The organism is Pseudomonas graminis, from assembly GCF_001705435.1.
In the GTDB taxonomy this organism is placed as follows: Bacteria; Pseudomonadota; Gammaproteobacteria; order Pseudomonadales; family Pseudomonadaceae; genus Aquipseudomonas; species Aquipseudomonas graminis_B.
This window is the reverse complement of the sequence record NZ_MDEN01000052.1, coordinates 1-57054: the sequence shown is the minus strand read 5'-3', so window position 1 is coordinate 57054 and position 57054 is coordinate 1. Positions and strand designations below refer to the sequence as shown.

Genomic DNA, 57054 nt, shown 5'->3' with positions numbered 1-57054 from the left:
AGCGGGCGTGTACTCGGCGAGGAATTCGGGCATGACGTCCCAGCCCTGGGTGAACGAGGCAATGAAGTCGGCATCGGTGTCGCCGTTCTTCACCAGCAAGTGCAACAGCCCATTGAGCAGCGCGAGGTCGGTGCCCGGTTTGATTTGCAGGAACAAGCCGGCCTTGTAGGCGGTGGCACTGCGCCGTGGGTCGACGACGATCAGCTTCGCCCCGGCCTTGACCCGGTCCATCATGCGCAGGAACAGGATGGGATGACAGTCGGCCATATTGGCGCCGATCACGAAAAACAGATCGGCCTTGTCGAAGTCATCGTAGGACCCCGGCGGGCCGTCCGCGCCCAACGAAAGCTTGTAGCCGCTGCCCGCGCTGGCCATGCACAGCCGCGAATTGGATTCGATATTGGCCGTGCGCACGAAGCCTTTGGCAAGCTTGTTGGCCAGGTATTGCGCCTCCAGGGACATCTGCCCCGAGACGTAAAACGCCAGTGCGCCCGGGCCGTCGCGATCCAGAATCCTACGCAAGCGCCGGGCGGTTTCGCTGATGGCGGCGTCCATTTCCGCGCGCACTGGCTCGTGGCTGCGCTGATGGCGGATGTAGGCGGACTCCATCCGCCCCGACTCGGCAATCGCCTGGCCGCAGGTGGTGCCTTTGGTACACAGTCGGCCGAAATTGCTCGGGTGCGTCTTGTCGCCGACGACCTTGATGACCCGGTTGTCCTCGACCTGCATGACGATGCCGCAACCTACGCCACAATAAGGACACACGCTCTTTACGCTGCTGCTCGCCATATTCCGTTTCCTGAAAGCAAAAAAAGACGCCCTGTTCTCATCCGTTGGAAAACGGAGAGCACACGGCGCCTTTGTCGTGAATATGGCAATCGGCGTTGATTGCCTGTGAACAGGATATTGCAAAGAGCAGGCCAGCCTGGCCGTGGAACGTGCAGCGGGCGGTTTCAGCGAAAGTTGCTCACACGATCAATGGGCGTTGAGCTTCACCGTGGGGCGCACCAGTGTAAATCGCACCCTTTTCGAGCCGGAACCGTTCGCTATGGAGGGCGACGAGATCGAATAACGATCACGCTTCTGGCCCGTCAAACCTGCGCATCTGGCCGGAAAGAAACGGGGCGGGCGCGTCGATATTCCCACTGGCACAGCCATTGCTAAGTCTCTTATCAAGTCCAGCCTGAACACGCGGTTGGCAGCCCTGGCCGGTCAACGCGGACCGCCAGCCGTTCGCGGCGTCGGGCTCACCAGGTTGGCGTCGACACTGTGGTCGCGCGGCAACCCCTAAAAGAACAGGCAAAGGCGCCTGGAACCGAGAGGTTCCGGGCGCCTTTTTTTTTGCTTTCGAAAAACCTGATTGGCCTTGGCCGGGACTCGATATGAACACCACAGTCGCCCCACTCAACGACGTCCAAACCCTCATCGTCATCGGCAACGGCATGGTGGGTCACCACTGCGTCGAGCAACTGATCGCCGCCGGCGCCCTTGAGCACTATCGCATTCATGTGTTCGGTGAGGAAGGCCAGCGCGCCTATGACCGCGTGCATCTGTCCGAATACTTTGGTGGTCGCGACGCCGAGTCACTGGCGATGAGCGCTGCTTCTTTATATGAGCAGACCGGGCTTGCGCTGCACCTGGGTGTGCCGGTGCTGGAAATCGACCGGGCGCGGCGCGAAGTGATCACCGCCAAGGGCAGCTTCGGGTACGACAAGCTGGTGCTGGCGACGGGTTCCTATCCTTTCGTGCCGCCCATCGAAGGCGCTGAAGGCCATTCTCGGCTGGTCTACCGCACCCTGGACGACCTCGACACCATCCGCGCCGCCGCCAGCCAGGCAAAACGCGGCGTGGTGGTCGGCGGCGGGCTGTTGGGACTGGAAGCGGCCAACGCGCTGAAGTCCCTGGGCCTGGAAGCCCACGTGGTGGAATTCGCGCCGCGCCTGATGCCGGTGCAGCTGGATGACCACGGCGGCGCCGCCCTGAAGGCGCGCATCGAAGCGCTGGGCGTGGGCGTGCACCTGTCTCGCGCGACGCAATCCATCAGCGCGGGTGAGGAATACCGCTACCGGATGAATTTCGCCGGCGATGAATTCCTCGAAACCGATCTGATCGTCTTCTCTGCCGGCATACGCCCCCAGGACGCCCTCGCCCGCCAGTGTGAACTGGCGCTGGGCCCGCGCGGCGGCATCGCCATCGACGAACATTGCCGCACCAGCGACGCCGACATTTTTGCCATCGGTGAGTGCGCCGCCTGGAACGGCAGCGTTTTCGGCCTCGTCGCGCCGGGTTATCAAATGGCGCGCAACGTCGCCGCGCAATTGTGCGACCTGACCGCCGAGCCATTCTTCGGCGCCGACATGTCGACCAAACTCAAACTGCTGGGCGTCGACGTTGGCTCCATCGGCGATGCCCACGGCGCGTTGACGGGCGCGCGCAGCTACCGGTTTATCGACGAGGCCACCGGCAGTTATCGCCGCCTGGTGGTGTCCGCCGATGGCAAAAAGGTGCTCGGCGCCGTGCTGGTGGGTGACAACAGCTATTACGACACCTTGCTGCAATACGTGCAGAACGGCATCAAGCTGCCGGCCAATCCGTCTAGCCTGATCCTCCCCCACAGCGACGGCGCGCCGACGCTTGGCGCCGATGCCCTGCCCGCCACGGCAACCATTTGCTCGTGCCACAACGTCAGCAAGGCCTCGATCTGCTCGGCCATCGACGGCGGCTGCACGGACCTCGCCGGGCTCAAGGCCTGCACAAAGGCCGCCACCGGTTGCGGCGGTTGTGCAGCGCTGCTGAAGAGCGTGTTCGAGCACGAGCTGATCGCCCGCGGCGTCACCGTCGATAAAAGCCTGTGCGAGCACTTCCCCTTCACGCGTCAGGAGCTGTACGCCTTCGCCCGGGTGGAAAACATCGAAAGCTTCGACGAGATGCTGGCCCGCCACGGCAAAGGCCATCTGGGTTGCGACATCTGCAAGCCCACCGTCGGCTCGATCCTCGCCTCGTGCTGGAATCGGCCGATCATGGACCCGTCGCTGGTGCCGCTGCAGGACACCAACGACACGTTCATGGCCAACATGCAGAAGAACGGCACGTACTCAGTGGTGCCGCGCATCCCGGCGGGCGAAATCACTGCCGACGGCTTGATCGCCATTGGCGCGGTCGCGAAGAAATACGACCTGTACACCAAGATCACTGGTGGCCAGCGCATCGACCTGTTCGGCGCGCAACTGCATGAGCTGCCGGACATCTGGGCCGAGCTGATCGCCGCCGGGTTCGAGACCGGCCATGCCTACGGCAAATCGACGCGGACGGTGAAGTCCTGCGTCGGCAGCACCTGGTGCCGTTACGGCATTCAGGACAGCGTGCAGATGGCGCTCAACATCGAGGACCGCTACAAGGGCCTGCGTTCACCCCACAAGCTGAAGTTCGCGGTGTCCGGTTGCACCCGTGAATGCGCCGAAGCCCAGAGCAAGGACATCGGCGTGATCGCCACGGAGAACGGCTGGAATCTCTACGTGTGCGGCAACGGCGGCATGCGCCCGCGCCACGCCGAGCTGTTCGCCACCGATCTGGACGACGAGACGCTGATTCGCTACATCGACCGCGTGCTGATGTTTTACATCCGCACCGCTGACAAGTTGCAGAGAACGTCGGTCTGGCGCGAGTCCATTGAAGGCGGGCTGGATTTTCTGAAAGCGGTGGTGATCGAGGACAGCCTGGGGCTCGCCGACGAACTGGAGGCGCAGATGCAGTTGGTGGTCGACCGTTATGAATGCGAGTGGGCGAATGCGCTGAAGAGCCCGGAGAAACTCAAGCGTTTCCGCACGTTCGTCAATGACAAGGGCGCTGACCCGGACATTCATTTCGTCAAGGAGCGCAGCCAGCGTCGTCCCGCTCGCGCTGAAGAGTTGAATCTGATTGCTGCTGTGGAGGTTTCACGATGAGCCAGGCCAATGCGGCTGTGAGGGAGATGCCAAAAGCTCAGGTGTGGCGCGCGGTGTGTGCGCGCGAGGATCTGGTGCTGAATTCCGGGGTGGTGGCGCTGGTGGGCACTGCGCAGGTGGCGCTGTTTTTTGTGGCGTCGATTGGCGGCGCGCCGCAGTTGTTTGCGGTGGACAATCGCGATCCGGTGACGGGGGTGAATGTGATGGGTCGGGGGTTGGTCGGCAGTTTGGGCGGGGACCTTGTGATCGCTTCGCCTTTGTATAAGCAGCATTACCGGCTGGAAGATGGCACGTGCCTTGAAGACGCAGCGCTGCGGCTGCGGACCTGGCCGGTTCGGCTGGTGGGGGATGCTGTGGAGGTGGGTCTAGGGGACTTGGGTCTAGGGGACTGATTTATTTACAGCGCTTCACCGTAAATTAATCTGTCCCCGAGTGCGCGGTGCGGCTGAGAGAAGGTCAAGAGCGTCTGCCTAACGGCAGACATTTCGCCTTCGGCGAGTTACTTGGAAAAGCACCCCAAGTAACCAAGGGTGCCTGCTCCTGGTTGGGCCCCTCGTGCCTCGGGGTTCCCTCACTCCGGTCTCGCTCCGTGGGCCCGCGCCGAACGGACATCCATGTCCTGACGGCGCTCTCGCGGCATCCATGCCGCTCGGCCCACTGCGCGAGACCTGCGTTCAGCCTGCACCCAAGTCGCGATTGGCGGTGTTTGGGCCTTCTGTGTACGAAGATCAAAAGCAGATCAAAAGCTTCCCGGCTGAAGCCGGTCCTACGGGACTACGCAGTGCTTTTCGTGGGACCGGCTTCAGCCGGGAAGAGGCCGGTGTGAGCATCATCAGGCTTGCGGGCTATGAATCGTTGCACTGGATGCACGCGCTGCTTTTCGTAGGACCGGCTTTAGCCGGGAAGAGGCCAGTGTGGACACTGGTCACCTCAGATCAGCCGCGCCCACCAAATCTCACGCACAAAAAAAGCGACCCTAAGGTCGCTCTCTTTGTCGTTACGAGGAGTTCAAGGGCCTCGTAACTCAATATGGCGCAGCGGACGGGACTCGAACCCGCGACCCCCGGCGTGACAGGCCGGTATTCTAACCGACTGAACTACCGCTGCGCGTAACACTTGAAACGAATGGTGGGTGATGACGGGATCGAACCGCCGACATTCTGCTTGTAAGGCAGACGCTCTCCCAGCTGAGCTAATCACCCTTCGCTTCGGTGTGGCGCGCATTCTACGGAGCGATCAAAAAGCTGGCAAGCACTTTTTGAAATAAATTTTATAATCCTTCCAAAGGCTTACATCAGGGTTGGCCGCAGGGTCGCAGCAGCGAATAATGCCCCCCTTTGTATAAAGGAGAGATGTACCCCATGTGGTTCAAAAACCTGCTTGTCTATCGCCTGACCCAGGACCTGCCATTTGACGCCGAGGCGCTGGAAACCGCGTTGGCGACCAAGCCTGCACGTGCCTGTGCCAGCCAGGAGTTGACCACTTACGGTTTCATCGCCCCGTTCGGCAAGGGCGAAGACGCGCCACTGGTGCACGTCAGCGGTGATTTCATGCTGATCTCGGCGCGCAAGGAAGAACGCATCCTGCCCGGCAGCGTGGTCAACGATGCATTGAAAGAGAAAGTCGAAGAGATCGAGACCGAGCAGATGCGCAAGGTCTACAAGAAGGAACGCGATCAGCTCAAGGATGAAATCATCCAGGCCTTTCTGCCCCGCGCCTTTATCCGTCGCTCGGCCACGTTCGCCGCCATCGCCCCCAAGCAGGGCGTGATTCTGGTCAACGCTTCCAGCCCGAAGCGCGCCGAAGACCTGCTGTCGACCCTGCGTGAAGTGGTCGGCTCGTTGCCCGTCCGCCCCGTGACCGTCAAAACAGCGCCAACCGCTGTCATGACCGAGTGGGTCAAGACTGGCGAGACCGCCGAGCACTTCTTCGTGCTGGACGAATGCGAACTGCGCGACACCCACGAAGACGGCGGCGTTGTGAAGTGCAAGCGTCAGGACCTGACCAGCGACGAAATCCAGCTGCACCTGAGCACCGGCAAGGTCGTCACTCAGCTGTCGCTGGCGTGGCAGGACAAGCTGTCGTTCGTGCTGGATGACAAGCTCGGTATCAAACGCCTGAAGTTCGAAGACCTGCTGCAGGATGAAGCCGAGCAGAACGGCGGCGACGATGCGCTGGGTCAGCAGGACGCCAGCTTCACCTTGATGATGCTGACGTTCGGTGAGTTCCTGCCGCAATTGATGGAAGCACTGGGCGGCGAAGAGATTCCCCAGGGGATCTGATTTCGCCCACTGACGCAGGGGCCGGCTTGCTGGCTCCATAGCGTCTGCATCACCTTCATACCCATAAGAAAGGAGCAGGCCATGCGCGCCCTGGCTGCGTTGAGTCGTTTTGTCGGTAATACCTTCGCGTACTGGGTGCTGCTGTTTGCTGTGCTGGCGTTCCTGTTCCCGTCCTGGTTCATTGGCCTCAAGTCGTACATCGTGCCGTTGTTGGGGCTGGTGATGTTCGGCATGGGCCTGACCCTCAAGCTTGATGATTTTTCTGAAGTCGTGCGCCACCCCTGGCGCGTGGCTCTGGGGGTGGTCGCGCATTTCGTGATCATGCCCGGCGTGGCCTGGCTGCTTTGTCAGCTGCTCCACCTGCCGCCGGAAATCGCCGTGGGCGTGATTCTGGTCGGCTGCTGCCCGAGCGGCACATCGTCCAACGTCATGACCTGGCTGGCGAAAGGTGACCTGGCGCTGTCGGTGGCCATCGCCGCCGTGACCACCCTCCTCGCCCCGCTGCTGACCCCGGCGCTGATCTGGCTGCTGGCGTCGGCGTGGCTGCCGGTGTCCTTCATGGAGATGTTCTGGTCGATCCTGCAATTGGTGATGCTGCCGATCGTGCTGGGCGTCATCGCTCAACGTCTGCTGGGCGCCAAAGTGAGCTTTGCCGTCGACGTGCTGCCGCTGGTGTCGGTGGTGAGTATCGTGATGATCGTCTGCGCGGTGGTGGCAGCGAGTCAGGCGAAGATTGCCGAATCGGGACTGCTGATCATGGCCGTGGTGATCCTGCACAACAGCTTCGGCTTTTTGCTGGGCTACTTCACCGGCAAGCTGTTCAAGCTGCCGCTGGCCCAGCGCAAATCGCTGTCTCTGGAAGTCGGCATGCAGAACTCAGGCCTCGGCGCCGCACTGGCCGCCGCGCACTTTTCGCCACTGGCGGCGGTGCCAAGCGCACTGTTCAGCGTCTGGCACAACATTTCCGGCGCGTTGCTTTCGACGTACTTCCGGAAGATGACGCCGGATGCGGTGGTTGGGGCAGAGAAGCCGATTGTAGGTTGACTGGCCGCGCAGCTGGCTTGCTCTTTGTGGTGAGATTCCCGGTCACCCACAAGTCGTCCAGCAGATGCGATCCATGTGGGAGTGAGCTTGCTCGCGAAGACGGTATTCCTACCGCTGAAGGGTTAGCGGATGTACCGACCTCTTCGTGAGCAAGCTCACTCCCACAGGATCGTGTTTGCTGCGCGAAAACGTGGCGTCTGAACGATCGGGAATCTCCGCAAGGTAATTACGGCAGTTTGAAAAATATCGGGGTTCTGACTACCGCACCGCACCCCGCAATTCCGCCACCCGCTCACGCACCAGCGCCGGCTGCGATTGCTCACCCGTCAACGCTGGCCCGGCCACCAACGTCACGCGCGACCACAGCCGGCGGAATACGCCCTTGTTCGGGTCGCGGCTGAAGAAGCTGCCCCACAACCCCTGCAAAGCCAGCGGAATCACCGGCACGTCGGTCTCCTGCAAGACCCGGGTCATGCCGCTTTTGAAGGTGTCGATCTCGCCGTCGGTGGTCAGCTTGCCTTCCGGGAAGATGCACACCAGCTCGCCTTCCTTGAGGTAATGGGCGATGCGTTCGAACGCTGTGTCGAACACCGCCTTGTCCTCCTTGATGCCGGCAATCGGGATCGCGCCCGCCGTGCGGAACACGAAATTCAGCACCGGCAGATTGAAGATCTTGTAGTACATGACGAAGCGGATCGGCCGGCGCACCGAGCCGGCGATCAACAGCGCGTCGACGAACGAGACATGGTTGCAGACCAGCAATGCCGCGCCCTCATCCGGAATCAGGTCGAGGTCGCGATGCTCCACGCGGTACATGGAGTGGCTGAGCAGCCAGATCATGAAGCGCATGGTGAACTCGGGCACGATTTTGAAGATGTAGGCGTTGACCGCGATGTTCATCAGCGACACGACGAGGAACAGCTGCGGAATCGACAGTTTCGCCACGCTCAGCAGGATGATCGAAACAATCGCCGAGACCACCATGAACAGCGCGTTGAGGATGTTGTTGGACGCAATGACCCGCGAGCGCTCTTTCTCCGGCGTGCGTGACTGGATCAGCGCGTACAGCGGCACGATGTAAAACCCGCCGAAGACGCCGATGCCGAGGATGTCCAGCAACACCCACCACGCTTGCCCGTAACCCAGAATCGCCAGCCAGTTGTTGGCCTGCACGTTCTGTGGGAAATCACCGGAATGCCACCACAACAGCAGGCCGAACACGGTGAGGCCCATGGAGCCGAACGGCACCAGACCGATCTCCACCTTGCGCCCGGACAGTCGCTCGCAGAGCATGGAACCGGCGGCGATGCCGATGGAGAATACGGTCAGAATCAGGGTGACGACGGTTTCATCGCCGTACAGAAACTCCTTGGCGTAGGCCGGGATCTGCGTCAGATAAATCGCCCCGACGAACCAGAACCACGAGTTGCCGACGATGGAACGCGACACCGCTTTGGTCTGGCCCAGGCCGAGTTTCAGGGTGGCCCAGGATTCGCTGAAGATGTTCCAGTTCAGGCGCATGTCCGGCGAAGCGGCGGCTGCCGGCGGAATGCCCCGGCTGGCGAGATAACCCAGGCAGGCCACCGAGACCATCGCTGCGGCCACGATGGGCGCGTAATGGGTCGCCGACATCATGACCCCGGCGCCGATGGTGCCGGCCAGGATCGCCAGAAACGTGCCCATTTCCACCAGGCCGTTGCCGCCCACCAGTTCGTTTTCATGCAGGTGCTGCGGCAGAATCGAGTACTTCACCGGCCCGAACAGCGCCGAGTGGGTGCCCATGGCGAACAGTGCCGCCAGCATCAGCGACAGGTGATTGAAGAGAAAACCGGTGGCCCCCACCACCATGATCACGATCTCCAGGACCTTGATCATGCGGATCAGTTTGTCCTTGGGGTATTTCTCGCCAAACTGCCCGGCCAGCGCCGAGAACAAGAAGAAAGGCAGGATGAACAGCAAGGCGCAGAGGTTGACGTAGATGGACCGGTCGCCGTCGATGCTCAGCTTGTAGAGAATGGCGAGGATCAGCGACTGCTTGAAGATATTGTCGTTGAACGCCCCGAGGGACTGGGTCACGAAAAACGGCAGAAAGCGCCGCTTACCCAACAAACTGAACTGCGACTGACTCATCTTCCCTGGTCCTGAGTGGCGCCGGTGCCGGCTTACGGATGGGAACGCCGAACGGCGGTTCCGGGCCACATTGAAGACGACACCGGCGGCAAAGTCGAGCATGCGCTCCAACGGATAGCCCGTTAGAGCGCGCGAGCGTTATTTACCGTGAGGCAGCGATGCACGGCGAAACGAACAGCTTGCCGTTATAGGCGCCGCTCAGGGTGCGCTTCATGATCATCAGCCACAGGGCTGCCAATGCAGCGACGAGCATGCTGCCGAGGGCTGAAAAGAATCCCAGATGAAGTACAGCGCCCAGTTTGAGGGTGGTCAGCGCGAACACACCCAGCGGAAAGGTAAACCCCCACCAGCCCAGGTTGAACGGGATGCCGTTGCGCAGATAACGGGCGGTGATCAGCAGCGCCATCAGGCACCACCACACGCCGACACCCCATAAAATCACGCCACCAATAAGGCCAAGGCCCGAGGCGATTTCGCCGACGCCGGGCAAGCCGTTGGCGTCGAAGATCGGCGGCGAATCGGCGCCCAGCACGATCAAACCGAATGCACCGGTGCTGATCGGCCCGAGGGCCAGCCAGCTCGACGCGGCCATGCTTTCGTGGGGCAATTTGTGCAGGGCCATGCGCAGCAACAGGATGGTCAGGATGCTGAACGCCGCCGGCACCGACATCGCCCACAGCACGTAGCTGGTGATGAGCACGCTGAATTGGCTGTGACTGTCGGCCAGATGCGGCGCCAGCAGCCCGCCGCTCACCGCCGCCACTTCGCAGGCGACAAGGGGCAGAAGCCAGACGGCGGTCATCTGATCGATGCGGTGTTCCTGGCGGGTGAACATCAGAAACGGGATGAGCACGCCGCAGGCCAGGGACATCGCCACGTCCAGCCACCACAACAGCTCGGCGAACGGCAGCACGGCATCGCCCCAATGCGGCAGGCCGAAGGTGAGCAACCCGTTAATAAGGGTCGCCAGGCCCATGGGAATCGTGCCGAAAAACATCGACACCGTGGAATGCCCGAACACCCGCCGCGCCTCGTCGAAAAACATCACCCAGCGGGCGATATAGAGCGCACTGAAGGTCAGGAACAGGACGATGTTCAGCATCCACAAGGCTTCGGCCAGCTGGAACAGACCGGGGATGGTCACCGGAAGCTGCACCAGCACCGCCGAGAGAATGCCAGTGCCCATGGTCACGGCGAACCAGTTGGGGGTGAATTGGCGGATGACTTCCCGAGGGTGACTCAGTTGGCTGAAGGGTCTTTGCGGGATGAACATGGCGTGGGTCATGGCGGGCTCCTGTCCTCGTGTGAGGTGGTACCCATAGTAGGACGGCAGCTGATATCGAATAAGCGGGTAATTTAGCTATACCTCATAGATTTCCCCGATATGGAGGCCACAACCGTTCTGCGCCCCTGCGACACCGCGCCGCTCAGACCTTGGTCGTAACAGACGAACCCCACGCGGCGTGCGAGACTGTCCGGCCGGCGAAGGATCGCCACCGAAACCGCTAGCCGCTTGCCTCCGGAGTTCCCATGTCGCTGTCCAGCGGGCTGATCGCTGCCGTCGCCCTGGCCTATATGGCCATCATGTTCGCCATCGCCTTTTACGGTGACCGTCGCAGCACCCCGCTGCCGCCGCGCCTGCGCGCCTGGGTGTACAGCCTGTCGCTGGCGGTTTACTGCACCAGCTGGACGTTTTTCGGCTCGGTCGGCCAGGCGGCCGAACAACTCTGGTCGTTTCTGCCGATCTACCTCGGGCCGATCCTGCTGTTGCTGCTGGCGCCCTGGGTGCTGCAGAAAATGGTGCTGATCAGCAAGCAGGAAAACATCACCTCCATCGCCGACTTCATCGCCGCCCGCTACGGCAAGTCGCAAACCCTCGCCGTCGTCGTCGCGCTGATCTGCCTGATCGGCGTGCTGCCCTACATCGCGCTGCAACTCAAAGGCATCGTGCTGGGGGTGAACATTCTGATCGGTGCCGGCGCCGACGCCACCGGCACTCGCGCCCAGGACACCGCACTGATCGTCTCGCTGGTGCTGGCGCTGTTCACCATCGTCTTCGGCACGCGCAACCTCGACGCCACCGAGCACCACCGCGGCATGGTCCTGGCGATCGCCTTCGAGTCGCTGGTCAAGCTGTTCGCGTTTATGGCCGTCGGCGCGTTCGTGACGTTTGGCCTGTACGACGGTGTGGATGACCTGTTCAACCAGGCCATGCTCGCGCCGCGCCTGGAGGAGTACTGGAAAGAAACGGTCAACTGGCCGTCGATGGTGGTGCAGACCGGCGTCGCCATGATGGCGATCATCTGCCTGCCCCGGCAGTTTCACGTCACCGTGGTGGAGAACATCGAGCCCGAAGATTTGCGCCTGGCCAAATGGGTGTTCCCTGCCTACCTGCTGCTCGCAGCCGTTTTCGTGGTGCCGATTGCGCTCGCCGGGCAGATGCTGCTGCCCGCCTCGGTGCTGCCGGACTCATTCGTGATCAGCGTGCCGCTGGCCCATGCACACCCGGCGCTGGCGATGCTGGCGTTCATTGGCGGCGCATCGGCCGCCACGGGGATGGTCATCGTCGCCAGCGTCGCGCTGTCGACCATGGTCTCCAACGACATGCTGCTGCCGTGGCTGCTGCGGCGCAAAACCGCCGAGCGTCCGTTCGAGGCGTTCCGCTACTGGATGCTTTCGGTGCGCCGGGTCAGCATTGTGGTCATCCTGCTGCTCGCCTACGTCAGCTATCGCCTGCTGGGATCGACTGCGAGCCTGGCGACCATCGGCCAGATCGCCTTCGCCGCCATCACGCAATTGATGCCGGCGATGATCGGCGCGCTGTACTGGAAGCCGGCCAATCGACGCGGTGTGTTCGCCGGGCTCGCTGCCGGGGTGTTCATCTGGTTTTACACGCTGGTGCTGCCGATCATCGCCCACAGCATGGGGTGGTCGCTGAGCAGTTTTCCGCTGTTGGCATGGCTGCACAGCAACCCGTTCAATCTGCCGATCAGTCCGCTGACCCAGGGCGTGGTCCTGTCGATGATCGGCAACTTCGCGTTGTTTGTGTGGGTCTCGCTGCTGTCGCGAACCCGCGTGTCGGAACACTGGCAGGCGGGCCGTTTTATCGGTCAGGAATTGCAGGCGCGGCCCAACAACCGCTCGCTGCTGGCGGTGCAGATCGAAGACTTGCTCAAGCTCTCGGCGCGTTTTGTCGGCGAAGAGCGCGCGCAGCAGAGCTTCATCCGCTTCGCCTACCGCCAGGGCAAAGGCTTCAACCCCAACCAGAACGCCAACGGCGACTGGATCGCCCACACCGAACGCTTGCTGGCGGGGGTGCTGGGCACGTCGTCGACACGGGCGGTGGTCAAGGCGGCGATTGAAGGCCGCGACATGCAACTCGAAGACGTGGTGCGCATCGCCGACGAAGCCTCCGAAGTGCTGCAGTTCAACCGCGCCCTGCTGCAAGGCGCCATCGAAAACATCACCCAGGGCATCAGCGTGGTGGATCAATCCCTGCGACTGGTGGCCTGGAACGCGCGCTATCTGGAGCTGTTCAATTACCCGGAAGGCCTGATCAGCGTGGGACGGCCCATCGCCGACATCATCCGCTACAACGCCGAGCGCGGTTTGCTCGGGCCTGGTGAAGCGGAGGTGCACGTCGCCCGGCGGCTGCACTGGATGCGCCAAGGCCGCGCACATACGTCCGAGCGGTTGTTTCCCAATGGCCAGGTGATCGAGCTGATCGGCAACCCGATGCCCGGCGGCGGCTTCGTGATGAGCTTCACTGACATCACCGCCTTCCGCGAGGCCGAGCAGGCGCTCAAGGGCGCCAACGAAAGCCTTGAGCAGCGCGTGGCCGAGCGGACGCGGGAGCTGTCGCAGTTGAACACGGCGTTGACCGAAGCCAAGGCCCATGCGGAAGCGGCCAATCAGTCGAAAACGCGCTTTCTCGCCGCCGTCAGCCATGACTTGATGCAGCCCATGAATGCCGCGCGTTTGTTCTCCGCGGCCCTGCTGCACAACGATGACAATGTGCCGGCGGAAGCGAAACAGCTGATCCATCATCTGGACAGCTCGCTGCGTTCGGCCGAAGACCTGATCAGCGACCTGCTGGATATTTCGCGTCTGGAGAACGGCAAGTTCACGCCGACCATCACGCCGTTCGCGCTGAATAATCTGTTTGAAACCCTCGGCGCCGAATTCAAGGCCCTCGCTCAGGAGCAGGGCCTGGACTTCCGCGTGCGCGGCAGCACATTGCGTGTGGCCAGCGACGCCAAACTGCTGCGGCGGGTGCTGCAGAACTTCCTGACCAATGCGTTTCGTTACGCCAAGGGGCCGATTCTGCTGGGGGTGCGGCGCCGTAACGGGCAACTGAGCCTGGAAGTGTGGGACCGGGGGCCGGGTATTCCCGAGGACAAGCGGCAGGTGATTTTCGAGGAGTTCAAGCGGCTGGACAGCCACCAGACCCGCGCCGAGAAGGGCCTGGGTTTGGGGCTGGCGATTGCCGACGGCTTGTGCCGCGTGCTCGGTCACTCGCTGGAAGTGCGTTCGTGGCCGGGTCAGGGCAGCCTGTTCAGCGTTACGGTGCCGCTGGCGCCTGCGTTGCCGACGCCGGCCGCTGCGCCGACCGAACCTGTGCGCGCCGCGCTGAACGGCACACAGATTCTGTGCGTCGACAACGAAGACAGCATCCTGATCGGCATGAACAGCCTGCTGAGCCGCTGGGGGTGTCAGGTCTGGACGGCGCGCAATCGCGAGGAATGCCAGACGCTGCTCAGCGACGGCGTTCGCCCGCACCTGGCCTTGGTGGATTACCACCTGGACCACGGCGAGATCGGCACCGAACTGATGGCGTGGCTGCGTACGCAATTGGGCGAGCCCGTCCCCGGCGTCGTCATCAGCGCCGACGGCCGCCCGGAGCTGATCGCCCAGGTACACGCCGCCGGCCTGGAATACCTCGCCAAACCGGTGAAACCCGCAGCGCTGCGGGCATTGTTGAGTCGGCACGTGCGGCTGGGTTGACCCTGACCGCAGCCTCGGGACGGTTGACGCTATTCAACCTTCCTGAACACAAACACCAACCCCACCACAATCAGCACCATCCCCAGCAAACTCACCAGCGCGAGGCGGTTGCCGTAGATCAGGTAATCCATGATCGCGGTGACGCCGGGCACCAGGTAAAACAGGCTGGTGACGTTGACCAGATTGCCCTGGGCGATCAATCGGTAGAGCAGGAACGTCGCGAGCACCGACACCACCAGCCCCATGTAGAGCACCGGCACGTAGAAGCCGATGCTGTGCTCGAAATGAAAGGGCTGAAACGGCACGAACACCGCACATACCACCGTCCCCGCGAGGTATTGCACAGGCAGCGTGCCGAGGGGGTTGTCGGTGATGCGTTTCTGCATGATCGAACCTCCGGTCATGCTCAACATGCCGAGCACGCCGAACGCCATGCCGGCGAGCGATCCGCCGTCGCCGATACCTTTCCAGACCACCAGCACCAGACCCGCCAGCCCCAGACCAAGGCCAAACATGCGGGACGTCGAACGGCTGCGCTCGACCAGCACGGCCGTGAGAATCGGTTGCACGCCCATGATCGTGGCCATGACGCCGGGCGCGACTTTCAGGTCCAGCGCCAGCAGGTAGCAGATCTGATAAGCCCCCAGCAGCACAGCGCCCGTCAGCAACGCGAAGCCCATCGAGGCTCGTGTGGCGGGAAGCTTGTAACCCAACGCGGGGATCAGAATCGCCAACGCCACAAGCGCCAGCAGGAAACGGAACAGTAGAAATGCAAACGGTGAAGCGTGGGTCAGGCCCCACTTGGAAACAATCGCGCCGCTGCTCCAGAGCAGGACGAAAAGCGTCGTCGTGGCCATCGAGGCCAGGGCTTTATGAGCAAACATGAGTCACCTGTGATTCAGACAGAATCGGACCCGGCACGTACCGGATTCACGGAAGTTTTGCGGGCGTTTGCAGGCCTGGACCGACAGCGTTTAGGCGGTCGATCAGCCGAGCACAACGACCCCTGGCGGTGCAACAGCGCACACGACAGGACTATTCACAGGTGGGGGTGGCGGGTAACGCGTGATGAAGACGAGTTGCAGGCAGTCGCGCGGTTCCGCAACAGCGCGAGCCGTGGCGGATAAAGCAAACCGGGTGCTGGATGCAGGCATCGTGCTTATCTTCTGAAAGGGAAGGACTGGATGACGCCAAGTGGGGCGGCAACGAGGCCGACTATAACCAGCGACCGGTGCCTTGTGCAATGTCATAAGTCGACGTCGTTGACAGCTCCAACGCGGAACTGCCAGGACAGCAAAAAGCGCCGCCGCGCAGGGTGCGACGGCGCTCGACAAAACCGTTTGTTCAGCCGAACAGCCAGTAGCCCAGCAGCGTCAGTACGACCACCGCCAGCACCGGACGAAGGATGCGATACGCCTTGGGGTTGGCGCGTTTGAACTGCTTGACCTTGCCGCTGAAGCTGTTGCTGAAGCGTTTGCTGAAGGCATAGGCCTGATTGATCCCGCCAACGCGTTCGTCATCGGTGTTCTGCGGCGCAGTGGCACGGCCCAGAAACGCGCTGACGCGGCGGTTGACAGCGGTCATGAAGCGATTGCTCAGCGGTCGCTCGATGTCGCAGAACAGAATCACGCGGGTGACGTCGGTTTCGTTCTTGACCCAGTGCACGTAGGTTTCGTCGAACATCACGTCATCACCGTCGCGCCAGGCATACACCTGACCGTCGACAAAGATGCGGCAATCGTCAGAGTTCGGCGTCGACAGGCCCAGGTGATAACGCAGGGAGCCGGCGAACGGGTCACGGTGCGGATTCAGATGGCTGCCGCCGGGCAATAGAGCAAACATTGCGCCTTTTACGTTGGGAATACGGCTGACCAGTTCAACCGTCTTCGGGCACAGCGCCTCGGCGGACGGCAGCGGCTTGTCGTACCACTTCAGGTAAAAACGCTTCCAGCCTTTCTTGAAAAACGAACCGAAACCCGCGTCGTTGTCCTTGGCGGCGGCACGGATATAGCCTTCGTCGAACAGGTGCATGGCTTCGTCGCGGATGGTTTCCCAGTTGTCGCGCAGCACGTCCAGCTCAGGAAACTTGCTGCGGTCCAGATACGGCTTGGACGGCACGCTGGAGAACAGGTACATCAAGGCGTTATAGGGGGCGAACAGTGCGGAGTGATTCACGAACTGGCGCAATACCGGCAAACGCGCCTTGCCGCGCAGATGCACGTACAGCGTGCTGCCGACAAACAGCAGCAGAATCGCCGCTTTGACAGCAAAAGAAAGGGTCATGAAACTCTCCTTGAAACAGGGCCGAACCGCGCGGCCCGAAGCTTACGCCGCTGAAACCGCCGCCGGATGATCTGGGACAATCTTCCGGCGGGTTTCGAATGGCGGCCATCATAAGCTTTAGTCCGCCGGGTAAAAAGCCGAAGCCGCGGCGCACACGATTATTGCGTCAGCTCGCGTTCAGTAAACAGGTCGCTGAAGAGCATGCTCGACAAGTAACGCTCACCGGAATCCGGCAGCACGACCACGATCGTCTTGCCCTGCATTTCCGGTTTCTCGGCCATTCGCACCGCTGCGTGCATGGCCGCGCCGCAGGAGATACCGCAGAGAATCCCCTCCTCCTGCATCAGCCGCAGGGCCATGGCCTTGGCCTCTTCATCACTGACCAGCTCGACGCGATCAACAATCGAAAGGTCGAGGTTTTTCGGGATAAAACCCGCGCCAATACCCTGAATCTTGTGGGGGCTGGGTTTGATCTCTTCACCGGCCATCGCCTGGGTGATGATCGGCGAGCCCATGGGTTCGACGGCCACCGAGATAATCGGCTTGCCCATGGCGTTTTTGATGTAGCGCGAGACGCCGGTGATCGTGCCGCCCGTGCCGACACCTGCGACCAGCACGTCGATGGCGCCGTCGGTGTCGTTCCAGATTTCCGGTCCGGTGGTCTTCTCGTGAATGGCCGGGTTGGCCGGGTTCTCGAACTGCGCCGGCATGAAGTACGTGGCAGGGTCACTGGCGAGCAACTCTTCGGCCTTGGCGATGGAGCCTTTCATGCCCAGCGCCGGCTCGGTCAGCACCAGTTCGGCGCCCAGGGCCTTGAGCACCTTGCGCCGCTCTATACTCATCGAGGCCGGCATGGTCAGGGTCAGCTTGTAGCCACGGGCTGCGGCGACGAACGCAAGGCCGATGCCGGTATTGCCGGAGGTGGGTTCGACGATGGTCATGCCGGGCTTGAGTTTACCGCTGCTTTCGGCGTCCCAGATCATGTTCGCGCCGATCCGGCACTTCACGGAATACCCCGGATTACGCCCCTCGATCTTGGCCAGAATGGTGACCCCGCGCGGCGCGATGCGGTTGATCTGCACCAGTGGCGTGTTGCCGATGGAATGGGCGTTATCTGCGTAAATACGGCTCATGACCGGGTCCTTGTGCAGGTTTGGAAAAGCTCAAAGCCTATGCCTTGAGCCGGTGCAACGTCCAGTCGAAGCGAACCGATCACATCGCCAGCAGTCAACAAAGCTACGTTACTGGAGGGTGGAGACATGAAACGTCGTTACAGCTGGCCGTTATGGACAATTGTTGGCTTGGTGGTGTTGCTGATCGCAGTCCACATCGCGCTGCCCTACGTGGTGCGCAATTACCTCAACGAAAAACTCGCCGACATGGGCGACTACCGCGGTCAGGTCACCGACGTGGACCTGGCCCTGTGGCGCGGGGCGTACCGCATCAACGGCCTGAAAATCGTCAAGGTCGATGGCAAGGTGCCCGTGCCTCTGCTGGATGCGCCGGTCATCGACCTCGCCGTCAGCTGGCACTCGCTCTGGTACGACCATGCGGTGGTCGCCGAGGTCGCGTTTGTCAGCCCTGAACTCAACTTCGTCGACGGTGGCCCGGACAAGCGCCAGTCCCAGACCGGTGCCGGTACTGACTGGCGTGCTCAGTTGAACAAGCTGCTGCCGATCACCCTCAACGAGCTGCGCATTCAGGACGGCAAGATCACGTTCAGCAACTTCAATTCGACGCCGAAAGTGAAAATCGATGCCGACAACATCAACGCCAGCATCTACAACCTGACCAACGTCGAAGACAAAGCCGGCAAGCGCGATGCCCGCTTCGAGGGCAAGGCCATGCTGCTGGGCCATGCGCCACTGGAAAGCACAGCGACCTTCGACCCGTTCAGCCTGGAAGATTTCGACTTCAAGCTGCGCGCGACCGGTATCCAGCTCAAGCGCCTGAACGACTTCGCGTCGGCCTACGGAAAATTCGACTTCAACGCGGGCGACGGCGATGTGGTCATCGAAGCCCAGGCCACCAACGGCCAGCTCAGTGGCTATATCAAGCCCCTGCTGCGCAACGTCGATGTATTTGACTGGCAGCAGGACGTTGAGAACCAGAACAAAGGCTTCTTTCGCTCGATCTGGGAAGCGGTGGTCGGCGGCAGCGAAACGGTGCTCAAGAACCAAGTGAAGAACCAGTTCGCCACCCGCGTCGAACTCAGCGGCAGTGTCCACAAACAAGACATCAGCGCGTTTGAAGCGTTTTTACAGATCCTGCGCAATGCCTTCGTAAAGGCGTTCAATACCCGCTACGACAGTGGCAAGAGCGAGGCGAAATAAACGCAGCGTTTTGACTGGCGCATCCCTGTAGGAGTGAGCTTGCTCGCGAAGCGTTTAGTCAGCGATGACCTTGATCGCTGACACGCCTCCCTCGCGAGTCAGCTCACTCGCCACTTTCGGCTGCCCCCTTGTCAACGCGGTTCTCTTTGGCAACTCCATAGGCCGCACGCTTCTCGGCCAGCAACACACCGTTCTCCGCCTGATTCTGCAATGCATCCCACCCCAGACACGCCAGCGCCAACGTGCGCGGTGCGGCCTCGCTGCCGTTGGTGTAGCGGGTGATGCTTCGCGTGCTGACGCCCAGTGCCTCGGCCGCCAAGGCCAGCGGCAACCCGGTGCGCGCGCGCCAGCCGATGAAGATCCGTGTGTTCTCGTCGGTGGCAGCCTGCGCCTTGGCGTCCAGGTAAAGAGTGTCGGCGCCGATCTGGATGTCGGGCCCGGCCCACTCCACGGTCCAGCCGTCGTCGCCGATCTGCGCCTGCTTGAACACGCTCGGATCCTTGAGCGGTTGCAGCCCCCGGATTGCCGCGATGTCGCCGCTCAGGTCGAGGACGTACGTCACGTCGTTGATGAATGTCAGCGCCAATTTTTGATGAGCCAGCGCCTCTGCGGTTTTGAGGCGTGGGCGTTTCATGGATGCCATCGTTTCCATTCCTCCAGCAATTCTGTTTGGTGGGCCCTTACCCATTCGAGCGCCTCCCTGAGTACGGCGGCCGGGGCGTGGCCAAGCATGGGTTCAACCAACTGCAGACAGATCAACACATCCAGCCCGCCACCGGTGAGGTGCACGTGAGGCGGCAGGTGATCCTTTTCCCGCAGTTGAATTCTGTATTTGTCCCTGAATCTGTGTTTGGTCGACATGGCCTGCAAGGTATAGCTATTTTGGCGATACCTCAATGACGGTTACAATTTTCTGCCCGGTCAGACCGTGACGCCCCATTCAGATACTGAATAAACCGTCTGCGTTCACAGTCGCGCGGGGCGCGCGGTATAGTCGCTGCATTCTTTGCGCCCTATCTTGCGCGATTCAGGCCACGGGTCTGTCCGCCTTGTTCGAGGATTTTCCCGATGAAATTCGAAGGCACCCACGCCTACGTCGCCACTGACGATCTGAAGCTTGCGGTCAATGCCGCCATTACCCTGGAGCGCCCGCTGCTGGTCAAGGGCGAGCCCGGGACCGGCAAGACCATGCTCGCCGAGCAACTGGCCGAATCCTTCGGCGCCCGGCTGATCACCTGGCACATCAAGTCGACCACCAAGGCCCATCAGGGCCTGTACGAGTACGACGCGGTCAGCCGCCTGCGCGACTCGCAGCTGGGCGTCGACAAAGTCCAGGACGTGCGCAACTACCTGAAGAAGGGCAAGCTCTGGGAAGCCTTTGAATCCGAAGAGCGGGTCATTCTGCTGATCGACGAGATTGACAAGGCGGACATCGAATTCCCCAACGACTTGCTGCAAGAACTCGACAAAATGGAGTTCTACGTTTACGAGATCGACGAGACGATCAAGGCCAAAAAGCGCCCGATCATCATCATTACGTCCAACAACGAAAAAGAACTGCCGGACGCCTTCCTGCGCCGCTGCTTCTTCCACTACATCGCGTTCCCCGACCGCAGCACGCTGCAAAAGATCGTCGACGTGCATTACCCGAACATAAAGAAGGACCTGGTCAGCGAAGCCCTGGACGTGTTTTTCGACGTGCGCAAAGTCCCGGGCCTGAAGAAAAAACCTTCGACATCCGAACTGGTGGACTGGCTCAAACTGCTGATGGCCGACAACATCGGCGAAGCCGTGCTGCGCGAGCGCGACCCCACCAAAGCCATTCCGCCGCTGGCCGGTGCCCTGGTCAAGAACGAGCAGGACGTGCATTTGCTTGAACGCCTGGCGTTCATGAGCCGTCGCGGCAATCGCTGAGCCTTTTCTGGTCAAGCTTATTTAGATCAAGGGCGGGACGCCGACTATGTTGCTCAACCTGTTCAACGAAATGCGTGCGGCCAAAGTGCCGGTTTCGTTGCGTGAACTGCTCGACCTCATCAACGCGCTGAAGCAGCGCGTGACGTTCGCTGACATGGACGAGTTCTACTACCTGTCGCGCACGATTCTGGTGAAGGACGAGCGCCATTTCGACAAGTTCGACCGGGCGTTTGGCGCGTATTTCAATGGCCTGGAAAAGCTCGACGATCACTTGCAGGCGCTGATCCCCGAGGACTGGCTGCGCAAGGAGTTCGAGCGTTCGCTGACCGCTGAAGAGCGCGCGCAGATCCAGTCGCTGGGTGGCTTGGACAAGCTGATCGAAGAATTCAAGAAGCGTCTGGAAGAGCAAAAGGAGCGCCACGCCGGCGGCAATAAATGGATCGGCACCGGCGGCACCAGCCCGTTCGGCTCAGGCGGTTACAATCCCGAGGGGATTCGGGTGGGCGACGCCGGCCAGCGTCAGGGCAAGGCCGCGAAGGTTTGGGATCAACGCGAGTACAAGAATCTCGACGACGGGGTTGAACTGGGCACGCGCAACATCAAAGTGGCGCTGCGGCGCCTGCGCAAATTCGCGCGCCAGGGTGCGGCGGACGAGCTGGACATCGACGGCACCATCGATCACACCGCCCGCGACGCCGGCCTGCTGAACATCCAGATGCGCCCGGAACGTCGCAACACCATCAAGCTGTTGCTGCTGTTCGACATCGGCGGCTCCATGGACGCCCACGTGAAGATCTGCGAGGAACTGTTCTCGGCCTGCAAGACCGAGTTCAAGCACATGGAGTATTTCTACTTCCATAACTTCGTTTACGAGTCAGTGTGGAAGAACAACCAGCGCCGCACCTCTGAGCGCACGGCCACCCAGGACCTGCTGCATAAATACGGCGCCGAATACAAAGTGATCTTCATCGGCGACGCCGCCATGGCGCCCTACGAAATCACCCAGCCGGGCGGCAGCGTCGAGCACTGGAACGAGGAAGCGGGTTACGTCTGGATGCAGCGGTTCATGGGCAAGTTCAAGAAGATCATCTGGATCAATCCGTACCCCAAAGATGCCTGGGCCTACACCACCTCCACCAACATCGTGCGGGACTTGATCGAAGACCAGATGTACCCGCTGACGTTGCGGGGGTTGGAAGAAGGGATGCGGTATCTGGCGAAGTGATGCCGAGCCCGTAGGAGCGTGGCTTGTCCCGCGATCGGCGACGCAGTCGTCGTAAAACCGGATTGTGGCGTACATCAGGCGGAACGCATCTTCCAATTGCTGCCGGTTCCCGGCAGATCGCGGGACAAGCCACGCTCCTACAGCGGACGGCGGACGAGATTCTGGAATCCCACCTGCTCCCGATGCGCCACGTCCTGCACCACTGCCCTCATCCGCACCACACTCCCCGGAAGTTTCTGCGCCAGCCGCGCCAGTGACAGCGGCGTCAATGCGCCGAGCCTCGGGTAGCCACCGATGGTCTGGCGGTCGTTGAGCAGGACGATCGGCTGACCATCCGGCGGGACCTGGATGGCGCCCAGCGGAATGCCTTCGGAGATCATCGGTTTGCCTTGGTAAACCAGCTCCGGCCCCAGCAGGCGCATGCCCATGCGGTCGGCGCGGCTGTCGAGGGTCCAGTCGCTGTTAAACGCATCGAACAGACTCAGCCCGCTGAACTGGCCGATTTGCGCGCCCAGCACCAAGTCCAACGGACGCTGATCGGAAAGGTCGGGGATGAGGTGATCAGGCAGCGCGTGAAGCTCAAATGACGCCCCCGCATAAGTCAGTTGATCGCCTTGAGCCAGCGCTTTGCCATTTCCTTCGAGCCCACCCAACCCTTCGCGCGTGACGGTAGCGCAGCTGCCGAGCACATCGACCGCCGCAAATCCGCCGGGCGCGGCGAGATACGCGCGGGCACCGGTGATGGGCCGGATAAAACGCAGTTGCTGGCCTTTGCGAATGAAGAAACTGCGCCACGGCGCAATCGGGCGATCGTTGAGCATGGCACCCAGATCTGCACCGGCCAGCGCCAGGCAGCAGTCGGACTCGGCCAGCAGCGTCAGACCGCCCAGCGTCACTTCGATAACGGCAGCATCCAGCGCGTTGTTCAGAAGTTTGTTGGCCCACGACATCGACACCCAGTCCAGCGCCCCACCCTGGGTGACGCCGAGGTGTCGCACGCCAAACCGGCCCGCGTCCTGCAACAGGCACAGCGGCGTGCTGCTTTTCACCGTCAACGCGCTCATGCCAGGCCCTCCAGCGGCGTGTCGTCGCCGCCCAGACGCATGAACTCGGCGTGATCAATGGCGGCAAAACGTACGGTGTCGCCGGGCTGCATCAGGCTGCAGCCGTCGATTTCGCGATCAAACAGTTTGGCAGGTGTGCGCCCGAGGATGTTCCAGCCGCCGGGCGACTCCAGCGGGTAGGCCGCGGTTTGCCGTTCGGCGATGCCGACACTTCCCGCGGCAACGCGCTTGCGGGGTGTCTTGATGCGCGGTGCGGCGAGGCCTTCTTCCACCAGCCCCATGAACGCAAACCCCGGAGCGAAGCCCAGGGCGAAGACCTGATACTCGCGCTGGCTGTGGCGGCGAATCACATCTTCCACCGACAGCCCGCTGCGCCTGGACAACAGGCTCAACTCGGGCCCGACGCTGAGGTCGTACCAGACCGGCAACACATGCTGTCGACCGCTTTGGGCGGCGTCGGGTGTGAGGTCTTTCAGCGCATCGGTAATGATCGCCCGAGCCTGTGTCGGACTCAACGCCAACAGATCGTAATGCACCATCAGCGTGGTGTAGGACGGCACCAGATCAATCAATTGCGCAGCGAAACCCTCGCGCAGACGCATCGTCGCGGCGAGCATCCACGGCATGTTGGCCTCGTCGATGGCGTCGAACAGGCGGACCATCAGGCAGTCGATGGCGACGACTTCGATGCGCAGGTTCACGGGGCCGACGGTCCGGCGTCAGTGCCGTTCAACGCCTGACGAATGCGCTGGACCGCGTCGATGGAACTGGCGTTGTCACCGTGCACGCACAAAGTGTGTGGTTGCAGCCGCAGCTCGCTGCCATCGCTGGCGATCAAGGCTTCGCCTCGGGACAAGGTCATGGCCTGAGCGATGATGACCTCGGCATCGTGATGCACCGCGCCGGGAAGGTTGCGCGAGACCAGACGCCCCACATTGTCGTAGGCCCTATCGGCAAAGGCCTCGAACCACAGCGTGATGCCGAATTCATCGGCGATGGCTTGCGCCGCGGAATTGTCGCGCATGGCCAGCAGCATCAGCGGCAGTTCGGCGTTGTAGCGGGCGATGGCCTCGATAACGGCGCGCAGTTGCGTCGGGTTGGCCATCATGTCGTTGTACATCGCGCCGTGGGGTTTGACGTAGCTGACGTGGCTGCCTTGAGCCCGGCAAACGCCGTCGAGCGCGCCGATCTGGTAATGCAGCAGGTCTTGAATCTCCTGCGGCGAACAGGCCATCGAGCGACGACCGAAACCCACCAGATCCTGATAAGCCGGGTGCGCGCCGATGGTGACGTTGCTGGCCAGCGCCAGCGCGACGGTCTTGCGCATGACGCTCGGGTCGCCGGCGTGGAAGCCGCAGGCGATGTTGGCGCAATCGATGTAGGGCATGACCTCGGCGTCCAGACCCATGGTCCAGGCGCCGTAGCTTTCGCCGATATCACAATTCAATAACAGGCGGCTCAAATGCGTGACTCCTGTGCGAACGAAACGGGGAGAAGCTCGAGTGTACGCGCGGGGTTGTCAGGTTGGCAGCGCGGGACACGGGGCTGTGCGTTGGGGGCATTCTTCGGCGCGGATGGCCGAAGCGTCCAACTAATTAAAGCGCGGGGGGAGGATAAGAAAAAGTGAACGGTGCGGAGGATCTTCGCTGAATGGTATGGCCCCTTCCCGGCTGAAGCCGGTCCTACGGGTGCGCGGGGTGTCTAGAAAAAATGCCTTCACAGCTGAAGCCGGTCCCAGGCGCGCCGCGGGGTGTCTGCTAAATCGCCTTCCCGGCTGAAGCCAGTCCTACGAAGTACCCACAACTGTAGGACCGGCTTCAGCCGGGAAGGCGTCAGTAGCATCACTGCCCAATCAAGCGGGTGCCGGCAATGAGCATCAACGCCAGTCGCGCCCCACCGGTCGCACGTGATGCCGACCCACAAACACCCAGTCAATGAACACCACAATGCTTTCGATGACCAGCGAAAACAGCAGCGCGCACAGCAGGCCCCAGCCGATGACTTCCGGCGACAACAGCACCTGCCAGGTATAGCCATTCCAGGTTTCGTCGCGGATGCCGGTGTCGGCGGCGGTCAGCACATGCCAGGCGCGGGAGTACCACGGGCCTTGCAGCGCCAGCCATTCACGGTCGAGGGTCTGATTGCGGGTGAGCAGGTTGCTGATGTTGTCAGCGTCGGTGCGGAACACCGGATCATCGCTGCTGCGGTAATGCTGGATCAGGGCCTGCACGTCGCCATTGAAGAACCGCTGGGCGGTTTCGGTATAACCGCGCAGGCTTTGTTGCGCTTCCAGCATGTGCGCTTCGACGCGCTTGCTGTAATCGCTGATGAAGCCTGGAATCTGCACGCCTATCAACAGGCCTGCCGTGAACAACACCAGTCGCAGGTAGCTTCGCAGCATAGATCCCTCTCTCTCAGGCCGAGCCTTCGGCAACGCATTCGCCGCGGCGCCAAAGACTCCAGTGACCCGGCTCGTAGCGGTTCCAGGTCTCGTTTTCGGTAAGCGGCTCGGTGGCAATCACCGTCACCACATCGTTGGGCGTGGTTTCCGCCTGGAAATCGACGATGACGTCGACGTCTTTCAGGCGCGCCGGGCCAAACGGGGCGCGGCGGGTGATGTGCACCAGCTTGGTCGAACAGTAGCAAAACAGCCAGTCGCCATCACTGAGCAGTGCGTTGAATACGCCTTTGCTGCGGTATTCGTTGCAGGCCTCGACCAGAGTCGGCAGCAACTGCTCGATCTCCACGGGCTCGGGAAACGCTTCACGCACCCGGTTGAGCAGGTCGCAGAACGCCGCTTCACTGTCGGTATCGCCCACTGGCCGATAAAACGTGGCACCGGGGTGAAAATCCGCGAGCTGACCGTTATGGGCGAAACACCAGTTGCGCCCCCACAGTTCGCGCACAAAAGGATGGGTGTTGGACAGACAGACCTTGCCGACGTTGGCCTGACGAATGTGGCCGATGACCACTTCGCTCTTGATGGGGTAACGCTGGACCAGTTGCGCAACTTCCGACTCGCTGCTCGCGGCAGGGTCCTGAAACAGGCGCAGGCCACGGCCTTCGTAGAAACCGATGCCCCAGCCGTCGCGGTGCGGACCGGTACGGCCGCCGCGCTGCATCAGCCCGGTGAAGCTGAACACGATGTCCGTCGGTATGTTGGCACTCATGCCCAGAAGTTCACACATGCTCGGGTCTCGGTGCGTTGAAGCACGCGTCTGGGAGGATGCCGGTGATCATCACAGTTTGGGTTCGACGCGATAGCGGCCGCTCGGCGCAGGTGCTGGCGATGCCGCCGGCGACGGGCTGGCGAAGCGTCCTGCAGGCTGGTCCGCGTAAGGCTCGTCGTGTTCCTTCTGCTCGGCGGCAGCCTGTGCAGCGGCAGCTTCGGCGTGGGCCAGACGGGCTTTTTTCTTGCGCAGGAACGGCAAGCTGATCAAGGCGTAAACCAAGTAGAGGCCCAGCGCGACGGCGCCGTAAGTGGCGAGGTCGAGCACGGCGCGCCAGACGTTGTTGCCGACTTTCAGCGCCAGATCCAGCACGCTGATCGCCAGCGCCGGGGCGTATTGATCCTTGGCCGGATCGACGATGGTCGGGCAGAACAACAGCACGGCGCCGATCACGCGCAGGGGTTCGCGCAGGTAGCGCCACATCCAGCCGGTCAGCTTGAACCACACCAACAGACAGCCCAACGCGGCGAACGCGTAAAGGCCCCAGGCAATCAGATAGTCGTTGTCGGTCATGACGTCCGTGGTAAGGCAGGTAAAGAGGCGCTTATGATAACGACTTTTCACCAGCCCGGCTTCCCCGGCTTCAGTTATCGGTCCGCCGCGTGTCCAGCACCGGGCAGCGCGACCGATCCCTTTTAAATGAGCCCACGTGAGAGAGCCCAGCATGCCTTCCGCCCCACACACCTCCACCGCCCCCGTCGCCCGCAAGGCTGACGGCGTTGACCCGTACGACTGGCTGCAAAACCGCGACACCGATGAAGTGCTCGATTACCTCAAGGCCGAGAACGCCTGGCAGGAAAAGCAGCTCGCCGAACTGCAGCCGTTGCGCGAAACCCTGTTCCAGGAGATCAAGGGCCGCATCCTCGAAACCGATCTGTCCCTGCCCTCCCCCTGGGGCCCGTATCTTTATTACACCCGGACCACCGAAGGCGACGAATACGCCCGTCACTACCGCTGCCCGCGTCCGGCCGATGACTCCCAGACCCTCGACGAAAGCGCTGAGGAGCTGCTGCTCGACCCGAACGAACTGGCGGGCGGTGGCTTCTTCTCCCTCGGCGCGTTCAGCATCAGCCCCGACCATCGGCGCCTGGCCTACAGCCTCGACACCAGCGGCGAGGAGGTTTATCAGCTGTACGTCAAAGAGCTGAGCAGCGGCGCGGTCAGCAGCCTGCCGTTCGAAGACTGCGACGGCAGCATGACCTGGGCCAACGACAGCCAGACGCTGTTCTTCGGCGAACTGGACGACACCCATCGCCCACACAAGCTGTATCGCCACAAACTGGGCGAACAATCCGCCGAGCTGGTGTTCAGCGAGCCCGACGGGCGCTTCTTCCTGCATTGCTATCGCAGCAGCTCGGAGCGGCAGTTGATCGTGGGGCTGGACAGTAAAACCACCAGCGAGGCCTGGGTGCTGGACGCGGGCACGCCCGAGCAGGCGTTCGTGTGCATGGCACCGCGCAGCGAAGGCCACGAGTATTCGGTGGACCACGGATTGATCGAGGGCGAATGGAGCTGGGTGATCCGCAGCAATCAGGACGGCATCAACTTTGCGCTGTACCACGCGACTGAAAAGACCGATGGCATCCCGCAACGGGGCGACTGGCAGAACCTGATTGCCCACAGCGAGACGGTCATGCTCGATGGCTTCAGCCTCAACGCCAAAGGCCTGACCTTGAGCCTGCGCGAAGGCGGCCTGCCGATTGTCGAAGTACATCCCCAAGGCCTGCCGGCGTATCGCGTGCAACTGCCGGATGCAGCGTACAACCTGTACGTGCAGGACACCCTTGAGTTCGACAGCGACACGATTCGCCTGCGCTATCAGTCGCTGAATCGTCCGCCGCAGGTATGGCAATTGTCGCTGGCGACCGGGGAACAGGTCGTACTCAAGGAAACGCCCGTACTGGGTGTGTTCGACGCCGATGCCTACGTCAGCCAGCGGTTGTGGGCGACGGCCGCCGACGGTACGCAAGTGCCGATCAGCCTGGTGGTCAAGCGCGAGCTGGCGGGTCAGACCGTTCCGCTGTATCTCTACGGCTATGGCGCGTACGGCGAGAGCCTGGACCCGTGGTTTTCCCATGCGCGACTGAGCCTGCTCGATCGCGGCATCGCTTTCGCCATCGCCCATGTGCGCGGCGGCGGTGAGCTGGGCGAAGCCTGGTACCGCAACGGCAAGCAGGAGCACAAGCAGAATACCTTCAGCGACTTCATCACCTGCGCCGAACACTTGATCGCGGAGAACATCACCACTGCCGAGCAACTGGTCATTAGTGGCGGCAGCGCCGGCGGCCTGTTGATTGGCGCGGTGGTCAATCAGCGTCCGGAGCTGTTCAAGGCGGCCATTGCTGAGGTGCCGTTCGTCGATGTGCTGAACACCATGCTCGATCCCGATCTGCCGCTGACCGTCACTGAATATGACGAATGGGGTAATCCGCAAGAGCCGGATGTTCACGCGCGGATCAAGGCCTATGCGCCTTATGAAAATGTCACGGCACAGGATTATCCGGCCATGCTGGTGATCGCGGGCTATAACGACAGTCGCGTGCAGTATTGGGAGGCGGCCAAGTGGGTGGCAAAACTGCGTGATCTAAAAACCGACGATAACCTGCTGTTGCTCAAGACCGAACTGGGTGCAGGCCACGGTGGCATGAGCGGGCGCTATCAGGGATTGCGTGACGTAGCACTCGAATACGGATTTATTCTGAAAGTGCTGAATATGGCCTGACGAAATCTGCGCGAGTGGTGTGTCACATGGCAAGCCCCGGACGCTGTAAAGTCCGGGGCTGCTCTCACGCCAGCCAGTGCTTCACGCAATCTCCCTGAACACTCAACAAGAACTCGCCATGTCTACATTACTCAACAAAGAAATCCGCGACATGCTGATGGACTGCGGTCTGTTCATAGCCCTGACGCCTGCAGAATTCGCCGCCGCTGCGGGGTACTTCAGCATCAGCAGCATTGAAAAAGGCGACGCGATCTTCAACGAGGGCGACGCGGGCACGTTCATGTGCATTATTCATTCGGGCACGGTGTCGGTGCAGAAGCTCAACAGCGACGGCCAACCGGTGGAGACCGCCTTACTGCGCAGCGGCAGAGCGTTTGGCGAAATGGCGGTGCTGGACGGCGAACGCCGCTCGGCCACATGCATCGCCGCATCGTCGTGCTACCTGCTGAATCTGGGCAAGGATTCGCTGGAAAAGATGCTCAACGAGGCACCGAAAGTGGCGGCGAAGATCATCCGCGCGATCGCGGTGGCCATGTCGAAGCGGCTGCGCATGATGGACGGCCAGGTGGTGACGCAGCAGGATTGAGAGCGTCGAGCGTGAGTCAGGGACTGGGCTTGGCCGACGGCTGCAAGCCGGGCAATGGCTCATCGTCCTTTGGCGGACCTGGCTGGGGAATCTTCGGCAATAACGGCGGGTTGCCTTGCCCGCCTGCATGGGGAACGCCCGGCGGTGCCACTTGCGGGTACGGCGTTGGCGTCGCGGTGCCGGGCGAACCCTCGGAAGCCGCGATGGGCTCGGGTGTATTCAGAACAGGCTGCAGGCTCTCGGCAGACGCTTGCGACGCGCCGAGCACAGTGATGACAATCGTCAGTAGAATGGAGCACTTCATCGTTGGCCTCCCCTGCCAATCTTTCGCTTACCGCTCAGGCTACTCCTGCGCAACCCATCGCGCTCTGACAAATTGCGCTGCATGCGGCCCTACCCTTTTGACGAGTTATCCATGAAACGTTTTGTTCTGCTCGACACCACTCCGATCCCTGATGACGGCGGCGCCTTGTGCCTGTTCGAGTACGGCGAAGATTTTGTCATCAAGATACAGGGCGGCGACGGCGGCCAGTTGATGAACACGCGCATGCACGGCTCCGAAGACGCCCTGGCCGAAATACCGTGCAAGAAGGTCGCTGCCCGCCTTAACCCGCGGGTGCTGATCGGCGGATTGGGCATGGGCTTCACCCTGGCGTCGGCACTCAAGCACCTGGGCAAGAACGGCGAAGTAGTAGTCGCCGAGTTGGTGCCCGGCGTGGTGGAGTGGAACCGCAGCGCGCTGGGCGAGAAATCGGGCAATCCGTTGCAGGACCCGCGCGCCAAGGTGGTGGTACAGGACGTCGCTCAAGTGCTGAAAGCCGAACCCCAGGGCTTTGACGCGATCATGCTGGACGTCGACAACGGCCCCGAAGGCCTGACGCAAAAGTCCAACAGCTGGCTGTATTCGGCCGGCGGTCTTGCGGCCTGTGCCAGCGCGCTACGCCCAAAAGGCGTGCTGGCCGTGTGGTCCGCCAGCGCCGATGCGGCCTTCAGCGACAAACTGCGCAAGGCCGGTTTCAAGGCTGAAGAGGTCAAGGTCTACGCCCACGGCAACAAGGGCACACGGCATACCATCTGGATCGCTGAAAAACTGAAGGGCTGATCGACGGGCAAAGCGCTAGACTTGCCTGCATTGCTCTCCATCGCCAACAGAACACGAAACAGGTGACGCCATGAGTTCGGCCAACACGCCAACCAATACTTCCAAACTGGACCGCATCCTCGCCGATGCCCAGCGTGATCGCGAAATGGGTTACCGCGACAAAGCCCTGCGTATGTACCCCCACGTCTGCGGCCGCTGCGCCCGGGAATTTGCCGGTAAACGCCTCAGCGAGTTGACCGTTCACCACCGCGACCACAACCATGACAACAATCCCCAGGACGGCTCCAATTGGGAGCTGCTGTGCCTGTACTGCCACGACAACGAACATTCGCGCTACACCGATCAGCAGTACTTCTCGGAAAGCTCGACCAGCAGCCCGAAAGCCGCCAAGGCCACCCACAACCCGTTCGCCGCGCTGGCCGGGTTGATGAAGAAAGACTGAGGAATGAGCTGCAAGTTTTGAGCGGCAAGCGGCAAGTAAAAGCACAGCGGCGTCTGTCGGGCCACCGTTCACCGCCTCTTGCAGCTTAAAGCTTGAAACTTGCCGCTGCTTCTTTCCCCTATAATCCTGCGCTTTCTCTGATGAGCACCCTCCCCCGTGGCCAACAAACGCTATGCCTGCATCGGCTTGTTCAATCCCAAATCCCCGGAAAACGTCGGTTCGGTGATGCGCGCAGCAGGCTGCTATGGCGTGGCGTCGGTGTTCTATACCGGCAAGCGCTATGAGCGTGCGCGTGATTTCGTCACCGACACCAAAAAGATTCATCAGGACATTCCGCTGATCGGCATCGATGACCTGAGAAAGATCATCCCGCTGGGCTGCGTGCCGGTGGCCGTGGAATTGGTCGAAGGCGCACGGGCGCTGCCCGAGTACACCCACCCGGATCGCGCGATTTACATCTTCGGCCCGGAAGACGGTTCACTGGATAAGGAAATCCGCGATTGGTGCGAAGACGTGGTGTACATCCCCACGACGGGCTGCATGAACCTCGCCGCGACGGTCAACGTCGTGCTTTACGACCGCATGGCCAAAGGCATCAACACCCGCTCCGGCCCGCAGTTCGGACGGGAAACCGATCGCACCTGACGTCCGCGCGCTGACAAAACGCATTGAACAGTTTGCGCTGCTGACAGTCAGCTTTAAGGACCCTACCTTTCACGGAGAACGCATCATGAGCGACACCCCGATCATTGAACGCATCGAACGACCTTTGCACGATTACCCGGAGCAGAACGTACAGGGCTGGGAGCGAATTGGCTCACTGGCAGGTGGTGTACTGATGATGGGCAAGGGTCTGCGCCGCGGCGGGATCTTTGGTCTGGTGCAACTGGCAATCGGCGGTGCCGTTCTGGCCCGTGGCATTACCGGCCACTGCTCGGCCAAAGCGCTGATCGACAAAAGCCGCAGCGAGATGGACGTGGCCCGTTCGCGCATCGAAGAAGCCGGCGCCGAGCTGAGCAAGCTGAAGACCAAGGCTGAAGTCGCTGTAGAAGACGCTGTCGACACCGGCGCCGACGCGTTGAAAGGTCCGAAAGGCGTCTGATCCACGCTGCATCGCACGCAAGCTCGTGACGGCTGAACCGACAGCCCCACGAGCTTTTTGCTTTAGCCCGCACGAAAAATCAGATAATCCTCCCAGTCGTCCTCCGGCACGCTGCCTTCGCTGAGCATGCGGCCGGACTGAGAAATACGCTGCTTGTGCACCTGTTCCCGGTCCCCGCACACCAGGTGGTGCCAGAGCGGCAAGTCCTTGCCCTCGCTGACCAGCCGATAGCCGCAGGTGGGCGGCAACCACTTGAATTCATCAGCCTTTCCCGGCGTCAGCTGAATGCAGTCCGGGACCTGGGCGCGACGATTCGGGTAGTCAGTGCAGGCGCAGGTCTTCAGATCCAGCAGCTTGCAGGCAATGCGCGTGTAATAAACGCTGCCGTCGTCCTCGTCCTCGAGCTTTTGCAGACAGCACAAACCGCAGCCGTCACACAGCGACTCCCACTCGACTGCATCGAGCTGTTCAAGGGTTTTGCGTATCCAGAAGGGTTCTACGATGGCGGCCATGGTTCTCGCGCAAACAGCTGTGGGGCAATGAAAGGCCGCCAGTCTAGAGGCACAAGTCATTTGGGCCAAGCATTGGCGACTGTCGGTAAACGCGTTCCTCCGGCTGGACCTGCTTTGGCGGGGTAATGCGGTCCGCGAAACGCCGAGCCCGCGTCGGCCGCTGGCTGAACGGGCGGCTGAAGGGGATTTCAGTTTGTAAGGGCTGGACGCTGGGTTTTAGTGGGATCGGCTTTAGCCGGGAGGGCGTCGGCGGCACGCCGCAAACTGGATGGCGTACACACGGGCCTCTTCCCGGCTGAAGCCGGTCCCACTCATCGCTGTGTCAGCAGGACCGGTTTCAGCCGGGAAGTGCTCAATACCCCTTGGCGAAATCCACTTCGCCGCGCAATGCCTCGCCGGCGGTATAGGCCTTGAGGTTGTCCACGAACAGCTGAGTCATCGCCGGCGGCGAGGTCGGCGCCGAGCTGTGACCGGTGAGCAACAGGCCCCATGCCGTCCAGAACGGGTGACGCTGGGGCAATGGCTCCTGCCGGCAGACGTCAATGACCGCCCCCGCCAGATGCCCTTCTTTCAGCGCTTCGACCAGATCCGCATCCACCACCGCCGTGCCCCGCCCGACGTTGATGAACAACGCCGAGGGCTTGAAGCCGGCAAACAGTTTGGCGTTGTAGAGGTCCTGGGTCTGCGGCGTGTTGGGCAGCAGGTTGATGACGAAATCGACCTCGGCCACCAGACGCGGCAGGTCCTCCAGCGCGGCCACCTCAACGAACGGCGCTTCGGTCCGCGCACTCGACGCAACGCCATACAGCTCAACGCCGAACGGCACGAGGAACTGCGCCACGCAGCGGCCAATGTCGCCCGTCCCCACGATCAACGCCTTGCGTCCGGACAGGCTGCGGCCCATGCGGTTGTCCCACTTGCGCTCGACCTGACTGACCAACCGCGCCAGCACCTCACGCTCATGCACCAGCATGTAGGTCAGCACGAATTCAGCCATCACCTGACCGAAGATGCCGACGGCGCGGGTCAGTTGATAGTCGCGGTACAGCCCGTCTGCCAGCAGCGGCGTGATGCCGGCCCAGGTCGATTGCAGCCATTTCGGTTTGTGGCCCTGGCGCAGCAGATTCGCCAGCAGGTCAGGCTGACCGAGCCAGATCGGCGCCTCGGCGGCCATTTTCGACAGTTCAGCGGAGTGACCGCTGCTCAACACTTCGATTTCGGGGGCCGCCTGGCGGAGGAGTTCGGTGTATACGGGATAATCGTGTTCGGCGATCAGAACGCGCATGGCTTCAAAACTCGAATAAACGGGGCATGCGACCGCGCAGCGTTCCGGACCGCGCTCGATTGAGCCGGTCAGGTCTGACGCATGCAACGGTCCGGTGTACCCCTGCGGTGGATTGCAGGGTCAGAAATCGATCACATCGGATCGTTGCGGCGCAGCAGCTCTTCGGGCAGGTGCTCGATGTAATCGTCTTCGGCCGGTGGCATCTGCAGGTGGTAACCCTGCTTTTCCAGGTTGGCGAGCACCGCATGAATGTCTTCACGGGCCAGAGCGCGTTCTGGCGACAGGACCAGGTTGAAAGCGTGCTGCGGCTTGCCGAACGCAGTCAGCAATTCTTCAGGCACACGCTCCAGAGCGTCGCTCTTGAGGACATACAGGTACATTTCGTTCCTGCGCGGGCTGCGGTAGATGGAGCAAATATGTTTCAAGGCTGTTCTCCGGCATTGGCCAGGCTGTCGAGCAGCATCTGGCCCATCAATTCGCGGCGCCAGCCACGCAGCGATTCGGGCAATTTATAGGGACCGTCTGGGTAACCGGTCTTGAGCAGGGCTTCGAGAGTCTTTTTGCGCAGCATCAATTCCGGGGCCATGTCGAGGCGCTCGGCTTGCTGCTGGCCAATGACGCGCAAGCTCTTCAGCACGCTTGAAGCCTCGATCGGCAACGGCTCCGGCAACGCGGGCGGCCACAGATCCGGCGACACGCTGCCGGCTTTTTTGATCAGGTCGAGCAGAAACTCGCCGTCCTGACGCACGGTCTTGGGGTGCATATCATCGATTTTCGCCAGCGCGGAGAGGTTGTCCGGCTGGGATTTTGCCAGCGGCCACAGCGAGTGCTCGCGCAACACGCGGTTGCGTGGCTGATTGCGCAGGCGCGCCTGCTGCTCGCGCCAGGCACAGAGCTCACGCAGCACGGCGAGTTGCGCCCGGGACAGCTTCCACGCCAGCTTGGCGTCGCGGTAAGCGTCATACGGATCGGTTTCGCGGCGCAGATTGGCGACCAGCTCGGCACCGTCCTCCAGCACCCAGGCGTACTTTTCATCGGACAGACGCGGACGCAGCAGGTTGTACACCTCCGCCAGGTGCACGGCGTCTTCGGCGGCGTAGCTGATCTGGGTTTCCGAAAGTGGGCGCTGCAGCCAGTCAGAACGGGTCTCGCCTTTCGGCAGGTCGATGTTCAGCACGTCCTGGACCAGACGCGAATAACCCATCGAGAACCCGAGGTTCAGGTAGGCCGCAGCCAGTTGCGTGTCGAACAGCGGCGCCGGCAGACTGCCGGTCAGGCGCAACAGCACCTCGAGGTCCTCGCTGCAGGCGTGAACGACTTTGATGACGTCAGGGTTTTCCAGCAGCGCGGCCAGAGGTTTCCAGTCGCTTATCAGCAACGGGTCGATCAGGTAAGCGCGTGAACCGTCGCCGATCTGCAACAGCGCGGCGATGGGATAAAAGGTGTCGACCCGCATGAATTCGGTGTCGAGCGCGACGTAGGACAGTGTCTGCCACTGTGCGCAATGTTCGGCGAGGCTATGGTCGTCGCGAATCCAGTGAATATCGATGGCCACACGGCTCTCCCTCGAAGAATGGCGCGCAGTATATATCGCTACAAGCGGTTACCGGGCATCCGTCCTGCAAGTCTCGAACAACTTCATCTTTGAAGCGCGCAAATAGCCGCCGCGGCAACGACCGTCCATCCGATCACTGATCACTGGCCCGCCTTGCGCAGCACGTACACACGCCACATGGCGTAGCCGGGCAGAAAGTCGTGGTGATCGACGATTCTGAAACCCGCCCGCGCGAACTCGGATTCAATGTCGCTGCGGCACACCACGAATCGATTGCGGGGCGCAGACATGCCGGCGTCCAGTCGACCCTGCTGCCGTTTGCGACGCCAGGCTTTGACGTTACCGTCCACCCACAGCCCGACGATGGCCGTGTCGCGGGTTACCCGATGGAACTCGTCGAGAATCGCGCCGCGTTTTTCGCTGTCGGCCAGGTGATGGAACAATCGCATGCAGAAAATGCAGTCCACCGCGTTGCCGGACAGGCCGATGGAAAACGCCGAGCTCTGGAATGTGCGGATGCGCTTGCGCACTTCGTTGGATGACTGCGCCTCGGCGAGCGCCAGCCTGTCGGTAGACGGATCGGCCGCGAGGATCACCCGATTGGCATGTTCGGCCAGCACCGGCCAGAAACGCCCCGAACCCGACGGCACGTCCAGCACCAGTCCAGGCTCGCCCGCATCACGCAACGCCCTCCGTGCCAACTGCGCATCGCGCCACAGACTCAGACGTCGACTGAGGGTGTGTTCGTGCCCGCCCACGTACGCGTCGACGTGTATTTTTTTGCCGAGGGGCTCACTCATTGGCCAGTACCCCGTCCGTATAAATCCCCCGACAACCCGCGAACATGTCCAGCGCCGGGTTATAGACCTTTGTCTGCACTTGCAGCAGACCCAGCATCGAATGGAACAGGTTGTCCTGACTGAGAGGGGCATTGCGCTCTTTTTGCAGGCAATGGGTATCCACTGCGAATGACTGCTGATAGTTCTCGGAGAACCAGGCAATCATCGGGACATGTTTCTGTTGATCGGGCGCCAGCACATAAGGCGTGCCATGCAGGAACAGGTTGTATTCACCCAGTGACTCACCGTGGTCGGACAAATACACCATGGCCGTGTCCACTTTGCCCTGATTGCTGCGAAGAATATCAATCAGCGACGCCAGTACATGGTCGGTGTAGAGCAATGTATTGTCATAACCGTTGACGATACTTTCCCGGGAACAGTTATTCAGCGCATTGCTTTCGCACACCGGGGTGAACTTCTCGAATTCTTTTGGATAACGCTTGAAGTACTCAGGGCCATGACTGCCCATCTGATGCAGTACCAGCACGGTGTCCTTGTCCAGTGTGTCGATGAACTTCTGCAGGCCCTGCAACAGGATCTCATCGCGACACTCGTTGTTGGCGCACAGCACCGGGTCCTTGAGATTGCTGACATCCTGCAACGTCACCCGGTCGCAGGTGCCCTTGCAGCCCGACTGGTTGTCCCGCCAGATCACATCCAGCCCGGCGCGTTTCAGCACATCGAGCATGCCTTCTTCATTGCGCGCGGTGGTTGCGTTGTAATCCTTGCGGCCCATGTTGGAAAACATGCACGGCACCGACACCGCCGTCTCCGTGCCGCAGGAATGCACATCCGTAAAGGTGAGCAGGCCGCGCTCCTTGCTCAGCTGGGGCGTGGTATCGCGGTTGTAACCCAGGATGCCGAAGTTCTCCGCCCGCGCGCTTTCACCCACCACCAGCACGGTCAGCGACTTGCGCTTGTGCTGCTGCCAGTCGCTGGCAAGTTTGGCGTCCTGACCGATGCTCACGAACGGCCGCTGCGCCGACTTGACCTGCTCGCTCAAGTAACCCACGGACGCTGCCAGGTAGTTGCTTGGCACCACCATCAGGCGCAACTCGTGGTGATTGCGAAACAGCGATGACAGCCCCTGGTAATTCATCAACGCAACACCGCCAATGGCGACCGCGCACACCACGGACACCAGCGCCTTGCTGAGCAACTCACGGGGCCAGCGGCGATAGGCAATCGGTGTTTTGAAAAGAATGAACGACGGCACCACACCCAGAAAAAACAAATAAGCGAGCAACTTCAACGAGAGCAAATCGCGTACTTCCGTGACATTGGTTTCAGCGAAGTTTCTAAACATCCCCGAATCAATCATCACGCCGTATTGGCTCATGAAGTAAGCCACGCCGGCGCTGACGAAAAAGATAACGATCAACACCGGTTTTAATACGCGCTTGAACGCTAACAGCGTGAAGAAAATATTAAACGCACAAAACACCATCAGCGCAAAAGCACAACGCAACAACAGGCCCTTACCATCAGAGTCAGTAATTGCAAATAAATGCTGCCAGAGGGTCAGGTTAAACCCGATCAATAAAAAGGCACTGGCAAGCACTGTCACAAACTCGGGACGAACTGCTTTGACGTTCAGCATAAAAGTCTGCTTGGGTGGAAATGAGAATATAAACGCGGAGGAAACCCCGCCGATGCCGCGAACTCTAGGCATCTGGCCATCAATTTTTTGTGAAAAGGATGAGAACGAATGGTGGGGTGGGTTTGTTGCTTATTCGATAGGATCCTGCGGTGCAAGCCGCAGGAAATCAGCCAAGTATTCAGTAGCCGATCAAGCTTTATGCCGAACAGGTCTGCGCCGCTGCATCCTCAACCATCATCTGCGCCGCCTTCTCGGCGATCATCACGGTCGGCGAGCAGGTGTTGCCGGAGGTGATGTTAGGCATGATCGACGCGTCCACCACGCGCAAGCCAGTGATGCCGTGCACGCGCAGGCGTTCGTCGACCACAGCGTCGCGGCCCTGCCCCATCTTGCAGGTGCCGACCGGGTGAAAGATCGTCGTGCCGATGACGCTGGCGGCCTCACGCAGTTCTTCCTCGGTTTGCAGGCCCGCGCCGGGCAGGTACTCCACCGGCTCGAAGCGAGCAAGCGCAGGCGCGGCGGCGATGCGACGGGTCAGGCGAATGGCGTCGGCCGCCACTTTGAGGTCGGTCTCGTGACTCAAATAATTCGGCCGAATGACCGGCGCGGCATCGGCCAGCGCCGAACGGACCTCCACCGTCCCACGGCTCTGCGGGCGCAAGTCGCACACTGACGCCGTGAATGCAGGGAAGCCGTGAAGCGGTTCGCCGAAGCGCTCAAGGGACAAGGGCTGCACGTGGTATTCGAGATTGGCGCTCGCTTGCTCCGGCCCCGAGCGCGCAAAAGCACCCAACTGACTCGGCGCCATTGCCAACGGCCCACTGCGATTGAAGGCGTAGCGCAGGCCCATGTTCATCTTGCCCCACAGACTGCCGGCCATCTGGTTCAACGTCTGGCCATTGGTGACCTTGTAGATCAGGCGTAACTGCAGGTGATCCTGCAGATTCGCGCCAACCCCGGGGAGCTCATGCCGAACGCCAATGCCGAGCTTTTCCAGCAATGGCCGCGGCCCGATGCCGGAGCGTTGCAGGACCATGGGCGATCCAATGGCGCCGCAGCAAAGGATGATTTCCCGTCGCGCGCGAAGCGTCTGTTCCTGCCCGGTGACGCGAGCAATCACCCCGCTGGCTCGACTGTTTTCGAACACCAGCCGCGACACTTCTGCACCTGTGATCACCGTCAGATTTGGCCGCTTCAATGCCGGCCGGAGAAATGCCTTGGACGCGTTCCAGCGCACACCGCGCCGCTGATTCACCTGAAAATAGCTGCACCCCTCATTGTCGCCGCCATTGAAATCGGGGATCGACGGGATGCCGGTTTGCGCCGCCGCTTCACGGAACGCATCCAGCAACGTCCATGAAAGACGCTGCTGCTCGACACGCCACTCACCTTTCGCGCTGTGAAGGTCCGAGTCGCCGGCGTAATGGTTTTCCGAGCGTTTGAAGATTGGCAGGACGTCACTCCAGCCCCAGCCCGTGTTGCCCTGCTCCGCCCACCCGTCGTAGTCCCGGGCCTGCCCGCGCATGTAGATCATGCCGTTGATGGACGAGCAGCCGCCCAGTACTTTGCCGCGTGGATAGTTGAGCGCGCGTCCGCCGAGGCCGGGCTCCGCTTCGGTTTTGAAACACCAGTCGGTGCGCGGATTGCCGATGCAGTAGAGGTAACCCACCGGCACATGAATCCAGGCGTAATTGTCCTGGCCGCCGGCTTCAAGCAGCAGGACCCGATGAGCAGGATTCTGCGACAGCCGATTGGCCAGCAGGCAGCCCGCCGGGCCTGCGCCGACGATGATGTAGTCATGAAGACCGACGTCCGTTTGCATGCGTCCCTCGCTGATATTTTTTGTTTTTATGCAGGCCCCATCCTGAAGTTTTTCGCCACGAAACAAAAGACCGCCGCATGTTTCCATGGGGCGGTCCGGGGTGAAGCGTTTGCCGTCAGTGGCTGTGCGATTACACCGCGCTGCGACGGTAGCTGCGGTAGTTCGGCATCCAGAAGTGACGCTCGATGGCTTCGACGAGCATTTCTTCGGTGGTCTCCAGCGCCATGCCTTCAGCTTGAGCCTGCTTGGCCACGGCCAAGGCAATCTTCTTGCTCACCTGTTGAATCTCCTTCAGCGGCGGCAGGACAGCATCACCTTTGCCCGTCACCATCGGCGAGCATTCCGCCAGCGCATTGGAAGCGGCCATCAGCATTTTGTCGGTGATGCGCGTGGCTTTCGACGCCACAACACCCAGGCCGATGCCCGGGAAGATGTAGGAGTTGTTGCACTGCGCGATGTGGAACGTGCGATCACCTACGGTGACCGGGGCAAACGGACTGCCGGTCGCGACCAGCGCATCGCCGTTGGTCCAGGTCAGCACTTCCTGCGGGGTGACTTCGACCTTCGAGGTGGGGTTGGACAGCGGCATCACCAGCGGCTTGGCACAGTGCTTGTGCATCTCGCGGATGACTTGCTCGGTGAACAGGCCGCGTTGGCCGGACACGCCGATCAACACAGTCGGCTTGCCATTGGCGACCACGTCCAGCAACTCGGGCGAACCCTCACCGCTCGACCAGCCCGCTACGTCGGCAGACTTCTGCGCGAGGTTCTTCTGGAAGTCCAGCAAGTTGTCCATGCCGTCGGTCAGCAACCCGAAGCGGTCGACCATCATCACGCGCTTGCGCGCTTCGGCTTCGCTCAGACCTTCGATCACCATGGCCGCAATGATGTGCTCGGCAATCCCGCAACCCGCCGAACCCGCGCCCAGGAACACCACCCGCTGCTGGCCCAGTGTTTCGTGCTTGGCCTTGCACGCCGCCAGCAACGTACCCACGGCAACCGACGCGGTGCCCTGAATGTCGTCGTTGAAGCAGCACAACTCATCGCGGTACTTCTCCAGCAACGGCATGGCGTTGGTCTGGGCGAAGTCTTCGAACTGCAGCAGCACGTCCGGCCAGCGGCGCTGAACGGCCTCGATGAACAGGGCGATGAAGTCGTCGTATTCCTTGCCAGTCACGCGCTCGTGGCGCCAGCCCATGTACATCGGGTCGTCCAGCAGCTCTTTGTTGTTGGTGCCCACGTCGAGCACGATCGGCAAGGTGTAGGCCGGGCTGATGCCGCCGCACGCGGTGTACAGCGAAAGCTTGCCGATTGGGATGCCCATGCCGCCAATGCCCTGATCGCCCAAGCCGAGGATGCGCTCGCTGTCCGTCACCACGATGATTTTGATGCGATCTTTCGTTGCGCTGCGCAGGATGTCGTCGATGCGGTCGCGCTCGGGGTAGGAAATGAACAGCCCGCGGTGGGTGCGGTAGATCTTCGAGAATTCCTGACACGCCTGACCCACGGTCGGGGTGTAGATGATCGGCAGCATCTCGTCGAGGTGCGAATCCAGCAGGCGGAAGAACAGGGTTTCGTTGTTGTCCTGAATCGAGCGCAAGTAAATGTGTTTATCCAGGTCGCTCGCGCATTGCTGGTACTGGTTGTAAACGCGGGTGACCTGCTCTTCGATGGTTTCGACGTTCTGGGGCAGCAGGCCGACCAGGTTGAAATCGATGCGCTCTTGGGGTGTGAACGCACTGCCCTTGTTGAGCAGCGGCATTTCCAGCAACGAAGGGCCGGCATAGGAAATATATAAAGGTCGCGAGGTCTTGGTCATTTGCAGTGATCGCCTTTTCTCTGTTTGCTCTATCAATACGTCGTCGAAACGATGCCCCGGAGGTCGATGTATACGACGCTCAACGCAGGATCCGTCCGAAGAAATAGGGGGGTAAAAACAGGGTGCCTATCTTACTCGCCTGAAAACGATTGCGACATTTTGTCGCCCTACGATTGCGAAATGATGGAGCCAAGTCGTCCAAACGGTCAGAAACTGGCCGTGCATCGGGAACCAGCAGGCCGTGGCGGGTCACAGTAAAAACGACGTTATGGCAAATCGACCGTTTCGAGCAAAGCTCTTTCGACCACGGTCACCCTCGACCGAGACACGAAATGCCTTACACATTGAACTGGCGATGAGCCATTGCAGTCACATTGATATCAAAACGGAGATATTAATGTCAGGCCAGCGCATCTTTCGCATCCACTACCGCTTTCTGGGCGAGCACCGAGTATTTCTCCAACCCGACTCAGTGCTGGACGAATCAGACGCCTGGTATTACGCCTGTCTGCACGCAGGCATAGGCGTGCTGCACAACCTGTCCAAGACCCGGGAGGAGCTGACAGCGTTGATGGCCCATGGTCGCCGCTACGGTTTGACGGACGTGCGCTGGGGGGAGTGGGTGTGATTGATTGCCATCCAAGCCGATCTACCCACTTGTTTGATGCCGTGGTCAGGCCTGTCCAACGCGCTGAATCACATAACTCGCCTCAAAGCCATGCACACACCCAATCACGTTGAATCCCTTGAAATAGCCCGTCGCGCGAAGCAGGTCCACAGCCGGGCCGACTTCAGGTGAATGCTGGAAGTCGCCGTAGTCGTCGAACACAATAAAGCCACCCGGTACGACGCTGGGCGAATACAGCAGGAAATCCAACAGGACATTGCGCCCGGCATGGCCGCCATCGATGTGTAACAGCGCCACCTTCGGCGACAGGTTGTAGAAGCGCTCGGCACATAACTCTGAATAGCCCCTCAGCACCAGAGCGTTCGAGAACAGCTTCTCCTGGTAGTAACTGAACTCTTCAAACTGATTGGGCAGCTCAAAGGGGTCAATCCCGATGATGCGGCGCTCGCGGTTGCAGACCTCATTCATCAGCACCAGCGACTTGCCCTTCCAGACGCCTATCTCCACCACATCACCGGGGATGCCTTCGACCAGAAGCGCCAGATACCCCAGCAGCCGCACATGATCATGAAACGACAACTCCTTGCGCGGCATCGCCCGCTCCGCCGGCAACGTGCTCTGCGCCTGCTCGAAATGCTCGCCGATGAATGTCCAGATCTGCGCGATCGAATCGTTGAGTTCCGGGTTGCTGATGAAGTCGTTGAGCTGTTGGATGGTAGTCATGGCTTCTCTGACTGGCTGGAAGGGCTGAGGGATTGGGGATTGGGGATGGAGCGATCTCGTACCGTGAAGGGGCGTGAGATCGAGAGTAGGCGGGGGTTGGGAAAAGTAAAGTGCGCAGGGTACAGCTCGGATTTTGGAGGGAGTTTTTTAAATCGCGGAAACGAAAAAGCCCCAGAAGCATAACTTCTGGGGCTTTTCAAATAATGGCGGAGAGATAGGGATTTGAACCCTAGGTACTGTCGCCAGTACAACGGATTTCGAATCCGTCCCGTTCGGCCACTCCGGCATCTCTCCAACGGCGCGCATCATAACAGTTCGTCCGAAGAACGCGAACCCTTTTTACGGATTTTTTCGCGTTCTTTCAGATGCTTGCAGCGTTTTCCGCGTGAAGCGTTGGATCAGAGCGGTACGCCGAGACGCTGGGCGACTTCTTCGTAGGCTTCGATGACATCGCCGAGGCCCTGACGGAAGCGGTCCTTGTCCATTTTCTTGCGAGTTTCTTTGTCCCACAGGCGGCAGCCGTCCGGGCTGAACTCGTCGCCCAGGACGATCGAGCCGTCGCTGAACACGCCGAACTCAAGCTTGAAGTCGACCAGCAGCAGGCCGGCGTCGTCGAACAGCTTGGACAGGACTTCGTTGACCTTCAGGGACAGCTCTTTCATGCGAACCAGTTGCTCGGCGGTGCCCCAACCGAACGCGACGACGTGGGAGTCGTTGATGAATGGGTCGCCCTTGGCGTCGTCCTTCAGGAACAGCTCGAAGGTGTAAGGGTTGAGCTTCACGCCCTCCTCCACGCCCAGGCGCTTGACCAGGCTGCCGGCGGCGTAGTTACGCACGACGCATTCGACCGGGATCATGTCGAGCTTCTTGACCAGCACTTCGTTGTCGGCCAGCAGTTTATCGAACTGGGTCGGAATGCCAGCGGCTTCCAGCTTCTGCATGATGAAGGCGTTGAACTTGTTGTTCACCATGCCTTTACGATCGAGCTGTTCGATGCGCTTGCCGTCAAACGCCGAGGTGTCGTTGCGGAACACAAGGATCAAGCGGTCAGCGTCATCGGTCTTGTAAACCGACTTGGCTTTGCCGCGGTAGAGTTCTTCACGTTTTTCCATGATGGGCTCCGCTTGCTGAATCTGGCTGAATAATGGGGGGCGAGTCGCCCGTTTGGGACGCTAGGCGATTTCGCGCCAGTCGAGCCCTGAATCCTGATCGGCCAATTGTAGCCAGTCCTCGTCGCACCCAAGGGTGTCGACGAAACATTGCCGGGCCAGATGCGGCAGGTTGTTCTTGCTGCTCAGATGGGCCAGCACCAGGTGCTGAAGATCCTGCCATCCCAACTCGTTCACCAGACTGGCAGCCTGATGATTGTTCAAATGACCGTGATCACCACCTACCCGCTGCTTGAGAAAGTACGGGTACTGACCCCGGGCGAGCAGATCGCGGCAGTGATTGGACTCCACCATGAGCGCGTCGAGGCCGCGGTAGCTGTCGAGCACCATCGGGCAATAAGAGCCAAGGTCGGTCAACAGGCCGAAGCGACGGCGCCCGTCATTGAACACGAACTGCGTGGGCTCCAGCGCATCGTGAGCCACCGACACCACGTCAATGTCCAGACCACCAATGCGCAGCCCCTGCCCGCCCACCAGCCGAAGACCGGCTTCGACCGGCTTGCGCATGCCGCGCAGCGTACCGTCGCTGAGGTACACCGGCACATCGTAGCGCCGAGACAGCAAACCCACGCCATGCACATGATCGGCATGTTCGTGGGTCACTAGAATGGCGCTGAGCTGTTTACCGCTGACGCCCAGCCTGTCGAGCCGCCGTTCGGTTTCCCGCAAGGAGAAACCGCAATCGACCAGCACATACGTGTCGTTGCTCGCAACCAGCGTGGCATTGCCACGGCTGCCGCTGCCGAGAACCGCGAAGCGCACTTAACCCAGGTTGTCCTGAATGACGCTCAACACACGACGAGCGACTTCCGTCGGCGCCACGGTGTTGATGTTCTTCTCGACCGTTACCTGAACGTTCTCGCCGACCTTGCTCAGGCGAACCTGATAACGCTCGGCGCGGGCTTCTTTCTCTTCCTTGGACTCTTCGCTGCCGAACACACGGCTGAGGAAGCCAGGCTTGTTTTCAGGCTTGTCGGCTTTTTCCGCCAAGTTGATGTAGTACAGGCCCAGGCTGCGGTTGATGTCTTCAACGCGCCAGTCGCCCTGGTTAAGCGCACGGCCGACGCTCGACCACGCCCGATCCAGGTCTGCGCCCAGGTTCAGCACCGGGTTGCCGCTGCCGTCTTCACTGAGAGAGACGCGGCTTGGGGTGTCGAAATCACGCGCCGCCAGCAGGGACACCGAACCGCCCTTCTCGGCCGTACGGGTCAGACTTGCCAGCATGTCGTCGGTCAGCACGGAGTCGAGGCCGACGTTAGTGCTGCGCGACGGGAATGCAGGATCATCGCGGCTGCCGGCCGGACGTTGCACACTGACCACATAGATTTCACTGGTGTTGCGCTGCACGCCCGGCTCGATACGAACGCGCACGCGGGTCTCGGTGTTGGCAGCATCGCCACTCGAACCCATGCGCTTGGCAACCGATGCCGACAATTCGTCCATGCGCTGCCAGGTGGTGTTGGATTCACCGGTTTGCGGACGATCTTCGGCGATGCGGAAACCGTTGTCTTCGAAATACTGATGCGCCACTGGCCAGACTTCGGCCGGTGCGCGCTGGGCAAGAATCCAGCGGTTGTCGCCGCTCTTCTGCAGCGTGTAGTCGCCGGAGTCCTGAGCGGTGGTCAGCGGTTGCGGACGCGGCACGGTGAATTCACCCTTCTGGGTGTCGTCGGCAACGTTGCGCGGAATCGGCAGCAAGGGGTCCAGTCGTTTGACTTCCTGAACGCCTTCGGGCATTTGCATCGGCGGCTTCTGGGTCGCTTCCAGGTAATCGCTGCTGCGATCGCGGAAATAACCGTCCTGGCCAAAAAGCCAGCTGCAACCGCTGGTGCTGGAGATAATCAAGGCTAGTGCGGAAAGTCCGGCCAGTCGCTTCATTGCGTAATGCTTCCTCATTAGACCAATACACCGGACTGGCGCAGGGCCTGACGCAGCGGCTCGTGGCAGGACTCGCTGAGCCAGGTGAGTGGCAGACGAATACCGTCTGGCATCAAACCCATCTCATGCAGGGCCCATTTCACGGGAATAGGGTTCGATTCGATGAACAGAGTCTTGTTCAGCGGCATCAGTTTTTCGTGGATGGCGCGGGCGGCGTCGGCGTCACCGTCCATCGCGGCCTTGCACAGGTCGGCCATGGCGCGCGGTGCGACGTTGGCGGTGACCGAAATATTGCCTTTGCCACCGAGCAACATCAGCTCGACAGCAGTCGCGTCGTCGCCGGAATACACCAGAAAGTCGCTGCTCACGCCGGCAAGAATATCCTTGGCGCGCTGCAGGTCTCCGGTGGCTTCCTTGATGGCGATGATGTTTTTGACTTTCGACAGGCGGATGACGGTCTCAGCAGACATGTCGCAGGCAGTACGACCCGGCACGTTATACAGAATCTGCGGGATGTCGACGGTTTCGGCGATGTGCTTGAAGTGCTGGTACAAGCCTTCCTGGGTCGGCTTGTTGTAGTACGGGGTGACCAGCAGGCAGGCATCGGCACCGGCGTTCTTGGCGTTGGTGGTCAGTTCGACCGCCTCGCGGGTGGAGTTGGCGCCGGTGCCGGCGATGACCGGAATGCGGCCAGCGACCTGCTGAACCACGCGGCGGATGACTTCGATGTGCTCGTTGACGTCGAGCGTCGCGGATTCACCGGTGGTGCCGACGGCAACAATGGCGTTGGTGCCCTCTTGCAGGTGAAAGTCCACCAGTTTGCTCAGGCTGTCCCAATCGAGACGACCTTGTGCATCCATGGGTGTGACCAGTGCCACCATACTGCCCGCAATCATGCAAACCGCTCCTGCCGGAAAAAGAGAGCGGTAATGGTACTGGCGCCATGATCCTTGCACAAGGCGAGCATTCCCCTCGGCGCCGGTTTTCGCTACCCTTCGGTCTTTGATCGGTACGGGTCATCTGCCCGGCTCGTTCGACTGCTCGATTTTGACGTCACTTACCCCGCCCTGCGTCGTTATCGCGCGCCATGACAGGCTCATGGCAGCGATTGCCGGCTGTGGGTCGGGGCGACGTCACGATGCCTTCGTCCGTCGAGCCCGCCGGCAAAGGCCTGCTGCGTACCGACCGCTCATCGTTTAGGAATGCTGCATGTCATCCATCCCCACAGTTCGCGAACAATTCCTTGTCATCAGTGCCCTTGGCGCCAACCCAATGGAGCTGACCAACGTCCTGTGCCGCGCCAGTAACGAAAGCCGTTGCTCGGTCGTCAGCTCACGCCTCACTCGCCACGGTGAGTGCAGCGCGCTGATCCTGCAGATCTCCGGCAGCTGGGACGCCCTGGCGCGTCTGGAAACCGGTCTGCCCAACCTGGCGAAGAAACACGCCTTCACCGTCAACGTGGTGCGCAGCGCTTCGCTGGAAAACCGTCCGGAAGCCCTGCCCTACGTGGCCTACGTCAGTTCAGCGTACCGTCCGGACATCATCAACGAGCTGTGCCAGTTCTTCATCGACCACAACGTCGAGCTGGAAAACCTGATCTGCGACACCTATCAGGCACCGCAGACCGGCGGCACCATGCTCAACGCTACGTTCACCGTGACATTGCCGGCCGGCACCCAGATCAGCTGGCTGCGTGACCAGTTCCTGGACTTCGCCGACGCCCTCAACCTCGATGCGCTGATCGAACCATGGCGCCCTCAAGCACCGATGTAAGGAGCCCCGAATGGCTGTAGAACTCGACCAACCCGTTGCCGACTTTCAGGTGCAGGCCACGAGCGAACAGGCGGTCAGCCTGTCGGCGCTCAAGGGTCAGCAGGTCGTCCTTTATTTCTACCCGAAGGACAGCACCCCTGGCTGCACCACCCAGGGCCAGGGCTTTCGCGATCATCACGCCGACTTCAAGGCCGCCAACACGGTGGTGTTCGGTGTGTCGCGGGACAGCCTGAAATCCCACGAGAACTTCAAGGCCAAGCAGGAATTCCCGTTCGAGCTGATTTCGGACAAGGACGAATCGCTGTGCCAGCTGTTCGATGTCATCAAGCTGAAAAAGCTGTATGGCAAGGAATACCTGGGCGTCGACCGCAGCACCTTCCTGATCGACAAGGAAGGTGTGCTACGCAAGGAATGGCGCGGCGTGAAGGTGCCGGGGCATGTGGCGGCGGTGCTTGAAGCGGCTCAGGCGCTTAACCAGGCTTGATCGCCATGATGTAGGAGTGAGCTTGCTCGCGATCGGGTTCGTTTAGTCATCGTAGGTTGACCATGACGACGCCGATCGCGAGCAAGCCCACTCCTACAAAAGCACGGCAACATTTACAGCAACGGCGCCACCGTCGGTTCGTTTCGTGGCCACGCATCCAGCACGGCCTTGAACAGGGTCGCCAGCGGGATCGCAAAGAAAATCCCCCAGAACCCCCACAGCCCGCCGAACAACAGCACGGCGCAGATGATTGCCACCGGGTGCAGGCTCACGGTCTGGGAGAACAGCAGTGGCACGAGCACGTTGCCGTCCAGGGTCTGGATGATGCCGTAGACCGCCATCAGATAGATGAACTGATCGCTCCAGCCCCACTGGAACAGCGCGATGAACGCCACGGGCACCGTCACCACCACCGCGCCCACATAGGGCACCACCACCGAAATCCCCACCAGCATCGCCAGCAACGCCGAGTAATTCAGGCCCATGGTCACGAAGGCGATGTAGGTCACCCCGCCGCAGATGAAAATCTCGATAACCTTGCCGCGAATGTAGTTGGCGATCTGCCGATTCATTTCCTCGGCCACATGGGTAATCAGCGTACGTTCGCGTGGCAGATAGCCCCTCGCCCAGCGGCTGATCATCCGACGATCTTTAAGGAAGAAGAACACCAGGATCGGCACCAGCACCAGGTAGATCATCATGTTGACCAGCAGCGGCAAGCTGGACAGGGAAAACGTCAACGCCCATTGCCCGAACTTTCCGACCTCGCCGCGAGCCACTTCTATCGCCTGCAAGACCTGCTCGTCCGACACCAGGTGCGGATAACGCTCCGGCAGCAGCAACAGCAGCGACTGCCATTTGGCGAGCATGCCGGGCAATTCGTTGAACAAGGTAATGAGCTGGCGCCACAGCAAAGGCACGAGCACCAGCAGAAACAGCGCCAGCGCCCCCATGAATAAAGCGAAGACCAGCCCGACGGCGCCGCCTTCGGGCACCCGCAAACGCTCGAGCAGGTTGACCAGCCCCTGCATCAGAAAGGCGAGCACCAACCCGGCGAGCACCGGCGCGAGCATGCCGCCGAGTGTGAGGACAACGGTAAATCCCAGAACCAACAACACCGCCAGCACTACCGCTTCCTCGTCGGAAAAGTAGCGCTGTATCCAGTCGCGAAGCACTTTGAACATCAAGAATCCTAAGGGGGTTGCGAGGGGTCAGAAACGCTCAGGCCTTGCGTAGCCAATACCGATAAATGCCGTCAGCGTTTTCTTCGTGGAGCAGCGCGTGCCCGGCCAATTTTGCGAAAGTACGGAAGTCACGCTGCGAGCCGGCGTCGGTGGCCGTCACTTTGAGCACCGCGCCGCTGGCCAGACGGTTGAGTTCCATCTTGGCTTTGAGCAAGGGTAGCGGGCAATTGAGGCCGCTGGCGTCCAGCTCTGCATCGCAGGCTGCGGGGTGTCCTACAGCGTCAGACATCGTTTCTCTCCGGATAGACACATCCGCCATCGCATAAAAGCCAACGGGCGGAAGAACATTCTTACAAGTTTTCCAGAATACCCCACTCTGGTCAGCAAGCCATTGAGCCAGCTACAGTGACGCCTTTCTGCCCCAGAGTTTCGTGCATGAATTTTTTGCGCCCCACGCTGCTGACCCTCGCCTGCCTGCTGGCAGCGCCGAGTTTCGCAGAAGACGACCTGCCCTCCCTCGGCGACGCGAGTTCATCCATCGTTTCTCCGCAGCAGGAACACGACCTGGGGCGTGCCTGGCTCGGGCTGCTGCGCTCTGAAGTGGCGCAGCTGTCCGACCCGCTGCTCAAGGACTTCGTCGAATCGTCGGTTTACCGGCTCGCTGAAACCAGCCAGGTGCAGGACCGCCGTCTCGAGTTCATCCTGATCAACACCCCGGAGATCAACGCCTTTGCAGCGCCCGGCGGGATCATCGGGGTCAACGGCGGGTTGTTCCTCCACGCTGAAACCGAAGGCGAATACGCTGCGGTCCTCGCCCACGAACTGGCTCACTTGTCGCAGCGGCACTTTGCCAGGGGCGTACAGGCGCAACAGCGCATGCAAGTGCCGGTAATGGCGGCGATGCTTGCCGGCATCGTCATGGCCGCTGCGGGCGCGGGCGATGCGGGGATTGCCGCGATCGCCGGCACCCAGGCTGCCGCGATTCAGGAGCAGGCGCGATTCTCCCGACAGAACGAAGCAGAAGCCGACCGCATCGGCATCCTCAATCTGGAAAAGGCCGGCTACGACCCGCGCAACATGCCCACCATGTTCGAGCGTCTGGCGCGCCAGTATCGCTATGACGCCAAGCCGCCGGAATTCCTGATGAGCCACCCGGTGACCGAATCCCGTATCGCGGACACCCGCAACCGCGCCGAACAAGCCAAGCCCGGCGGCAAGGAAGACAGCCCGGCGTATCAATTGATGCGGGCACGCACCGTGCTGATTTACGAAGAAACCCCCGGCATGGCCGCCAAGCGCTTCCGTGCACAACTGGCCGAGAACCCGAAAAACGACGCGGCTCGCTACGGTCTGGCGCTTGCCCAGACCAAGGCGGGTCAGCTCAACGAAGGCCGTGAGACGCTGAAGCCTTTGCTCGACAAGGCGCCGGACAATATTCCCTACAACCTCGCCGCCGTGAACCTGGACATCTCCAACAATCGCCTGCCTGACGCTCAACAGCGGGTGGACCGAATGCTGAATCTGTATCCCGACAACTACCCGCTCAATCAGGCGAAAGTCGACGTCTTGCTCAAGCAGTCCAAGGCGCCCGAGGCGTTGAAGTCTCTGGAGATTCTGTTGAAGAGCCGTCCGGACGATCCGGACATCTGGAATCAGGTGGCTGACACCCGCGGTCTGTCGGGCAACACCATCGGCCTGCATCAGGCCCGTGCGGAATATTTTGCGCTGATGGGCGATTTCAAGCAGGCGATTCAACAGCTCGAATTTGCCAAGCGACGGGCGAACAACAACTTCCAGCTGGCCTCACGCATCGACGCGCGGCAGCAGGAAATCATCGCCCAGGAACGGGCGGTGAAGGACATGATGAATTGAGGCGAGCTACGAGCGGCAAGCTGCAAGCTGAAATGCGGCGAGTTCGCTTTTCGCTTGAAGCTTGAAGCTTGCGGCTAACCGCTGCTACTCAAGCATTACCCGAGTTTTTCATCCGCGCCGCCTGGGTAAAGTCCAGCATGCGCTGCAACGGCCGGACGGCGTGAGGGATGACCGCTGGGTCAACGAAGATTTCGTTGCTGCCTTCGCGCAGGCATTGAAGCGTGCGTGCCAGGGTGTTCATCGCCATCCACGGGCAGTGCGCGCAACTGCGGCAGGCGGCGCCGTTGCCCGCAGTGGGCGCCTCAATGAAGACCTTGTCCGGGCAGAGCTGCTGCATCTTGTAGAAAATGCCGCGGTCGGTGGCGACGATGAAGGTTTTGTTCGGCAGCGTTTGCGCCGCTTTGATCAACTGGCTGGTAGAGCCCACAGCATCGGCCAGGTCGATGACTGACTCGGGCGACTCCGGATGCACCAGAATGGCCGCGTCCGGGTACAAGGCCTTCATGTCCTCCAACTGCCGGGATTTGAACTCCTCGTGCACGATGCAGGCGCCGTCCCACAACAGCATGTCCGCCCCGGTTTCGCGCTGGATGTAACGGCCCAGGTGCTTGTCGGGCGCCCAGATGATTTTCTCGCCGTTGTCCATCAGGCTTTCGACGATCTCCAGCGCGCAACTGGACGTCACCACCCAGTCGGCACGGGCTTTTACGGCGGCCGACGTATTGGCGTAAACCACCACAGTGCGCTCGGGATGCTGATCGCAGAACCCAGCAAACTCATCGACCGGGCAACCGAGGTCCAGTGAGCAGGTCGCTTCGAGGGTCGGCATCAAGATGCGTTTTTCAGGGGTCAGAATTTTTGCGGTTTCGCCCATGAAACGCACCCCGGCCACCAGCACGGTTTTCGCCGGATGGTTTTTGCCGAATCGCGCCATCTCCAGAGAATCCGAGACGCAACCGCCGGTTTCTTCCGCCAGTGCCTGAATCACCGGATCGCAGTAGTAATGAGCGACCAGCACGGCGTCCTGGGCCTTGAGCTCGGCGGCGATCAAGCGGCGGTATTCCGCTTCCTCGTCAGGGCTCAGGGTTTTGGGCTGTTTGGCGTCCAGGTGCGCTTGGACCAGAAGGCGTTCGGAGATGTGTGTCATGTCGATGAACCTGAATGCGCGTACGGAGCAAAAGTCCGCAGGGTAGAAAACGCCCGGGAAGTTAGCACGGGTTCTGTTGAGCGATCACTTACCGGCAGTCCCCGCCCTCAATGTTAGCGCCATCGCCATCGCCTCAAGCGAGGGCATCGTAAAAACACGTCCGCAATGGTTGGAACGAGTCAGTCAAAAAAGCACCGAAACCCTCAAGCCCGCCATTCAATGGCAGAATCTGCGTCACTGGACAGTTTTGGAGACCCTCATGCTGCGCGTATTTGAACGACGCCTCGACCCCTTCCCACCCGACGAAGCGCCGCCGCCACCTGTGGGTCTGGTACGTTTTCTGTGGGCCTGCACCCGGGGTGCGCGTGGCTACATCCTCGCCCTGGCAGTGCTCAGCGCCTGTGTATCGATTTACGAAGCCTGGCTTTTCTCGTTTCTCGGCCAAGTGGTCGATCTGCTGTCGACCTGGAAGGACGGCGGCGCCACCGCAGGCGAAGAAAGCCGAGCGCTGTGGGGCATCGGCATTGTGCTGGTGATCAGCGTCGGGCTGGTGGCCATGCGCACGATGGTTCAGCATCAGGTGCTGGCGATCAACCTGCCGTTGCGGCTGCGCTGGGACTTTCACCGGCTGATGCTGCGGCAGAGCCTGTCGTTCTTTTCCGATGAATTCTCCGGCCGGGTCACCACCAAGGTCATGCAGACCGCGCTGGCGGTGCGGGACGTGCTGTTCACCCTGATTGAAATCGCGCCCGGCATCGGCGTTTATTTCATTGCGATCATCGCGCTGGCAGGCGGTTTCGCCTTGAAGCTGATGCTGCCGTTCCTTGCCTGGATCGTGCTGTTCGGCCTGGCGATGCTGTACTTCGTGCCGCGCCTGGGCAAAGTCGGTCAGGAGCAGGCCAACGCGCGGTCGTCGATGACCGGGCGAATTTCCGACGCCTACACCAACATCACCACCGTGAAGCTGTTCTCCCACTCCAAACGTGAAGCGCAGTTTGCCCGCGCGGCGATGGAGGACTTCAAGCACACGGGCTTTCGCCAGATGCGTCTGGTGAGCCAGTTCGAAATCGTCAATCAGGCGCTGGTCGTCGCGTTGATTCTGGGCGCAGGCGGTTACGCCCTGTGGCTGTGGCATCAGGGTGACGTCGGCACTGGCGCGGTGGCGGCGATTACCGCGATGGCGCTGCGCATCAACGGCATGTCCCACTGGATCATGTGGCAGATGACCTCGCTGTTCGAGAACATCGGCACGGTGCAGGACGGCATGGCGACCCTGACTCAGGGCCCTAAAGTACAGGACGCGCCGAATGCAAACTCGCTGAAAACCACCGGCGGCGCGGTGACCTTCGAGAACGTCAGCTTCAACTACAACGGCGAGCGCCAGGTGCTGGAGGGTTTGAATCTGGCCATCCGCCCGGGCGAGAAGATAGGCCTGGTCGGCCGTTCAGGCGCCGGTAAATCCACGCTGATCAATCTGCTGCTGCGCTTCTATGACGTGGACAGCGGCGAGATTCGCATCGATGGTCAGAACATCAAGCAGGTCACGCAAGACAGCCTGCGCAGCGCCATCGGCATGGTGACTCAGGACACCTCGCTGCTGCATCGGTCCATCCGCGACAACATTGCGTACGGTCGGCCTGACGCCACCGATGAGGAAATCCACACCGCTGCGGTCAATGCCCAGGCGGATGGGTTCATCAGTCAGCTCAGCGACAAGCATGGCCACAGCGGCTATGACACGCTGGTCGGTGAGCGTGGCATCAAGCTCTCGGGCGGCCAGCGCCAGCGGGTTGCCATTGCTCGCGTGATGCTGAAGAACGCGCCGATTTTGCTGCTGGACGAAGCCACCAGCGCGCTGGATTCGGAAGTCGAAGTGGCGATTCAGGAAAGCCTCGATGAGATGATGAAAGGCAAAACCGTGATCGCCATCGCCCACCGGCTGTCGACGATTGCAGCCATGGACCGGCTGATCGTGATGGACGACGGGCGCATCATCGAACAAGGCACCCACGCTGAACTGCTCACCAAGAACGGTACTTACGCGCGTCTGTGGCATCACCAGAGCGGTGGGTTTCTGGGTGAGGATCAGGGCGTGCCTGAAGCGGTGGATCAGGTATAGCGGGCAGACTCGCGGTATAAACGCGCTGAACGACGGCTTGGGGCGCAGCCGTCGTTCGACGCGGGCCGCGCCGACCCACGACAGCATCGTCCATCAGAATCCTCTAGTAGACCGACTTACTAGGATGTATTCTCCGACGCTATGAATACTCCCCAAACACGTGGTTCATCTGATGTTCGTCAAGGCATCCTCGACGTCGGCCAGCGCATCATGGCCGCCAAGGGGTATTCCGGCGTTGGCCTGAACGAAATTCTGGCCGCTGCGGGCGTGCCGAAAGGCTCCTTCTATCATTATTTCGGCTCCAAGGATGCCTTCGGGGAGGCGTTGCTTGAGCACTACTTCGACGACTACCTCGCTGACATTGATCGCATCCTCGGCGAGCCCGGCCTGCCCATGGGCGAGCGCTTGATGAACTACTGGCGCGTCTGGCAGGACACGCAGTCGTTTCAGGAATGCCAGGGCAAATGCCTCGCCGTGAAGCTCGGCGTTGAGGTGGCCGATCTGTCGGAAACCATGCGCGCCGTTCTCAAGCGAGGCACTGCCGGAATCACCGACAGGCTCGGCAGCGCGATCGAGGCTGGCGTTGCCGACGGCTCGCTGCCCGCCTGCGAGAATCCTTTCGCCGTTGCGCAAAGCCTGTATCAACTGTGGGTCGGGGCCAGCGTGATGGTCAAGATTGAAAGAAGCCTTGCCCCTTTTGAAACAGCCATGGCGACCACGCGTGTGATTCTGCGCCTGGCCTGATTGGCGCACGGCAACCGTGCGCCGCACCATCTGCAACCCCTCATCCCAGGTTCACGCCGCCATGACGCCTGCCGGCCTCGTGCGGCCCAGCCCATGCACCTCATTTGCGCGGACCTCTCCATCGCTCAATCAACGCGCAAATAATTTTTTGAATTAACTCTAGACGACTGGTCTACTCAGGACTATGGTGTACCTACTTTAGCCCGTCACAAGGAATACACCCTATGAAAGTTCTCATGGTTCTGACTTCCCACGACACCCTCGGCAACACCGGCCGTCCTACCGGCTTCTGGCTGGAAGAGCTGGCCGCGCCCTACTACGCATTCAGCGACATCAACGCTGAAATCGTTCTGGCTTCGCCACAAGGTGGCCAACCTCCGCTGGACCCGAAGAGCAACGAGCCCGACTTCCAGACCGACCTGACCCGTCGTTTCGAGAAAGACGAAACCGCCAAAGCCCTGCTCGCCAACACCGTTCGCCTGGACAGCGTGTCCCAGGCAGATTTCGACGCTGTGTTCTACCCAGGCGGCCATGGCCCTCTGTGGGATCTGGCCGAAGACAAAAATTCCGTTCAGCTCATCGAGTCGTTCATCGCAGCCGGCAAGCCCGTCGCTGTCGTCTGTCACGCCCCTGGCGTGCTGCGCCACGTGAAGAGCGCCGACGGCACGCCACTGGTGAAAGGCAAGAAGGTCACCGGCTTTGCCAACAGCGAAGAAGAAGCGGTCGGCCTGACCAATGTGGTGCCTTTCCTGGTGGAAGACGAGCTGAAATCACTCGGCGGCGTCTACTCCAAAGGTCCGGACTGGGGCTCGTACGTCCTCACCGATGGTCTGTTGATCACCGGTCAGAACCCTGCTTCCTCCGGTCCTGCGGCAGACGTGCTGATCGAAGCACTGCAGAACAAATCGGCCTGATCACCGCCCGCCGCGAGGGGTGTTCGCACCCCTCCCCGCTTTTCACCTTCGCAACGAGATAACTGCCATGAACTGGTAATGAACGGATTCAACCCGACCCCAGGCCCGACTTTATGTCGGGCTTTGTCGTTTCTGGGCGAAGGCGAATAACCAAACAAACACGGCTTTAACAGGTCTACCACGGTGGTGGCGGGCATTGATGAACACTCATGATGCCCATTGCAACTGGATCTGTCGTTTACGGCGATCGCAGTACCAACCCCTCTATCGCGAGAGAAAAAATGGCTCAGGGAACGAAAGCGGCATTGCAGAGTGAAGCGGTTGTCATGACTGCTCATGGCACCTATGACAGCTACGTGGGCACGGCGGATGACGACACCATCACGGGCACCACGAAGCGGGACTTCATCTCTGGCGGCGATGGCGATGACATCCTCATCGGTTGGGGAGGGGGTCCCGACCCGTTCAGCAACGCGCAGGATCGCTACAACGGCGGCGCGGGCGTCGATACGATCACCAGCCACTCCGCTTATGTCTACGGGAACACGTTCGTCTACACCTCGGTGACGGACAGTTA

General features: G+C 61.0%; 53 protein-coding genes and 3 tRNA genes (1 of these 56 only partly in view). 22 read left to right on the top strand and 34 right to left on the bottom strand.

What is annotated here, in order from left to right; translation table 11 throughout:
- On the bottom strand, positions 1–789 hold the 5' portion of the coding sequence (locus tag BBI10_RS03600; protein WP_083233008.1) for a bifunctional nitrate reductase/sulfite reductase flavoprotein subunit alpha. It extends 3036 nt beyond the left edge of the window; the window shows 789 of its 3825 coding nt (coding positions 1–789); its start codon is at positions 787–789; its stop codon lies beyond the left edge, outside the window.
- Positions 790–1382: 593 nt separating this feature from the next.
- Here BBI10_RS03600 and nirB point away from each other — a divergent pair.
- Together nirB and nirD are read left to right on the top strand one after the other, a co-directional pair.
- Positions 1383–3944, top strand: coding sequence for a nitrite reductase large subunit NirB (gene nirB / locus BBI10_RS03595; protein ID WP_065986828.1), 2562 nt, complete (start codon positions 1383–1385; stop codon positions 3942–3944).
- Complete coding sequence (gene nirD, locus BBI10_RS03590) at positions 3941–4336, top strand: nitrite reductase small subunit NirD (RefSeq protein WP_065986825.1); 396 nt, start codon at positions 3941–3943, stop codon at positions 4334–4336. The genes nirB and nirD overlap by 4 nt, the downstream gene beginning before the upstream one ends.
- A 638-nt stretch (positions 4337–4974) precedes the next feature.
- Here nirD and BBI10_RS03585 read toward each other — a convergent pair.
- Together BBI10_RS03585 and BBI10_RS03580 are read right to left on the bottom strand one after the other, a co-directional pair.
- A tRNA-Asp gene (locus tag BBI10_RS03585) sits at positions 4975–5051 on the bottom strand.
- Positions 5052–5070: 19 nt separating this feature from the next.
- Positions 5071–5146 (bottom strand) — tRNA-Val (locus BBI10_RS03580).
- Between the two features lie 159 nt (positions 5147–5305).
- Here BBI10_RS03580 and rdgC point away from each other — a divergent pair.
- The gene (gene rdgC / locus BBI10_RS03575) at positions 5306–6226 is read left to right on the top strand and encodes a recombination-associated protein RdgC (RefSeq protein ID WP_065986824.1); all 921 of its coding nucleotides are present in this window, start codon (positions 5306–5308) and stop codon (positions 6224–6226) included.
- 81 nt (positions 6227–6307) lie between these two features.
- A complete protein-coding gene (locus BBI10_RS03570) occupies positions 6308–7270 on the top strand; it encodes a bile acid:sodium symporter family protein (protein WP_065986823.1) in 963 nt (320 codons plus the stop codon).
- Positions 7271–7528: 258 nt separating this feature from the next.
- Here BBI10_RS03570 and BBI10_RS03565 read toward each other — a convergent pair whose 3' ends face one another.
- Positions 7529–9400 (bottom strand): MFS transporter, encoded by a 1872-nt coding sequence (locus tag BBI10_RS03565; protein ID WP_065986822.1) that lies wholly within the window; start codon positions 9398–9400, stop codon positions 7529–7531.
- A gap of 142 nt (positions 9401–9542) precedes the next feature.
- A complete protein-coding gene (locus BBI10_RS03560) occupies positions 9543–10685 on the bottom strand; it encodes a TDT family transporter (protein ID WP_065986821.1) in 1143 nt (380 codons plus the stop codon).
- Positions 10686–10930: 245 nt separating this feature from the next.
- Here BBI10_RS03560 and BBI10_RS03555 point away from each other — a divergent pair, with 245 nt between their 5' ends.
- Positions 10931–14404 (top strand): hybrid sensor histidine kinase/response regulator, encoded by a 3474-nt coding sequence (locus BBI10_RS03555; RefSeq protein ID WP_065986820.1) that lies wholly within the window; start codon positions 10931–10933, stop codon positions 14402–14404.
- A 29-nt stretch (positions 14405–14433) separates the two neighbouring features.
- Here BBI10_RS03555 and BBI10_RS03550 read toward each other — a convergent pair whose 3' ends face one another.
- The 3 genes from BBI10_RS03550 to cysK form a co-directional block, all read right to left on the bottom strand.
- Positions 14434–15288, bottom strand: coding sequence for a DMT family transporter (locus BBI10_RS03550; RefSeq protein WP_065986811.1), 855 nt, complete (start codon positions 15286–15288; stop codon positions 14434–14436).
- A gap of 460 nt (positions 15289–15748) precedes the next feature.
- Positions 15749–16687, bottom strand: a complete 939-nt coding sequence (locus BBI10_RS03545; RefSeq protein WP_065986809.1) for an aspartyl/asparaginyl beta-hydroxylase domain-containing protein — start codon at positions 16685–16687, stop codon at positions 15749–15751.
- A gap of 158 nt (positions 16688–16845) precedes the next feature.
- Complete coding sequence (cysK, locus tag BBI10_RS03540) at positions 16846–17820, bottom strand: cysteine synthase A (RefSeq protein ID WP_065986807.1); 975 nt, start codon at positions 17818–17820, stop codon at positions 16846–16848.
- Positions 17821–17946: 126 nt separating this feature from the next.
- On the opposite strand from cysK, the gene BBI10_RS03535 reads away from it, so the two are divergent.
- Positions 17947–19020, top strand: a complete 1074-nt coding sequence (locus tag BBI10_RS03535; protein ID WP_065986805.1) for a DUF748 domain-containing protein — start codon at positions 17947–17949, stop codon at positions 19018–19020.
- Positions 19021–19123: 103 nt separating this feature from the next.
- On the opposite strand, the gene BBI10_RS03530 is transcribed toward BBI10_RS03535, so the two are convergent.
- Positions 19124–19654, bottom strand: coding sequence for a DUF2442 domain-containing protein (locus BBI10_RS03530; protein ID WP_065986803.1), 531 nt, complete (start codon positions 19652–19654; stop codon positions 19124–19126).
- A complete protein-coding gene (locus BBI10_RS03525; RefSeq protein ID WP_065986801.1) occupies positions 19651–19881 on the bottom strand; it encodes a DUF4160 domain-containing protein in 231 nt (76 codons plus the stop codon). Before BBI10_RS03525 ends, BBI10_RS03530 begins: the two co-directional genes overlap by 4 nt.
- Before the next feature lie 207 nt (positions 19882–20088).
- On the opposite strand from BBI10_RS03525, the gene BBI10_RS03520 reads away from it, so the two are divergent.
- The gene (locus tag BBI10_RS03520; protein ID WP_065986800.1) at positions 20089–20934 is read left to right on the top strand and encodes an AAA family ATPase; all 846 of its coding nucleotides are present in this window, start codon (positions 20089–20091) and stop codon (positions 20932–20934) included.
- Between the two features lie 46 nt (positions 20935–20980).
- Positions 20981–22159 carry a vWA domain-containing protein gene (locus BBI10_RS03515; protein ID WP_065986798.1) on the top strand — a complete coding sequence of 393 codons (1179 nt, stop codon included), beginning with the start codon at positions 20981–20983 and terminating at the stop codon, positions 22157–22159.
- Between the two features lie 137 nt (positions 22160–22296).
- On the opposite strand, the gene BBI10_RS03510 is transcribed toward BBI10_RS03515, so the two are convergent.
- The 6 genes from BBI10_RS03510 to BBI10_RS03485 form a co-directional block, all read right to left on the bottom strand.
- A complete protein-coding gene (locus BBI10_RS03510) occupies positions 22297–23223 on the bottom strand; it encodes a biotin-dependent carboxyltransferase family protein (protein WP_065986796.1) in 927 nt (308 codons plus the stop codon).
- Positions 23220–23924: a 5-oxoprolinase subunit B family protein gene (locus tag BBI10_RS03505; RefSeq protein ID WP_065986794.1), complete on the bottom strand. Its 705-nt coding sequence runs from the start codon at positions 23922–23924 to the stop codon at positions 23220–23222. The genes BBI10_RS03510 and BBI10_RS03505 overlap by 4 nt, the downstream gene beginning before the upstream one ends.
- Complete coding sequence (locus BBI10_RS03500) at positions 23921–24685, bottom strand: 5-oxoprolinase subunit PxpA (protein WP_065986791.1); 765 nt, start codon at positions 24683–24685, stop codon at positions 23921–23923. Before BBI10_RS03500 ends, BBI10_RS03505 begins: the two co-directional genes overlap by 4 nt.
- Positions 24686–25099: 414 nt before the next feature.
- A complete protein-coding gene (locus BBI10_RS03495) occupies positions 25100–25624 on the bottom strand; it encodes a DUF2937 family protein (RefSeq protein WP_065986789.1) in 525 nt (174 codons plus the stop codon).
- 13 nt (positions 25625–25637) lie between these two features.
- Positions 25638–26411 carry a class II glutamine amidotransferase gene (locus BBI10_RS03490; RefSeq protein ID WP_065986787.1) on the bottom strand — a complete coding sequence of 258 codons (774 nt, stop codon included), beginning with the start codon at positions 26409–26411 and terminating at the stop codon, positions 25638–25640.
- Positions 26412–26462: 51 nt separating this feature from the next.
- A complete protein-coding gene (locus tag BBI10_RS03485; RefSeq protein WP_065986786.1) occupies positions 26463–26966 on the bottom strand; it encodes an MFS transporter in 504 nt (167 codons plus the stop codon).
- Positions 26967–27117: 151 nt separating this feature from the next.
- Here BBI10_RS03485 and BBI10_RS03480 point away from each other — a divergent pair, with 151 nt between their 5' ends.
- Both BBI10_RS03480 and BBI10_RS03475 read left to right on the top strand, forming a co-directional pair.
- Positions 27118–29175, top strand: coding sequence for a S9 family peptidase (locus BBI10_RS03480; protein ID WP_065986785.1), 2058 nt, complete (start codon positions 27118–27120; stop codon positions 29173–29175).
- A 118-nt stretch (positions 29176–29293) separates the two neighbouring features.
- The gene (locus tag BBI10_RS03475) at positions 29294–29761 is read left to right on the top strand and encodes a Crp/Fnr family transcriptional regulator (RefSeq protein ID WP_065986784.1); all 468 of its coding nucleotides are present in this window, start codon (positions 29294–29296) and stop codon (positions 29759–29761) included.
- Between the two features lie 16 nt (positions 29762–29777).
- Here the strand turns inward: BBI10_RS03475 and BBI10_RS03470 are convergent, their stop codons facing one another.
- A complete protein-coding gene (locus BBI10_RS03470) occupies positions 29778–30065 on the bottom strand; it encodes a hypothetical protein (RefSeq protein ID WP_065986782.1) in 288 nt (95 codons plus the stop codon).
- A gap of 111 nt (positions 30066–30176) precedes the next feature.
- Between BBI10_RS03470 and BBI10_RS03465 the strand changes: the two genes are divergently transcribed.
- The 4 genes from BBI10_RS03465 (at position 30177) to BBI10_RS03450 (ending at position 32407) form a co-directional block, all read left to right on the top strand.
- Positions 30177–30863, top strand: coding sequence for a spermidine synthase (locus BBI10_RS03465; protein WP_065986781.1), 687 nt, complete (start codon positions 30177–30179; stop codon positions 30861–30863).
- A gap of 70 nt (positions 30864–30933) precedes the next feature.
- Positions 30934–31305: a YajD family HNH nuclease gene (locus BBI10_RS03460; RefSeq protein WP_065986779.1), complete on the top strand. Its 372-nt coding sequence runs from the start codon at positions 30934–30936 to the stop codon at positions 31303–31305.
- Positions 31306–31461: 156 nt separating this feature from the next.
- Positions 31462–31950 (top strand): RNA methyltransferase, encoded by a 489-nt coding sequence (locus BBI10_RS03455; RefSeq protein WP_065986778.1) that lies wholly within the window; start codon positions 31462–31464, stop codon positions 31948–31950.
- Between the two features lie 85 nt (positions 31951–32035).
- Complete coding sequence (locus BBI10_RS03450; RefSeq protein WP_065986777.1) at positions 32036–32407, top strand: YgaP family membrane protein; 372 nt, start codon at positions 32036–32038, stop codon at positions 32405–32407.
- Positions 32408–32469: 62 nt separating this feature from the next.
- Here BBI10_RS03450 and BBI10_RS03445 read toward each other — a convergent pair whose 3' ends face one another.
- The 8 genes from BBI10_RS03445 to BBI10_RS03410 all read right to left on the bottom strand — a co-directional run bounded on the left by BBI10_RS03445 (position 32470) and on the right by BBI10_RS03410 (position 41842).
- Positions 32470–32919 (bottom strand): YcgN family cysteine cluster protein, encoded by a 450-nt coding sequence (locus BBI10_RS03445; RefSeq protein WP_065986776.1) that lies wholly within the window; start codon positions 32917–32919, stop codon positions 32470–32472.
- 352 nt (positions 32920–33271) lie between these two features.
- Entirely contained in the window at positions 33272–34204 is a 933-nt protein-coding gene (locus BBI10_RS03440) for a D-2-hydroxyacid dehydrogenase (RefSeq protein ID WP_065986775.1), read from the bottom strand.
- Positions 34205–34335: 131 nt separating this feature from the next.
- On the bottom strand, positions 34336–34629 hold the full coding sequence (locus tag BBI10_RS03435; protein ID WP_065986773.1) for a YcgL domain-containing protein: 294 nt from the start codon (positions 34627–34629) through the stop codon (positions 34336–34338).
- Entirely contained in the window at positions 34626–35759 is a 1134-nt protein-coding gene (gene rnd / locus BBI10_RS03430) for a ribonuclease D (protein WP_065986771.1), read from the bottom strand. The genes BBI10_RS03435 and rnd overlap by 4 nt, the downstream gene beginning before the upstream one ends.
- A 140-nt stretch (positions 35760–35899) precedes the next feature.
- Complete coding sequence (locus BBI10_RS03425; RefSeq protein ID WP_065986769.1) at positions 35900–36559, bottom strand: class I SAM-dependent methyltransferase; 660 nt, start codon at positions 36557–36559, stop codon at positions 35900–35902.
- Complete coding sequence (locus tag BBI10_RS03420) at positions 36552–38201, bottom strand: phosphoethanolamine transferase (RefSeq protein ID WP_065986767.1); 1650 nt, start codon at positions 38199–38201, stop codon at positions 36552–36554. Before BBI10_RS03420 ends, BBI10_RS03425 begins: the two co-directional genes overlap by 8 nt.
- Positions 38202–38397: 196 nt before the next feature.
- Entirely contained in the window at positions 38398–40023 is a 1626-nt protein-coding gene (locus tag BBI10_RS03415; protein WP_065986765.1) for a GMC family oxidoreductase, read from the bottom strand.
- A gap of 130 nt (positions 40024–40153) precedes the next feature.
- Positions 40154–41842, bottom strand: a complete 1689-nt coding sequence (locus tag BBI10_RS03410; protein ID WP_065986764.1) for an NAD-dependent malic enzyme — start codon at positions 41840–41842, stop codon at positions 40154–40156.
- 397 nt (positions 41843–42239) lie between these two features.
- Between BBI10_RS03410 and BBI10_RS03405 the strand changes: the two genes are divergently transcribed.
- Positions 42240–42470: a DUF6555 family protein gene (locus BBI10_RS03405; protein WP_065986976.1), complete on the top strand. Its 231-nt coding sequence runs from the start codon at positions 42240–42242 to the stop codon at positions 42468–42470.
- A 45-nt stretch (positions 42471–42515) separates the two neighbouring features.
- Here BBI10_RS03405 and BBI10_RS03400 read toward each other — a convergent pair whose 3' ends face one another.
- The 6 genes from BBI10_RS03400 to dapA all read right to left on the bottom strand — a co-directional run bounded on the left by BBI10_RS03400 (position 42516) and on the right by dapA (position 47136).
- Positions 42516–43193 (bottom strand): class I SAM-dependent methyltransferase, encoded by a 678-nt coding sequence (locus BBI10_RS03400; RefSeq protein ID WP_065986762.1) that lies wholly within the window; start codon positions 43191–43193, stop codon positions 42516–42518.
- A 204-nt stretch (positions 43194–43397) separates the two neighbouring features.
- Positions 43398–43487, bottom strand: a tRNA-Ser gene (locus tag BBI10_RS03395).
- A gap of 104 nt (positions 43488–43591) precedes the next feature.
- Entirely contained in the window at positions 43592–44305 is a 714-nt protein-coding gene (gene purC, locus BBI10_RS03390; RefSeq protein ID WP_065986760.1) for a phosphoribosylaminoimidazolesuccinocarboxamide synthase, read from the bottom strand.
- A gap of 60 nt (positions 44306–44365) precedes the next feature.
- On the bottom strand, positions 44366–45124 hold the full coding sequence (locus BBI10_RS03385) for an MBL fold metallo-hydrolase (RefSeq protein WP_065986758.1): 759 nt from the start codon (positions 45122–45124) through the stop codon (positions 44366–44368).
- The gene (gene bamC / locus BBI10_RS03380) at positions 45125–46240 is read right to left on the bottom strand and encodes an outer membrane protein assembly factor BamC (protein WP_065986756.1); all 1116 of its coding nucleotides are present in this window, start codon (positions 46238–46240) and stop codon (positions 45125–45127) included.
- Positions 46241–46257: 17 nt separating this feature from the next.
- Entirely contained in the window at positions 46258–47136 is an 879-nt protein-coding gene (gene dapA, locus BBI10_RS03375) for a 4-hydroxy-tetrahydrodipicolinate synthase (RefSeq protein ID WP_065986755.1), read from the bottom strand.
- Positions 47137–47449: 313 nt separating this feature from the next.
- Between dapA and BBI10_RS03370 the strand changes: the two genes are divergently transcribed.
- Both BBI10_RS03370 and BBI10_RS03365 read left to right on the top strand, forming a co-directional pair.
- Positions 47450–48013: a glycine cleavage system protein R gene (locus BBI10_RS03370; RefSeq protein WP_037014004.1), complete on the top strand. Its 564-nt coding sequence runs from the start codon at positions 47450–47452 to the stop codon at positions 48011–48013.
- 10 nt (positions 48014–48023) lie between these two features.
- The gene (locus BBI10_RS03365; RefSeq protein ID WP_065986754.1) at positions 48024–48497 is read left to right on the top strand and encodes a peroxiredoxin; all 474 of its coding nucleotides are present in this window, start codon (positions 48024–48026) and stop codon (positions 48495–48497) included.
- Between the two features lie 113 nt (positions 48498–48610).
- On the opposite strand, the gene BBI10_RS03360 is transcribed toward BBI10_RS03365, so the two are convergent.
- Positions 48611–49681 carry an AI-2E family transporter gene (locus tag BBI10_RS03360; protein WP_065986753.1) on the bottom strand — a complete coding sequence of 357 codons (1071 nt, stop codon included), beginning with the start codon at positions 49679–49681 and terminating at the stop codon, positions 48611–48613.
- Between the two features lie 37 nt (positions 49682–49718).
- Positions 49719–49970, bottom strand: a complete 252-nt coding sequence (locus BBI10_RS03355) for a sulfurtransferase TusA family protein (RefSeq protein WP_065986752.1) — start codon at positions 49968–49970, stop codon at positions 49719–49721.
- Positions 49971–50116: 146 nt separating this feature from the next.
- On the opposite strand from BBI10_RS03355, the gene BBI10_RS03350 reads away from it, so the two are divergent.
- Entirely contained in the window at positions 50117–51553 is a 1437-nt protein-coding gene (locus BBI10_RS03350; RefSeq protein WP_065986750.1) for a M48 family metalloprotease, read from the top strand.
- Positions 51554–51641: 88 nt separating this feature from the next.
- On the opposite strand, the gene nadA is transcribed toward BBI10_RS03350, so the two are convergent.
- The gene (gene nadA, locus BBI10_RS03345; RefSeq protein WP_065986748.1) at positions 51642–52700 is read right to left on the bottom strand and encodes a quinolinate synthase NadA; all 1059 of its coding nucleotides are present in this window, start codon (positions 52698–52700) and stop codon (positions 51642–51644) included.
- A gap of 259 nt (positions 52701–52959) precedes the next feature.
- Here nadA and BBI10_RS03340 point away from each other — a divergent pair, with 259 nt between their 5' ends.
- The 4 genes from BBI10_RS03340 to BBI10_RS03325 all read left to right on the top strand — a co-directional run.
- Positions 52960–54819: an ABC transporter ATP-binding protein gene (locus BBI10_RS03340; protein ID WP_065986746.1), complete on the top strand. Its 1860-nt coding sequence runs from the start codon at positions 52960–52962 to the stop codon at positions 54817–54819.
- Positions 54820–54960: 141 nt separating this feature from the next.
- Positions 54961–55563 carry a TetR/AcrR family transcriptional regulator gene (locus BBI10_RS03335; RefSeq protein ID WP_065986744.1) on the top strand — a complete coding sequence of 201 codons (603 nt, stop codon included), beginning with the start codon at positions 54961–54963 and terminating at the stop codon, positions 55561–55563.
- A gap of 224 nt (positions 55564–55787) precedes the next feature.
- Complete coding sequence (locus BBI10_RS03330) at positions 55788–56477, top strand: type 1 glutamine amidotransferase domain-containing protein (protein ID WP_065986742.1); 690 nt, start codon at positions 55788–55790, stop codon at positions 56475–56477.
- Positions 56478–56686: 209 nt separating this feature from the next.
- A partial coding sequence (locus BBI10_RS03325; RefSeq protein ID WP_244160302.1) for a hypothetical protein occupies positions 56687–57054 on the top strand: 368 nt, incomplete at its 3' end.

Bases quoted from the DNA above. Each gene is read 5' to 3' on its own strand.
- nirB (WP_065986828.1), top strand. From the start codon at position 1,383: ATGAACACCACAGTCGCCCCACTCAACGACGTCCAAACCCTCATCGTC.
- nirD (WP_065986825.1), top strand. From the start codon at position 3,941: ATGAGCCAGGCCAATGCGGCTGTGAGGGAGATGCCAAAAGCTCAGGTG.
- rdgC (WP_065986824.1), top strand. From the start codon at position 5,306: ATGTGGTTCAAAAACCTGCTTGTCTATCGCCTGACCCAGGACCTGCCA.
- BBI10_RS03570 (WP_065986823.1), top strand. From the start codon at position 6,308: ATGCGCGCCCTGGCTGCGTTGAGTCGTTTTGTCGGTAATACCTTCGCG.
- BBI10_RS03565 (WP_065986822.1), bottom strand. From the start codon at position 9,400: ATGAGTCAGTCGCAGTTCAGTTTGTTGGGTAAGCGGCGCTTTCTGCCG.
- BBI10_RS03560 (WP_065986821.1), bottom strand. From the start codon at position 10,685: ATGACCCACGCCATGTTCATCCCGCAAAGACCCTTCAGCCAACTGAGT.
- BBI10_RS03555 (WP_065986820.1), top strand. From the start codon at position 10,931: ATGTCGCTGTCCAGCGGGCTGATCGCTGCCGTCGCCCTGGCCTATATG.
- BBI10_RS03550 (WP_065986811.1), bottom strand. From the start codon at position 15,288: ATGTTTGCTCATAAAGCCCTGGCCTCGATGGCCACGACGACGCTTTTC.
- BBI10_RS03545 (WP_065986809.1), bottom strand. From the start codon at position 16,687: ATGACCCTTTCTTTTGCTGTCAAAGCGGCGATTCTGCTGCTGTTTGTC.
- cysK (WP_065986807.1), bottom strand. From the start codon at position 17,820: ATGAGCCGTATTTACGCAGATAACGCCCATTCCATCGGCAACACGCCA.
- BBI10_RS03535 (WP_065986805.1), top strand. From the start codon at position 17,947: ATGAAACGTCGTTACAGCTGGCCGTTATGGACAATTGTTGGCTTGGTG.
- BBI10_RS03530 (WP_065986803.1), bottom strand. From the start codon at position 19,654: ATGAAACGCCCACGCCTCAAAACCGCAGAGGCGCTGGCTCATCAAAAA.
- BBI10_RS03525 (WP_065986801.1), bottom strand. From the start codon at position 19,881: ATGTCGACCAAACACAGATTCAGGGACAAATACAGAATTCAACTGCGG.
- BBI10_RS03520 (WP_065986800.1), top strand. From the start codon at position 20,089: ATGAAATTCGAAGGCACCCACGCCTACGTCGCCACTGACGATCTGAAG.
- BBI10_RS03515 (WP_065986798.1), top strand. From the start codon at position 20,981: ATGTTGCTCAACCTGTTCAACGAAATGCGTGCGGCCAAAGTGCCGGTT.
- BBI10_RS03510 (WP_065986796.1), bottom strand. From the start codon at position 23,223: ATGAGCGCGTTGACGGTGAAAAGCAGCACGCCGCTGTGCCTGTTGCAG.
- BBI10_RS03495 (WP_065986789.1), bottom strand. From the start codon at position 25,624: ATGCTGCGAAGCTACCTGCGACTGGTGTTGTTCACGGCAGGCCTGTTG.
- BBI10_RS03490 (WP_065986787.1), bottom strand. From the start codon at position 26,411: ATGTGTGAACTTCTGGGCATGAGTGCCAACATACCGACGGACATCGTG.
- BBI10_RS03485 (WP_065986786.1), bottom strand. From the start codon at position 26,966: ATGACCGACAACGACTATCTGATTGCCTGGGGCCTTTACGCGTTCGCC.
- BBI10_RS03480 (WP_065986785.1), top strand. From the start codon at position 27,118: ATGCCTTCCGCCCCACACACCTCCACCGCCCCCGTCGCCCGCAAGGCT.
- BBI10_RS03475 (WP_065986784.1), top strand. From the start codon at position 29,294: ATGTCTACATTACTCAACAAAGAAATCCGCGACATGCTGATGGACTGC.
- BBI10_RS03470 (WP_065986782.1), bottom strand. From the start codon at position 30,065: ATGAAGTGCTCCATTCTACTGACGATTGTCATCACTGTGCTCGGCGCG.
- BBI10_RS03465 (WP_065986781.1), top strand. From the start codon at position 30,177: ATGAAACGTTTTGTTCTGCTCGACACCACTCCGATCCCTGATGACGGC.
- BBI10_RS03460 (WP_065986779.1), top strand. From the start codon at position 30,934: ATGAGTTCGGCCAACACGCCAACCAATACTTCCAAACTGGACCGCATC.
- BBI10_RS03450 (WP_065986777.1), top strand. From the start codon at position 32,036: ATGAGCGACACCCCGATCATTGAACGCATCGAACGACCTTTGCACGAT.
- BBI10_RS03445 (WP_065986776.1), bottom strand. From the start codon at position 32,919: ATGGCCGCCATCGTAGAACCCTTCTGGATACGCAAAACCCTTGAACAG.
- BBI10_RS03440 (WP_065986775.1), bottom strand. From the start codon at position 34,204: ATGCGCGTTCTGATCGCCGAACACGATTATCCCGTATACACCGAACTC.
- BBI10_RS03425 (WP_065986769.1), bottom strand. From the start codon at position 36,559: ATGAGTGAGCCCCTCGGCAAAAAAATACACGTCGACGCGTACGTGGGC.
- BBI10_RS03420 (WP_065986767.1), bottom strand. From the start codon at position 38,201: ATGCTGAACGTCAAAGCAGTTCGTCCCGAGTTTGTGACAGTGCTTGCC.
- BBI10_RS03415 (WP_065986765.1), bottom strand. From the start codon at position 40,023: ATGCAAACGGACGTCGGTCTTCATGACTACATCATCGTCGGCGCAGGC.
- BBI10_RS03410 (WP_065986764.1), bottom strand. From the start codon at position 41,842: ATGACCAAGACCTCGCGACCTTTATATATTTCCTATGCCGGCCCTTCG.
- BBI10_RS03405 (WP_065986976.1), top strand. From the start codon at position 42,240: ATGTCAGGCCAGCGCATCTTTCGCATCCACTACCGCTTTCTGGGCGAG.
- BBI10_RS03400 (WP_065986762.1), bottom strand. From the start codon at position 43,193: ATGACTACCATCCAACAGCTCAACGACTTCATCAGCAACCCGGAACTC.
- purC (WP_065986760.1), bottom strand. From the start codon at position 44,305: ATGGAAAAACGTGAAGAACTCTACCGCGGCAAAGCCAAGTCGGTTTAC.
- bamC (WP_065986756.1), bottom strand. From the start codon at position 46,240: ATGAAGCGACTGGCCGGACTTTCCGCACTAGCCTTGATTATCTCCAGC.
- dapA (WP_065986755.1), bottom strand. From the start codon at position 47,136: ATGATTGCGGGCAGTATGGTGGCACTGGTCACACCCATGGATGCACAA.
- BBI10_RS03370 (WP_037014004.1), top strand. From the start codon at position 47,450: ATGTCATCCATCCCCACAGTTCGCGAACAATTCCTTGTCATCAGTGCC.
- BBI10_RS03365 (WP_065986754.1), top strand. From the start codon at position 48,024: ATGGCTGTAGAACTCGACCAACCCGTTGCCGACTTTCAGGTGCAGGCC.
- BBI10_RS03360 (WP_065986753.1), bottom strand. From the start codon at position 49,681: ATGTTCAAAGTGCTTCGCGACTGGATACAGCGCTACTTTTCCGACGAG.
- BBI10_RS03355 (WP_065986752.1), bottom strand. From the start codon at position 49,970: ATGTCTGACGCTGTAGGACACCCCGCAGCCTGCGATGCAGAGCTGGAC.
- BBI10_RS03350 (WP_065986750.1), top strand. From the start codon at position 50,117: ATGAATTTTTTGCGCCCCACGCTGCTGACCCTCGCCTGCCTGCTGGCA.
- nadA (WP_065986748.1), bottom strand. From the start codon at position 52,700: ATGACACACATCTCCGAACGCCTTCTGGTCCAAGCGCACCTGGACGCC.
- BBI10_RS03340 (WP_065986746.1), top strand. From the start codon at position 52,960: ATGCTGCGCGTATTTGAACGACGCCTCGACCCCTTCCCACCCGACGAA.
- BBI10_RS03335 (WP_065986744.1), top strand. From the start codon at position 54,961: ATGAATACTCCCCAAACACGTGGTTCATCTGATGTTCGTCAAGGCATC.
- BBI10_RS03330 (WP_065986742.1), top strand. From the start codon at position 55,788: ATGAAAGTTCTCATGGTTCTGACTTCCCACGACACCCTCGGCAACACC.